This is a genomic window from Shimia gijangensis (assembly GCF_900142085.1).
Classification (GTDB): Bacteria; Pseudomonadota; Alphaproteobacteria; order Rhodobacterales; family Rhodobacteraceae; genus Shimia; species Shimia gijangensis.
The window spans coordinates 56,848-106,876 of sequence record NZ_FQZQ01000016.1 but is presented as its reverse complement, the minus strand read 5'-3'; the positions used below and the strand labels follow the sequence as shown (position 1 = coordinate 106,876).

Genomic DNA, 50,029 nt, shown 5'->3' with positions numbered 1-50,029 from the left:
GATCTCGAGAAAACCAAAGAAATTCTTGAAACGGCAGCGGCTGATGAGGGCAGTTTGGTACAACATCCCGCGCCCAGTGTCCTGTTTCGCGGGTTAGGGGACAGCTCTCTGGATTTCGAGCTGCGGTGTTACCTGCGCGATGTCGACACCATGCTGTCGACGCAATCCGACCTTTTGTTTCGAATCTATGTAGACCTGTCAAAAGCGGGTATCGAGATTCCCTTTCCTCAACGGGATGTTAATTTGCGCGATCTTACAGTCAAACACGACAAACCGGGTCAAGAACGGTCAGGTACAGAATAAGAGTGGGCCTCGTAGCCCCTATACCATAGCATACTGTTTAAATGTAACATTTTTAGTGCATGTTTGAGCGCGCATGCAAAATACTTGCTTTTCCGCGACAAACGCTAAATTATTGGGAGTCATTTTTTCCGAGGAGCCCAGAATGAAACGTCGAATCAAAGCAGCCTTACTGTGTTCTTCGGCAGTTACAGGTCTGTTCCTCGCAAGTACCGTGCCCGCCACAGCACAAAGCTACTGCTCTGTCGCGTCCGAGCCGGGCTTGAGTTTGGGATGCGCCCGAACACTTGTTGATGCGAGTCTTTTATTGGGGCTAAACCCCGCGAACCGCTTGATCAATCCAATAATTGGGTCGCATGATGGGCTGGTTTTTGATTCCGACTGGATTGCAAATTCTGCGCGTGGGGGGCATCTGAGGTTTGGCGGCAACGTAAGTTTTACAAGGGGGCTTAATAGCAGTTGGGCGAATACCTATTTCGGCTCTGCGCGAACTGACGGCGGGAGAACAGCCTTAGAAATCACCGCGTATGATATACCAACAGAAAATACCGTCCCAAGCAATACAGTCGTTGAGTTGCAGTTTGACCGGCTTACCCTTGAAAATACTGCTGTAACGCTGAGAGATGGCGCAAGCGATGATGGAGCACACACGGGTCAAATTAGTTACCTGCTGATAGGGGATGGAGCCGTTGGGCGCGGCGGCGTTTTGGCGCTGCGCAATGCCTCACTGACGTTTGAGGACAGCACAGACTTGTTCATGGCAGCACCGGATGGCGGCACGCCTGTGATTCGCGCCGAAACTGGCGACAACCTCCTCCAACTTGGCAATCAGTCAACGAACTTGAACCGTTTGTCAGTGGTGGTCGACGATGGCGCCAATCTAACATTCGATGGAACGGCAATCACGCCGCGCACCGAAGGAAATCTGACTGTTGGCTCAGGGGCAAACCTGGTAATCGAAAACAATTCCGTCTTGGGGCTGCTCAGTAACGTTGGCTCCAGCTTGCCACAATCCACGGTGAATGGCGGCACTGTTACGGTGGATGGCTTATCTTCCGAACTTCGCCTAACGGCACCCGTTTTCAACAACAGTACGGTTTCACTTGAAGATGGCGGTAAACTGCGCATCGAGCAACGCAATGGCGTACGCAGCACCCTATCGTTTAGCGGCGACAATACTTTGAACTTTGGAAGCCCCGAAGCGGCCGTATTGGGTGCCGATGCCAACCCGCAAGCCTTAATATTGGAAGTTGGCGCGGGCACGACGACAATAACTAATACCGGTGGGGTGAACAACTTGGGGCGCGGCCTGCAAGTTGACCAGGTAAGAATTGACGGCGGCACTTTGGACACAACCGGCTATTCGGTAAGAGACGATGTAACGGATGCATGGCAGTACCTCAGCGTTGAGAACGGTGGTACGTTTTACGACCGAGCTGCCTTTTACCGCAACATCGACAGACTGATCGTCGATGGCGGCACGCTGCTAACGAATTCCAGTTTCGGAGACTTTTTGGGAGCCGCCGATGGCATTGAAACTGCACGGTTTACGAACAGCACAATCGATCTGGTCTCGTCATCTTCGGCGGGCTCAGCCAGTGGCAACGTGTCTGTTGGATTGCGATCGGTGGTGCTGAATGCAGAGAACCTCGCGTTTGCAGGAACCAACCAAGTTAGGGTTGGCATCAGCCCCGCCGGAGAATGCGTTGCCGGCATTTGCACCCCGGGTACAACCATTTACGCAGGGGAGCTTGTTGCCAATGTCGGTGGCTCGTCGACCTCAACGCTGACTGGATTCGATACGGTCCTGTTCGTACCTTTCGCCATTGATGCGAATGCGGTTGCGGCGGATTACATAGCTGGGGGGAACAATGGTATCTACACTGTTGCGAGGGCGGACTATAATCCGGATCTGACGGTCAATGTACAAGGCTTTGATGCAGGACCACAGGCGCCAACGGTTGCATCCTTGGCCGCTGCAGGATCCGACATACCTGCCAATCTAATTTATGCCATCGTTAATAATCCCGTGACCGATGACCAAGTCGATATCGCCTTCATAGATGTGGGCCTCATAAACAACCCCTTGATTACAACGGGCTACACTCATTCGACGACCACAACTATCGTCACTGAGCCAACGACAGGAAATATCTCGACAATCACAGTGACCGTTGTTCCAGACCCCACAACAACGGGTGCCGTACAGACGACAACTGTTGTCGTCACCGAACCCGGCGGAGCGGTAATATCCACTGAGACGGTCAACGTCCCACTGGACCCTGCAACTGGCACGACAAATACGACAAACGTAGCAGGCCTCATAACAGGCTCGGGCGGAACGATTACGCACGGTGGTGCGACGGGAATTGGCACACTTCACCCGGAAATCTATGCCTCTTATATGACTGTCGCTTTAGAGCACAGTGATCAGCGCCGAAACATGGTCTTGTTGAATGCTCGTGGAATGGGTGTCGCCGATGGCAAAGCTGAAGGCTTCACGGATGACGGACGGCGCTTTTGGATCGATACTGCAATTTCCGCGGGTAATGTAGATTCAGACGGTAATCTTGCTGGTTTCGACTACAATCTGGGAGAGCTTATTTTGGGCGCTGACCTGTGGAGTTCGCCGGAAGGGCGGATCGGCGCATATGTTGGCTATGGTACATATTCTATGGACGAACATACATCTGCAATTGCGTCGGATCTTTCATCCACCGCATTTCACCTCGGTGCATACGGTGCCTACGATGTTGACGACTGGTCGCTAACAGGGATGGCCGGTATGTCTTGGGCACAGACGGATGGCACACGCACAGCCATCACTGGGAGCGGTGCAAATACGCACAATGCAAATTATAGCAGCCGCACAATCGAAGCTGCCGTTCGTGCCGAATACAATGGTTGGCAACCATTAGGTGCATTTAGTTTCGCACCTGAATTTGGATTGGGCTACGCCCATTATAGTCAGGATGGTTTCACTGAAACTGGTGCTTCATCTTCAGCTCTAAATATTTACGATACTTCAGCAGAAAGCCTCGTCGCAAGTATCGGGTTGAATTTTTCCGGGCCGGAGTTTGGCGGCGGGCTTATCCCAATCGGATTTGCGCGCTATGAGCACGATTTCCTCGCTTCCTCACAAAGAACGCATAGTATCGACGCCTCCTTTGCCTCCACACCCGGAGTTTCCCAATCGTTCGTTGGTACACATCGCGGGCCGGATTCACTGTCCGTTGGACTTGGTCTTCGGGCCGCACCCGGTAGTGCATGGGACGTATCCGCCGGCCTTGTATACACGGTGAACACTTATGGCGAAGAGTTCGGTGGAGGAATTAGAGTTAGCTGGAATTTTTAGGCAATATGGGCGGCACCTAAATGGCCAATTTTACACAGTCACTTGAGCGTTAGCTAACACGTTTCCCTAAGACCAAACACTCCAATACGGACCTTGGTGCGTTCTGCAGCGTAGGTCTCATTGCGCCCATTCCAACCAATGCCGCATCCGAAACCTGCGGCTGGTGTGCGCTCTTTTCGGCATTCCATCAAAGCCCGGTTTGGGCCGTCCCTGGTGAGCCCAATGAACCACTCGCTAGAGAGTGTCATCTTACGCTCGGGTTGATCTGGGCCGCGATTGATACGAAACAGAATGGGGCAGAAAAAATTCCACTAATTGACCTGGCACTGCAAACCGCCAACATCGTGATTGCCGAGCTAAAAAGGAGGTAACTTTAGTTTCTAAAGCTGCCATTAATGTGGCTGCATCGAGCGGCAGGCTTGTCCCGCATCTCGATTGTTAAATCCGCCCGCAGCGAAAGGGCGGTTTGAAATTCGGCTGGATCGATACGGATGAACGGCTGGTTTGGTGAAATCCGCTGCATCGCCGAAAACTCACCGCTGCGAGTGCGAACATTTTCTGCGCAAGCGAAAGCCGCATCATCAAAAGGCGGCTGTGTCCCGCAACTCGGTCATCTATCCCGGGCGCGCGGATGACTGGTTTCTCCGCATGCGCACCCATCAAGGAAATCGCAAACATGTGGCTAATTGCTGCAGAACGAATTTGGGACTCCCGCCATAGACCTTCTAACCACACCAACATTTGCAGTTAGATCAAAGTGAGTGCTCGGCGCTGCGGTGACTATCTCTCGCGTCTAGCTCTCGTTCAGCCGCTTCTCGGCGTCTTTCGCTAGTTTCCAGCTGGTTTCTAATCCCGCCTGAAGCGTCTCGTAGGTCCGCTCCTCGCGCAGCAAGTCGGCCAATGTGGTGACGGACGTGAGATGTGATTTCATCAATAGCGCCACGCAATGCGCCAAGCCATTCACCTTGCTTTCGATCCTGCTGGTCGAGCGTTTCTCCAAGGCGTGCAATTCCTTGGCTGAGCTCTCGCACGCCGTCACCAACCGCTCGACGGATGCGAGCAATTCGCGTTCCAATGCTGTCAGGGTATGTGTCATCTAGGGCTCCTTGATCTCGATGCAGATGATCGGCCTCTGCGCCAATGTGCAGGTCTTCAATTCGGTCCGGTCGGGGTCCAGCGTCACCCATGTCTGCCCGGCCTGTTCGATCCGTGTCAGGCCAAGCCTCGTCATTTCCGAGCGCGTGATCAAACCCGTCCAGAACCAACTCGCGATCAGCACTGTCGCGATCCAGGCTGAGACCACCCCCACGATCACCCAAGGCGAGATCGTCAGCCAGCGCCGGATCGTCTCGCTCCGCCTCTCCAACTCGCTCTTGCTGTCGCTGAGAAAGAACCTGATATCGGTGTCGATTGTATGCAGCGCGCTGGTCGCAATGCTGCTGAAATCGCTCCTGAAGCTCTCCAGCTGAGATGCCATCAAGGCGGCGTGGTCGCTCCGGATCGTTTCCAGGTCCGCGTTCAATTTCTCGGCGAGGCGGTTCGGCTTGCCAGTCGTCATGGAAAATCTCTCCTTTCAAACGCCAGCGCTCGCCGGTGTCGGGGTCTTTGGCGGTGATGTAATTCTTGCTCGCACGGGGGATCTCGAAACCCGCCCCTGATAGCGCGTCGATCATGCTGGCGCGGCCGGTGATGCTGCCGACGCTGATCTGATCGAGGATCCATTCGTGCAGCGCCTCGCGCCCTTGCGCGCGTGTCGGCGCTTCAATCGTCGCCCTCACTTCGCGAGCGCGATCTGGCTCCAAAGGGTCTGCCCAACAGTGGGTCTTGTTCATCAGATCACGCAGGCTGGAAAAAGCGTTCTCATGTCCTGGCGGCGCGATGTTCAGCGCCTTGCCCGTGCTTAGCTCAAGGCGTGGCGCGCAGAAGTGCAGCTCGACATTGCCTTCATGCGAGTGGCGCACCCAGAGGCAATCGTATTGATCCCTGTCCAGCCCAGCAAAGGCCAGAGCCTCAAATAGCTCAATGGCCTCTTGCTGGGCGTCGGGACTGGGATCATCGTAATCGGCAAAGCTGATCACGCCTGCCGTGTAGCTCCACTTGTTGGGGCTCGCGTCGATCAGGTCACGGGTTTGGTCTGGATTGCCGTGCAGCACCTCTGGCAGCGGGTCTCGAATCTTTGTTTGCGGCTGACCGGTGTCGTCGCGGATCAGGTTGCGGTTCTCGTCATAGGCCAGAACTTCGCGTGCAGTCAGGTAATCCATGGGGGCCGCACCGCCACCAGTGCCGGTGGAGAAGAACGAGATGATCATTCGCCGCCGCCTGTGTGCGCCGCCACAATCTGCGCCATCTGCCGTTCGATGACCACCAGCCGAGCAGCGACCTTGAGCGCATCGATCTGGCTCGCGCGGCCGGACTTGACCGCGCCGTTGATCCAGCTGGAGAGCTGATTGAGGTTGCCGCCGACGCGGGCAATCGCAAAGGTCAGTTTCGGGTCAACTCGGGGGACGGGCTTGCGCCGACGTGCCTCGGTCAGCCCCAAGGCCTCGCGCATCAGCGTGGCATTGGGCAGGCCAGCGGCGCGCGCCTTGGCCACAAGTGCTGCCTTTTCCGACGGGGTGCATCGAAAGATCACGCTCTCGGAATGGCCCTCTTTGACGCCGCTTGCGCGCGTCTGGTTGGGGTTTGAAGGGGAGGCTTGCCGCCCCTCACAAGTCCCGCCGATGTAATCGGTGGGTACCCTTGCTCTCTGCTCTTTGTGGGGATCAGTTGCGTTCATGCTCGAAGCCCCGCCGCCTCGATTTCAGCAGGGCTGACCAGGTTTGCGGCCAGCAAAGCGGTTACTTGGCCGGGCGTGATATGGCGGCACAGCGGATGGCGGTCCGTGACCCAGTTGGCCAAACCTTTTAGCAATTCCACCTCTTTGGCCTTGCCAACTTCTCGAGCCTCCCCGACTTCGTGAAGATATTTCAACCAACGGCCAGACGTGAACCAATTGTCGGAGAAGCACACCTTCGAGCGGGTGAAACCTTCGCTGTCGGTCGCATAGGCCCGCACGGCGTCCTCGAGGTCTTTGGCATCCACTCCGTCGGCCAGCGCTTGGCGGATTTGCGAGAGACAAACCGCTTTCCCGCGAACGCGATCCTCGGGATAGGCGGACAAAATCTTTTCAGAAACTTCATCCTGCACCGCCGCCTTCGCGTGCGAAGGATTTGGTTTTTGATATGGTTTATATCTGTTCTTATAGGATTTGCCCTCTGGGGCAGATGGCTTGCCCTCAGGGGCAAATGCATCATTTTCCCTTTCGGTCGGATCGATTTGCCCATTTGGGCAAATGGAGTTGCCCAAGGCGTACCAGCAGGTCCGATCATAACGATCGTCGCTGAAATTGCCCTTGATGATCAGCTCCGCGCTGACCAGCTTTTCGAGCGCCGTTCGGATCTGCTTTTCGCTCAGATAGGGGAACAACTCACCAAAGGCCGAGATCGAATTGTAGGTCCAATACCGCCCGTCTCTAAGGTTACGGCGATTGGCTTGGTTCTTCTCGATCCAGAAGGCGATGTTCTGGAAAATCACCGCTGCATTGAGGCCGACACGTCCGGCGATTTCGGGATCAAAGCTATGGCGGCTCATGATTGACCCCCGAAAAACGCACAAACGTGCGAATTTTGTACAGGTTTTGTACGAAAAATCGGCCATTTCAGCAGATTTCGGCCTGAAAGCTGGCGGGACTTTTTGCACGCTTCTGCACAAAGGCATGTAAATAAGCCATATTTTTCAGGTTTTTTTGGCGACCCCGGCAGGATTCGAACCTGCAACCTGCCCCTTAGGAGGGGGCTGCTCTATCCAGTTGAGCCACGGGGCCGTTGCGCCGTTCTATCGCGTCAAAATGAAGTTGTCATTGGCGGATTGTAAAATTCATAAAGCACAGCAATTGCCTGCAAACGCTTGAACCCACTGCCATGTTCGCGGTAACATTTTTGCGAACCATACAGGAAGTCTCCCGTGGCAAATGATGAAAAGCGGTCTTTAACTCTGCGCGATGTCTCCGATGCGTCAGGGGTTTCTGAAATGACGGTCAGCCGCGTGCTGCGCAACCGTGGCGATGTCTCTAATGCGACCCGCGAACGGGTGCAGAAGGCGGCCAAAGAGCTGGGCTATGTACCCAACAAAATTGCCGGGGCTCTGGCCAGTCAAAGGGTGAACCTTGTGGCGGTGATTATACCGTCACTGTCCAACATGGTATTCCCCGAAGTTCTGGGCGGTATTAGTCAGGTGCTTGAGGATACAGAGCTGCAGCCAGTGGTCGGCGTGACCGACTATCTTCCTGAAAAAGAAGAAAAAGTTCTTTATGAAATGCTGTCGTGGCGCCCTTCTGGTGTCATCATCGCGGGGCTTGAACACACAGAGGCCGCCCGCGCAATGCTAAATGCCAGCGGCATTCCTGTGGTTGAAATCATGGATGTGGATGGCAAACCGGTAGACGCAATGGTTGGCATTTCACATCGGCGCGCAGGCCGTGAAATGGCCAAAGCAATCCTCAAGGCCGGGTATCGCCAAATCGGATTTATGGGCACCAAGATGCCTCTGGATCACCGGGCCCGCAAACGGTTCGAAGGCTTTACCGAAGCTCTTGCCAAGGACGGAGTGGAGATCGCGGAGAAAGAGTTTTATTCGGGCGGCTCAGCTTTGGCCAAGGGCCGTGAGATGACGGCCGCCATGCTGGAGCGCAATCCGGAACTCGATTTCTTGTACTACTCCAATGATATGATTGGGGCCGGAGGGCTTTTGTACCTGCTGGAGCAAGGGATAGATGTCCCGGGGCAGATCGGGCTTGCGGGGTTCAACGGCGTTGAGCTGCTTCAGGGATTGCCGCGCCAATTGGCCACCATGGATGCGTGTCGGCGTGAGATAGGCGCCAAGGCGGCGGGCATCATTGCCGCGCGGGCCAATGATGAGGACACGCCCATGATCACCGAGTTGACGCCGACAATCTCATTCGGGGATACGCTTAAGCGACGCTGATTGCTCAAGGTCGCTCGTCTGGAGTGAACCAAAGGCCAAGCGGAATCACCTGATCGAGCGTAACGCCTGATTGCCGCGGCGAGTTACTGTATTGAGACCGAAAGTGTCGATTTATCTTCTTGACTGGTCGCAACCGGAACAGAGCGATAGGCTGGAACTCAACGTAAACTCACCAATGCTTTGGCAGTTCGACGAAACTTATTTGCCGCAAACGGCCCCACGCGCAAACTTCGTTTTTTATCGGGGTTCTGTGTGGACACGCTCTATACAATCACAAAAAAAAGAGTCGATATGTGTTGCATCCCCTACCCTAGCTGTGGATGGATGTAACAGGTTGGAAAGCGTGGAGCATTTCGAAATGCCGGGTGCCGCATGGGCCCGCGCCGCGTTTCGAAGAAGGGAGAGCCACCAAAACTTCTAAATCGTTAGGCCAAAGTGCTTGGCGAAATAATGCAGATCAGCTGCACAAATTTGGGAAAACCAAAAAATAATGATCAACAGAGAGGAATACTATGACATTTTATAAACGCAATGGTCAGCCTATGCCCCAAACGATCGTCGATCAGGCGTCCAAGGTTGGGACTGATGAAGTGAGCCGCCGCGAATTTATCGCGCTGGCCAGCGCATTTGGCGCGACTGCCGCAACAGCCTATTCGATGATTGGCATGGCGGCACCTGCACATGCTGAAGGTACCCCCAAGATGGGTGGCACCGTGCGTATTGAGCAAGAAGTACGCGCGCTGAAGGATCCGCGCACCTATGACTGGTCGCAAATCGCAAACTTCTCACGTGGTTGGCTTGAGTATCTGGTGAGCTATGAAAACGACGGCTCCTTCCAACCTTACTTGCTTGAGAGTTGGGATATTTCAGAAGATGCTAAGACCTACACTTTGCATGTTCGCAAAGGCGTCAAGTGGAACAACGGTGATGATTTCACCGCCGAAGACGTTGCACGTAACATCATTGGGTGGTGCGACAAGAAAGTCGAAGGCAATTCGATGGCTGGTCGCTTTGCATCCTTGGTCGATCCGGCAACCGAGAAAGCCGTCGAAGGCTCTGTTGAGGTGGTCGACAGCCATACAGTGCGTCTGAACCTGCCAAAGGCCGATATTTCCCTGATCCCTGGCATGGCTGATTATCCGGCTGCAATCGTTCACAGCTCGTTTAATGCAGAAGAAATGCTGAACAATCCAATTGGGACTGGTCCGTATTTGCCTGAATCGCTGGAAGTGGGTGTTAAGTCCGTTCTGGTTCGCAACGAAGATCATACATGGTGGAACGCGGGCAACGGTGCGTGGATGGATCGAATCGAGACGCTGGACTATGGCTCTGACCCCGCTTCGTGGGTTGCCGGTGCAGAATCCGACGAATTTGATATGACATGGTCAGTTGACGGCGAATACATCGATCTGATCGGCTCGCTTGACGGCTGGAACCAGAACGATGTTGTCACGATGTCGTCGATTGTCATTCGTCCAAATCAGTTGGCCGAGGTTGATGGCGTTAAGCCTTATGCCGACAAACGTGTTCGCAAAGCCATTCAGCTGGCAGTCGACAACGCAGTTTGTCTGGAACTTGGTTTTGACGGACGCGGTGTTGTCGCGCAGAACCACCACGTTGGCCCGGCTCACCCGGACTATGCTGACATTGGCGGAACAGAGTATAACCCTGCGGCCGCGACGGCGCTTCTTAACGAAACCGGCATGCAAGATTTCGAGATGGAAATTCACTCGATTGACGATGGCTACCGTAAGAACACCACGGATGCTGTTGCTGCTCAGCTGCGCGACGCTGGTTTCAAAGTTAAGCGGACGATCCTGCCTGGTTCGACGTTCTGGAACAACTGGACCAAATATGCGTTCTCGTCGACCAACTGGAACCACCGCCCACTTGGCGTACAGATTTGGGCTCTGGCCTATCGCTCAGGCGAAGCATGGAACGAGTTTGGTTATGCGAGTGCTGAATTTGATGCGATCCTGGATCAAGCCTTGGCAACCGCTGACATTGATGAACGTAAGGCGCTGATGGCCAAAGGCGAGAAAATCCTTCAGGATGATGCTGTCACCATCCAGCCCTACTGGCGGTCGGTTTCGAACCACACCCGCGAGGGTCTTGTTGGTGGCGGTCACCACATCTCATTTGAGATTCGCCCGGCGCGTCTCGGCTGGACCTGATTCAAATAGACAAAATGGAACGGGCCGCTTTCGAGCGGCCCGTTTTTTTGTGCGGAAAACTGTACCAAGAGCTTTTGTCTTAGTGGTTCCTCAGACAGCTTGATATGGCCATTGCCAGATTGCGGATCAAGGTGGGGTACAAATCCGGACCCGACGTGATCTCTACGCCCATCGGATCCAATTCTGCGGTGTTGGCCATGCCAGCCACCGCTTGCACCATACGAGGGTCGAACTGGGGTTCACTAAAAACACACGTAACACCCTGATGCATGATTTCATCACGCACTTCGTTCAGCCGCGCCGCGCTTGGTGCGCGTCCATCGGAAAGCACAATTGCGCCCGTTGCCTCAAGGTGAAACCGGTTCTCAAAATATTGATAAGCATCGTGAAAAACGACAAATTGCTCGGCCTTGAGCGGGGATAACAACGCGTCAATTTCCAGTGAAAGCTCTGAATACTCAGATTTTGCCACCGCCGCATTGGCCGCATAGATGTCTGCATTTTTCGGATCGGCCTTTTGCAAAGTGTCTGCAATTTCTGTCAGCCAGATTGCGGCATTGTCCGGGTCTAGCCACATATGCGGATCGACGCCTTCATGCGCATGGTCGTCGTGATGATCGTCATGTGCGTCTTCGTGTTCATCATCATGATGGTCTTCCCCAAACACGGCCTCTTGCCGAAATTCCAAAACCGTTGTGCCGGGCACTTCTGACAACTCGACGGACTGGGCATGAGTGGCAACAGTCGCCAAAGTGTCTTCCAAAGAAGGGGTCAACATGTGGCCCAACCAGAATACGACATCAACGTCCTGCAACGACTGCGCAGCGCTGGGTCGCAATGCAAAATCATGTGGCGAATCCCCGGCGCGGATCAACAACGTTGGCTCAGCCACATTTTGCATGACGCGTGCCACCATCGAATGGATCGGGGCAACATCCACAACGACGCGCACGCCTTCCGCCAGTGCGCCACCGCTCAACAACAAAGCCGCCGTTACCCCACTCAGCAATCGATTCAAAACCACTCTCCACACTCTGATCGTCAATAAGATGCTGGCCTTATACGATATGTTATACTATATCAACCTTCACCAAATCATGGGGTGATTAAAAGTGCACGACATTGGTTTTGAAAAACACGACCACACGACTTGCGTCGCATCAGGCTTGCAAGCGGCGGAAGCCTTTTGTGCGGCTCATAAGGTGCAGCTTACCCAAGTCCGTCGGCGCGTTTTGGAAATCCTGTTGCGCGAACATCGCGCTATGGGTGCCTATGACATTCTCGCAATCCTGTCTCAGGAAGGGCTTGGGTCTCAGCCGCCCGTGGCCTACCGCGCGTTGGATTTTCTCGAAACCCATGGCTTTGCCCACAAAATTGAGCGTTTGAATGCATGGCTGGCGTGTACACACCCCGGCAATAGCCACTCGCCTGTATTTCTGATCTGTCGGGATTGCGGTGCTGTGGCCGAGGCCGCGATGCCGGTGCGGGACCTGCAAAACGCGGCGCGTGACGCCGGATTTCAGGTTGAGAACACCGTGATCGAGGCTGAAGGTCTTTGTCCCACCTGTCAGAAGGCAAATAATTCATGAGCCTTGTAACTCTCATGGGCCTTGGCGTACGCCTTGGCCGACATCAGGCACTAAGTCACGTGGATTTCAGCATCGATAAGGGTGAAATCGTCACGGTAGTGGGCCCAAACGGCTCGGGTAAAACCACCTTGCTGAGGTCTATCATCGGGGCGCAGAAACCGACATCCGGCAAGATCGTCCGTGCGAAGGGATTGCGCATTGGCTACGTACCTCAAAGCCTTTCGATTGATGCCACTCTTCCGCTGACTGTGAACCGGTTCCTGAATTTGCCTTTACGACATGACCGCGAGGTTACGGAACAAGCGCTTTCCGTGGCCGGAGCGCAGGGGCTACAAGAACGCCAAATGTCGGCATTGTCCGGCGGCCAGTTTCAGCGTATCTTGCTGGCCCGCGCCTTGTTGAAAAACCCGGACCTTTTGATCCTTGATGAGCCCACAACCGGATTGGATCAGCCCGGATCGGCGGCATTGTATCGTCAGATCGAACAGGTTCGTTCCGACCTTGGTACGGCAATTTTGATGGTCAGCCACGAACTGCACGTTGTGATGAGCGCTTCGGACAGAGTGGTTTGCCTGAATGGCCATGTATGCTGCCATGGCACGCCCGAGATCGTGGCCTCGGCACCGGAATACCGCGCCCTGTTTGGGTCTGGCACCCAAGGGGCGCTCGCATTGTACCGCCACGACCATGACCACCATCACCACAGTCATGATTCCCACAGCCATGAACACGGAACCTGCGATCATGCTTGATGACTTTCTGGTGCGCGCCACGCTGGCCGGTGTTGGCGTTGCCATTGCGGCCGCGCCGTTGGGTTGCTTTGTGGTCTGGCGGCGCATGGCCTATTTTGGCGATGCCACTGCCCATGCGGCAATCCTTGGGGTCGCCCTGTCGCTGGCCCTGTCCACATCCGTCTTTACCGGTGCGCTGGCTGTTGCTCTTATTATGGCACTGACCGTTTCGATGCTCACGGGGCGCGGCTATGCCATGGATACACTCCTTGGGGTTTTGGCCCACTCGGCGCTGGCTTTTGGTTTGGTGGCCGTGTCCTTTCTAAAGGGCGTGCGGGTGGATCTGGATGCCTATCTGTTTGGCGACATCCTCGCCGTCAGCAAATCCGATCTTGCCGTGATTTGGAGTGGGGCCGTTCTGGTTCTGGTTTTGACAATCTGGCGCTGGTCTGCCCTTTTGACATCGACCCTCAACCCGGATCTGGCCTACGCCAGCGGCATTGACCCGAAACGCGAACAACTTGTGCTGACCCTTGGGCTCGCCATGGTTGTGGCTGTTGCCATCAAGGTGATTGGCGCCTTGTTGATTGTGGCTCTGCTGATTATTCCCGCCGCCAGCGCGCGCCCTGTCACACGAACGCCCGAAGCTATGGCGCTTTGTGCCGCCGTGATCGGGGTTGTTTCGGCCTTGTTGGGTTTGCGTGCATCCTTTTTGTGGGACACGCCCTCTGGGCCGACCATTGTTTGCGTCGCAGCCGTCATTTTTCTCGGAACAAACCTCAGCGCGCGTTTGGGTTTGGGCAAGCTGTGAAGGGTCTGCAGCCTCGCGCCAAACAAGGGTCGCGGGCCGAATTGGCACAAGAATTCGACGTCATTCGCATTGAGGACGATATCACCGTGGATATCGCCAAATCAATTGCCAGATTTGCTCGTCAGAATATGCAATCTCATTGCGGCCGAAGCCCATTCCGAGTCGCCAGCCTTCAGAGCATCCAAAATGTCGAGATAAATAACCATACTGCGGTTAAGGCGCTCGGCACTGAATGAGGTAAACCGCCGTTGGATCAACAGTGGGTGAGCAAAATTTCCAATGGCTTCGGCAAGCCGGTTGTTGCCGGACGCCTTAATAATGTTCATGTGAAACTGGCTGTTCAGGCCGGTGATCGCTTCAAGGTCTGAAGCCTTGCCATCTGCCGCGGGCTGTTACATCTGCGTGGCGAGATCATTCAGATGTGCCAGCTGATCCTTGCTGATTTTACACGCGGCGATACCTGCGCCAAACCCCTCTAACAGGGCGCGCCTCTCGGTCGTCCCCTTGTTCATCCTGAAGGGCGCCATCGCCTTTCGCACCGGGCTCTCGCGCGAGCTGTATGACGGGGCGCATGCCATGGTCGGCCACTTTCGCGGTGGGCTGGTGATGTCGACGGTTGTCGCCTGCGCAGGCTTCGGCGCCATCAGCGGATCGAGCCTTGCCACAGCGGCGACAATGGGCAAGGTCGCGTTGCCGGAAATGCGTGATCGCGGCTATTCCAACGAACTGGCGGGTGCATCTGTGGCAGCGTGCGGCACATTGGGTGTGTTGATCCCGCCCAGCGTGATCTTTGTGATCTATGGCATCCTGACAGAAACCTCGATTGGCACATTGTTCATTGCCGCGATCATTCCGGGCCTTTTGGCCGCGTTCATGTATGTCATCGCAATCTCAGTCTACACCCGCATCAAACCCGACGCGGGCCCTGCAGATGCGCGTATGCTTCGGGCGCAGCGCTGGCGCGCTATTTTGGGCATCTGGCCGGTTGTCATCCTGTTCGGTTTTGTTTTGGGCGGGCTTTTTGCCGGTTGGTTTTCGCCCACCGAGGCAGCCTCGGTTGTTGTCTCTGCGGTTGAGATCGGCCTGATAGCGCCCCCGGTTGGCATGAACCTGTTCGTGATCAAGGGCACGGCGCCATGGATGTCACTTAGCAACCTGTTCCGGGGCATCGTGCCCTTCCTTGTGGCGGATCTCGAACGGGTTGGGCTGCTGATTGCTTTTCCAGCCCTGGCGCTTTGGTTGGTGTAACTCCGGCCGTTCGTCCTTGATCGGCCTTAACTAACTCTCCTGGTCCATCAATGCGTTTACGATACGCTCGGGCGTCAATGGCAATTCGAAAATGCGAACACCAATGGCGTCTGTGATTGCATTTGCAATGGCTGGGGCGACCGCAGAGATGGCAGGTTCGCCAATACCTTTGGCACCAAAAGGACCAACGCCGCTTCGGGATTCAAGGATGATGCTCTCAACCTCGGTCATATCCATAGAGGTCGGCATCAAATACTCGCTAAGGGATGGCGTCATAAGCTTGCCTTCGTTGTAGAGCATCTCTTCGCTTAATGCGTAGCCCTGACCATTTTGGGCACCGCCCTCAATCTGATCTTCGACAGCGGCCCGGTTGATACACTGGCCAACATCGTGGGCGCCGATGCTTTTCAAGATCCGGACTTCTCCGGTTTCCGTGTCGACCGACACCTCAATTGCATGGGCACCATAGGTATAGTCCGGATGTGCCTGCCCCTGACCTGTCTCACTATCCAGAAGGTCGGCATGCGTTGCGCAGTGCATTGCAAGTTCCGAAGCCTGAATGCCGTCGATGTGGCACAACCTGGCCAGATCACCGAGGCGCATCGATTTTTCCGGAGCATTTCCAACCAAGACCCGCCCTTTGGACAGCAAAACCTCCGATGGTTTCACGCCAAACTCTATCGCCGCGCGACCAAGCAACCGGCTGCGAATAGCCTCGGATGCCTTTTTTGTGGCGTTTCCGGTCATGCTGAGCGTGCGGGTTGCAGCCGTTCTGCCAGCAAGCGGGGTCAGGGCGCTGTCGGTTTTGTAAATGGTGACATCATCAAGGCCGACACCCAGAACTTCAGCCGCGATCTGGGCCAGAGACGACACCTGACCGCCGCCGATATCGGCCACGCCGGATCTGACAACCACCGATCCGTCGAACTCTACACCCACCCAGGCCTCAGAGGTGTCCCCCAGAAAACTCACCTTGCCATAGCTCTGCTGGTAGGCCGCAACGCCACGCCCAGTTTTGATATGCGGCTCAACTGGTTCGACCCGAGGACCAAGTGCGGCCCAAGCGCGATCAACGCATTGGTCAGTCCAGATAGCGCCCGGAGGGACGAAACCCGTTGCAATCGGATCACCGGTTTTCAGGTAATTCTGCTGACGGAACGCGATCGGGTCCTTGCCAACCGCCTTTGCAACCTCGTCCATTTGCTGTTCGTAGGCCGCGCAGGCCTGCATCGCGCCATAGCCGCGAAAGGCGCTGGTATACATGTTGTTCGTCGCCACAGCGCGGGCGCAAACCTTTAGATTGTCGACCTTGTAGGGGCCGGGTGCAGCAACAGCCGCATAAAGCAGAACATTGGCGCTGAGATACAGATAGGCGCCAGAGTCAGCCAGAATATCCACATCCAGCGCACTGATTTTCCCGTCTTTGGTAACGCCGGTTTTATAGCGCAGGATCATAGGATGACGTTTGCCGTGCCCAACAAAGGAATCCTCACGAGAATACTCCAGCCGCACCGGGCGGCCTGTTTTCAGCGCCATCAGCGCCATATAGATCTCGCGCGCGCATTCTTCCTTGCCGCCAAAGCCTCCCCCGACAAAAGCACCTCGAATGCGAACCCTGTTATGAGGCAGGTCAAGAACGTCGGCGATCATCCTGAAATGCTCAATGTCCTGAGCACATGTCCGGATATTGATCACTCCGGTTTCATCAACCCACGCAAGACCAACTTCGGGTTCCAGAAAGGCATGTTCCTGAAACGGCGTGCGATAGGTGTTTTCAACGATCAGATCGGCATCTTCAAAGCCCGCAGCAACATCACCCTTTCGGATCTTGCGCTCTACCATGATGTTATCTTCGCCATGCACAATCGGCGCGCCCGGTTGCAGGGCTTCCTGTGGGTCATATACGCCCTGAACAGGCTCGTATTCGGCCTCCACAAGCGCACAGGCTTGTGCGGCAATTTCACTGGTTTCTGCTGCAATGACCGCCAGCGGTTCACCAAAAAACCTGATCCGGTCGCTAACCAAAAGCGGTGGATCCGTCATTGGTCGCTTTTCACCGTATGCTTCGTGAAAGTGAGGCGTCGCTGACGGGTTTGGCAGGTCATCAGCGGTCAGGATTTCGACCACCCCATCAAGTGCACGTGCTTTTTCCGTGTTCAATTTCAAAAGCTTTGCACTGGCAACCGTCGACCGCACCACTTGCAAATGCAGCATTTGCGGCATGGCATAGTCGCCTGCAAATGGCGTTGTGCCAAAAACTTTACCGGCGGCATCGGTGCGCGTTAGGGGCTTACCAAGCTGGTTGAATTCCACATTTGCGGTTGCCGTATCCTGAGGGGTCGATGCGCTCATGACAGGTCCGCCTCTTCTCTCAGAACGCGGGCCGCGACCTGCACTGCCTCGACGATCTTCACATAACCTGTGCAGCGACAAAGATTACCGCTCAGCGCCAGCCTGATTTCGTTGTCGTCCGGGTTCGGATTATCATCCAGAAGCCCCTTGGCCGCGACGATCATTCCCGGCGTGCAAAACCCGCATTGCGCCGCCCCTAGATCTCGGAAAGCGACATGCAAGGGATGAGGCGTTCCATTGCCAATACCGGCAACGGTCGTGACCTCTTTATCCTCGCACAGCCACGCGAGCGTGAGACAGCTGTCAACAGCCAACCCATCGACCAAAACAGCACAAGCCCCGCAGTCGCCTTTGCCACAACCGTGTTTTACGTCGACATGACCGTTATCTCGTAGTGCCTGAAGCAGGGTCTGTTGAGGTGACAGGAACAGGTTTTCCTTGCGACCGTTGATCGTCAGCCTGATCGTTTTACTGTTACACATCGGCTTCCACCTTCGCTTCAAGATCATTCCAGGCCTCCGCCACCAGACGGCGCGTTAGTTTACGTACACAGTGGCGGCGGTATTGCGCGCTGGCACGAACATCATCAATCGGCGCGCATTCCGCTGCGGCCTGCGCTGCGGCGGTTTCAATCATCGCCGCATCAAACACATTGCCCTCCAGCAGGGCTTCGGCGTTGCGGGCGCGGATGACACATGGTGCGACGGCCCCCATCGCGATACGGGCCTTGCGGCAAACGCCATCTGAAACGGTCAGGGTCACGGCCAGGCCAACCACGGTGATTGCATCGCCTCTGCGGCGTGCCAGCTTGTAAAACCTGTTGTGGGTCTGATCTGGCAAACGCGGCATGGAAATCTGCGTGACCAGTTCGTCGGGCCTGCGAACATCCTGCTTATAGCCTTGGTAGTATTCATCCAGTGCTACCACACGCGATCCGGAGGAACTTTGAAGGGTGACCTGTGCGTCCAGTGACATGAGCGGGGGCACCAGATCAGCCGCTGGCGACGCGCAGGCGATGTTGCCACCAATTGTGCCTGCATTGCGCACCATCTGACCCGCAAAAACCCCCGCTGCTTTGACCAGCGAAGGTGCGGCTTTGGCCAGTTCAGTTGACCTCAGCAAGTCTCCGACAGTTGCGCGAGCGCCAATTGTGATAGTCTCACTGTTGATGTCGATGCCTGCCAGGCCCTCAATGCGATCAAGTGCGACAAGCCTTTGCGGGCGTTCTTTGCCGGAACGAATTTCAACCAATAGGTTGGTTCCACCAGCGAGCGGCATGCTTTGCGCATCAGACAATAAGTCCAAAGCGTTCTGCAGGCTTATTGGAACCTTCAGATCATAGGCACAAGACATAGGCTGCACTCCGACTTTTAGGTCGTTCTAAATTTTTCAGCAATTGGGGCATTGACCGGCACTGCCTGGTTTGCAGTGCGCTCTTTCCCCAATAACACATGGAGTTGTCCGCAGTTCAGAAGCGTAGTATGCTACGTAAAATTGTCAAGCTAGATTCTAATCTTGCAACAAATGCGTCATTGTTAAGATCAAAAGCTTTATCGATCAGAGGCTTAGCCTTTGGCAGCTAAACATTGGCTGATCTGACTTTGGTTGTTTTCAACGGAATCGCCTAAAGCCTGCCGCCTCGCTAGGATAGAAACCCGAGAACGCTGCGCCAATCGTACTGCTGGCTGAGTCTCAATCTACACACTTCGCAAAACTCATCACGGTTGCTGATCGATCCGCAATTTTTCGCGGCCACCAGACGGACTAATTTCGGCGGAGCAACGCCCCTTACCCCACCATTGCTCCATGCACCAAAGCTTTCATCTCGGCACGCAATGGGTAGGAACTGGATGGCGAAAGCTGGGTAAAGAACACGACACTCAGATCTTTTTCACGGTCTACCCAGAAAAAGGTCGAGGCCATTCCACCCCAGCTAAAATCTCCAACTGACCCCGGTGTCCCCACACGGGCCGGATCAAGCACGATGGCACCGCCCAGACCAAACCCCATGCCCTCCATAGGTTGCTCTGCAAAGCTTTGGGGTCCCATTGATGCAATGTCTCCGGGCAGGTGGTTCTGCATCATGAAATCCACGATCCGGGTCGACAAAAGCCGTTGGGCGTTAAAAGTCCCGCCTTGTCGCAGCATCTCGGTAAAGTTCATGTAGTCGTCGATCGTGCTGATCAGACCGCCACCACCCGAATGCATTTCGGTCTTAAGAAAAGGCGACGTTTCGGCTTCATCCACGAGCCGCAGGCTTTCCCCGCCCGTTTTGGCTTCGTTCAGCGCCATCGCGTCGCCAGCCAATGGCGTATAGAGCGAAGCAAACCGATCACGCGCCTGCATCGGGACGGAAAACGACGTTTCGGTCATACCAAGCGGTTCAAATATCGCGTCTGAGAAAAACACGTCCAGCGGTTTTCCCGATATGATTTCGACCACACGCCCAAGAACATCCGTAGCCACAGAATACTCCCACCGACTTCCGGGCTGAAAGGCCAGCGGCAACTTTGCAACCTGATCGACCATGTCGGCCAATCTCCCCTGACGGGGGCCAAAAATCAGATCCTGAGCATCCATTGCCCGCGCCAAAATTCCGGGATTAAATGGATAGCTTAGCCCACTGGTGTGGGTCATCAGCTGGTGCAGCGTGGGTGACGGTGCCGGTTCTGTTTGGTCGATATGCTCAGCACCGGGAATGAGCGCCTGCATGGTTTCAAATGCTGGAATGAAACGGCTAACGGGTGCCTCGAGATGAACCAATCCGCGTTCGACCAGCATCATCAGTGCGGCGCTGGTTATGGGTTTGGTCATGGAGTAAATGCGTGTGGCGGTATCGCGGGTATAGGGCAGGGCCTTTTCCCGGCTTCGTTGGCCGGCGGCGTGAAAGAAGACCTCATCCGATTTGTGGGCCATAAGCATGCTGCATCCAGCCAGCTTGCGATCATCAACGTTACGTTGCATCCAGCTTCGAATGTTGCCAAGGCCGCCATTGTCGAAACTGCGATCCTGTGTTGATACAGAGTTCATCATGTCCAGACCCAATTTCCTTTGGCACATGTTTCCATCTACTTTGCCCCCGCTCAATCTTCGGGTCTAGCGTTCTAAGGCCGCCAGCTCTACGGCAAAATGGTCAATCAGCCTGGCCTTCAGGATTTTCCCGGTTGGGGCGGCAGGCAACTCTTTGGCTACGATAATATGCGATGGACGTTTGTAGGGGGCCAGATGCTCTTTGAGATACGTTCTCAGCATTTCCGCAGTCAGGCCACAGTTCGGGGCGGCCTTAACAAAAGCCAGAACCTCTTCGTTGCCCTCAACGGAACGGCCCACCACCGCCGCCACTGTAACATCCGGGTGCTCGGTTAGTGCCGCTTCGACCTCGACAGGATAGACATTAAAGCCTGAGCGGATAATCAGCTCTTTGGTGCGCCCGACGATATGTAAACGCCCTGCACCATCGAACCGGCCCAGATCGCCCGTGCGAAACACACCGTCTTCTGACAGGACCGGCTTTGTCTGTTCGAGATCACGGAAATAGCCCTTCATAACCTGTGGGCCACTGACCAGAATCTCGCCAATGCCTTCTTCCGGTTTCGCCCCCGGTGCCTTCAGATCCAACGTCAATGTGCTGCCCAGCATGGGCCCGCCCACGCTGATATCCGGATCGCCAAAGTCATTACGTGTGGCGTAAACTCCGGCTCCGCATTCGGTCAGCCCGTATCCGTTTTGCAAAGCCACGCCATAGAATGCCTCTGCCTCGCGTTTCCACGCAGGGTCCAATGGCGCTCCGCCGGACGAGACATAGCGCAACAGGCCCTTGTCGTATTTTGGCATGCCATGGGTCTGGGCATACTCAAACAAATGCGCGTGCATTTGGGGAACAGCCGGTAAAAGAGTCACATCCTTTTGGATCGCGGCGTAAAGCCGCTCCACGGAAAACCGGGCTTCCAGCCGTACGGAGCCTTGGGCAAAACAAATCGCCAGCATCGTGACAATGCCAAAAATGTGGGACAAGGGCAGAGCGAGATAGGTCATGTCCCCATCGCGCATCCCGCGTACATCCGCCGAGGCCCGCGCCGCGGCCATCAGGTTGGTATGGGTCAACATGGCGGCCTTGGGTGCGCCTGTGGTGCCCGACGTGTACAGCAACAAGGCAACCTGTTTTGCCGGATCTGGTGAAGTGGGCTCGGGCGTGCTGCCGGATCGCGCGGCGATCGCGACCTCTCCGAAAATGCCGATCTCGGCCGTTGCGGACCATTGTTTGGCATGGTTGCGGGCGTCCTGGGACGATGACGTTGTGAACACCAATGCGGAAGGGTCAGAGTGTTCAACAATCCGATGTAGCTCGTCCTGTGTCATACGCGCATTCACTGCGACCGCAGAGGCTTGCAGCATTGTGGTTGCGAAAAAAAACGCAACAACTTCGGCACAGTTTTCCAGCACAAGAACAACGCGGTTGCCGGGACCCACGCCAGCAGCTTGCAATCTGTCGCGGGCACATTGTGTGGCCTGCCATAGTTCAGACCAGTTCAAGCGTTGGTCGTCATGGTCGATGATTGCCAGTCCATCCGCTTTCTGAGCGGCGGCGTTGCGCAAGAATGTGTCAAGCTGATCGTGCACGAAGGTCTCTCCTGGCTTACAGGATCACTATGACAAGCACTTAACGGGTCAAGCAAACGAAACCTGAGTGCGGTAACGTAGCGTTTCGACGGGGCGCCGCCGGGCTTCGCGTGAGGTCAAAGAAAAACCCCACGCCAAAAGCGCAGGGTTTGACGGGTTCGCAATTTGCCGAAACTTAGCTGGCAGAGATGCGGTTGATGTCGGTGTGTTGGAAGAATTCGACCCAAACATGCCAGAAAAGACCCGGGCGCATGGATTCAATCCGTTCCAATTTGCCCTGATCGCTCTCGCCCCAAAAATCGCAGCGTGTCACGGGCTTGCCGCTGTCATTATACCAGATACCAAGGCTTTCGAACTTCGGATCATAAGCCACCACCACATCGCGGCCACCAAGGTTGGCATTCACCACGTTGTCGTTCTCGATGACAAAGTCGTCTGTCCAGCACACCGCATCATTGCCCACGGTTGCGCCCCAGACATAGGTCTTGTTGGGCAGGCGGTCGTCATAGTGAGTCATGTTGTCCATGACGGGCGCGGCTTCTTGGTGCTGACGCTCAATACCAACGCCAAAAGCTATGCCCACAACCATATCGAACAAGCGAACGATTGGGTTCTTAGACGGCATGTTGATGAACACTTCACCCTCTGGGTAGGCTTTCTGGAAGGCGCGAAAGCTCATCCGGAACGTTGGCCAAGGCTTCATCGCCAGCGAGGGGCGCAACGCGCACACAGGACCATCTGCATTCGGATCAGTATCTGCTTCACGGAAGCCATAGATGTGTTGGATCGGCTCGCCCGTGTTGTTGTCCCGCAGGATCAGATTGTTGCCGTGCTGTGCCAACACTTCGAGGTTCAGCTTTTGACCTTCGATGGACGGGCTGTATCCGACGCCCAGATTGGCCATGGCGCAATATGTCATGATCACGTCTTCACCGTCCAGGCCTGCATCGTCACCGGCCAGATGTGGGCGCAGCATTTGCGCATCCGAATGGGCCCGTGCGTGGCCGTTGTTTTCGATCACGATGACGCTCGCTGAGGGGTTGATATAGTCCCGGGCCACGTCAATTGGGTAATACTGAGCCTTGTCCTTTTGGTTACGCAAACCCGCGTGAACCCAGATGTAGGTGAACAAGAAAAAGAACGCGACCAAGACCAGCGCAATTACGAACACCCAAGTGTTACCGCCACCCATCGCAAACCCGACAATCATCGCAATGGCCGCCAGAATGCCAACACCAATCAGCTTGTTTTCATGACGCATGAAACGCACCATATTCTCGCGTTTCACCTTTAATAGCATCTGAGACACATCGCCCAGATCGCGGAAATAAATGAAACCGATCACAAGGGAAACGACCAGTCCGAGATAAAAAAGTATGTCAGCCATTTTGAGACTCTTTGATTTAAGTTGTAGTGGGGTCTATGAAGGGTCAGGCAATAGCGGGAAGTGCGCCGTACGCTTCATGAAACATCGTGCGTTTCATATAGGGTTTCCCCTACATTTTTTACATGATCAGAGGCAAAGTGCCGCTGCGTCAGAAAAAGAATTTCACGCCGACGTAGGGGCCATGTTGCTGCATGTCATATGCAAAGGTTCCGCCCGTAAGCGTCGTGCTGTAATCCACGCTAAAGTATCGATACCCAAAAGTTATGGCCGTATTGTCCCACGGTTGATAGTCAAAGCCTACACTGACACTCGTCTGAAGATCGTTGCCTCCTGCACCAAACCCGCCTAAGTCGGCCGATGCCACAGTTGTCCATTTGTCATTCAAACGCCACATGCCACGCAGGCCGATCACTGGCTCGATCCAATCTTCATTCCCACCCACGGTCGGCAGGGGACCGATTTGCACGGTCTGCTTGATCGAATTCCAGCGTGCGCCACCCTGTACGTCAACCGTAAAGGGCAGGCCGTTGCCGCCCGTACCTTGGGCAACGCGGTAAGCTCCGAGAATGGCCGCCCATTTCTGGCGTATCTGAATATCGTACGGCAGGCCACCGGGCCCGGGCAGGTTACTTTGTTTCTGCAGCGCCGCATAGTTGACGTCCGCAATAATGCCGAAATCACCGTTCCAGGTTTCCATGCGACCTGCGCCCACAAAATCAAGGTTTTCTATTAAATCGTCAAATCTGAGGTCAACTGAAACAGTGTTGCCGCCAATGGTCGAGTCGCCCCAGTTTCGCACCGGCGAAAACAGATAGAGTGACAACGCTGTACGCCACCCTGAATCGTCCTGACCAGGTGCAGGTAACGATTGGGCATGCACACCAGAAGCCGTCGCCAGAAAACCGGATGTTGACACTAGAAGAGCATTTAGAGATATCTTTTTCACGGCTCACTCACCTTCTGGGGTAGTCCCCCGAAAAACGCCCTGAGGCTGTCCAAAACGATCACTGACAATATGACCTGAGGTAATATGTGTGGGCGGCAAACGGATACCGCCCACAATGCGTTTGTTATTGCTGCACCGAAGCACGTTTTAGCATGAACGCTTCAACGGCCGCTTGCGTTTCAGGGCGAAGGTTTTCGATCCCCTCATAAGGCTTGCCAAAGGCTGGCGGTGTATCCGGGTACATTTGTTTTCGGCCCATGTGGCGTTCCAGAATGCGAACAAACTCTTTGCCACCCCAGGCACCCACTTCGGTCGAAACGGGGTACTTCTCGTGCGTATCGCGATATACGTCAAAAAAGTCCGCAAGGATCGGGCTTTGGCCTGGTCCTGGAAGGTTCAGCTTGAGGTGATCCTTGATAATCGCCTTGGGTGAGTCGATTGAGTAGACGATCACGTGATCGCGGCGTCCCTTGGTTTCATCAATCAACAATGCTGCCGTCTGATCCACACCATCGACCAGGCGGTCGCGCGGGATGTGGCCATCTGCACCGGCCATTCTTGCCAATGTCGTATAAAGATCCGAGACGTGGATGATGTTGTTTGCAATAGTGTCAGCACCAATCATTCCCGGCCATCGTATAAACGCATCAACGCGGATACCGCCTTCTGTGGTTGCGCCTTTTCCACCGCGGAATACCATCGACGTAAACCCGGACTGTGGCGAATACTTGGTGAAGTGGCCATTGTCACCCATCAGAACAACAATTGTGTTGTCCGCGATCCCTAGAGTCTCCATTTCGGCCAAGATGTCGCCAACCCATTTGTCCAGCAACTGCAACTTGTCGGCATACAAACCGCCATTTGGGGATTCAGGGCCATTTCGGCCTTCACGGGTGTTATCCAATGGAATTAGGGGCCAATACTGAAGGAAAAACGGTTCATCCTTGCCAGCGAGGTCACGCATGTGCTCTAGGGTTTGATCCTGATACCGCTGGTTCATCTCGTCGTACTTTTGCGCATTCCAACGCTCACCCGGCTCCATGTGTACTTCCCGGATTGGGCCACCTGCTGTGCCCTCGATCCCCAGTACCATTGCCGAGGGGTTGGGCCGGAAAAACTCGTCAAGAACAAAACGGTCGTCAAAATCCTTAATGCCTACGGAGACTTGCTCTTTGACAGCGGAGTCAGAATAGATCGTTAGCTGACCTTGTTGGTGGATAGGATGACCGGCCCAATCAAAGCCCTGATTCATGGCCCAACTCTCGGCAATATCACCCATGTGCCATTTGCCAACGTGTACTGTATTGTAACCTTCTTCCTTCAGAAGTTCGGCTAAGGTAACCTCTTCGGCAGGAAGACCAAAGCCAGCGATGTCCACGGTCGTATCACCCATACCCATACGAACAGGCAAACGTCCGGTGCTGAATGCGACTCGAGTTGGTGTGCAAGAAGGTTCAGTGTACATGCGAGACATCCGCAAGCCTTCGTCAGAAAGCTTGTTGATGTTTGGCGTCGATATCCCGCGGACCGCATTCAGTTCGGGAATACCCATGTCTCCGAAGCCAATATCATCAACCAGAATGTAAAGAATGTTCGGTGGCTTTCCGCCGTTTGCTTCCTTAAAGCTGGCAATTTTTGCGTCGACCTCGGCGTTGTCTTTTTGCCATTGCTCAGCATGCTGCGACTTCAGAATGTAATATTCAGAGTCGTGGACAATCGGAGCATCTTCGGCGGTGGCGGTCATCCCCACCATTGCCAGCGTCGCTCCGGTCAATAATAGACGTCTCATGTAGTCCCCTTTGGTCAGAGATAGTCTTAATTGATCCCGATCTGGATCCGATCCAAATCCAAGATCAAACCAGTGTTTAAAACCTTTGCGTCCAGATGCCGGCGGCATTCGCGTCTACCGTGTACTTATATGGCATAGGTGACGTGTGTGCTGACCAGAAAGAAAAGGACACGGGCGAAACCCTAGCATCAAACAGCGTTGCTTGCATAGGATTGAGATCAACTTTCCCTATCGTCAATTGACCATATTCCCGACAGAAAACACAAGCTTACACGCCAAGCACCGATTGGCGTCAGGGTTTCGCCAAGAAAAGTACTCTGATTGGGGCTAATTGGGGTGTTTGCTTTCGGACACACCGACACAATCAACCGGAAGCCGTACGTTGTGCAGGGGCACTTCACCCAGTGGCTCACAGGTGCATTCGCCGCTGTCGAAATCGCTGGTGGCGACAATCCGGAACCCGGCCTTTTTGCCGTGATCGCCCAGTCGTGCGGCCACGTTGGCGGCGTGTCCAATCACCGTAAAATCCAGCCGCTCGCGCGAGCCGATATTGCCGTAAGTCACACGGCCAAATGAAATGCCAATCGAACAATCGCTCTGGCGTCCTTCTTTGCGCAACTCAGTCAACCGATCCGTTATGTCTCGCGCAGCAGTCAGGGCCTCGCGGCGGGCTTTGTCGGCATCACCATCGTCTGGAAAAACCGCCAGCACAGCGTCCCCAATGAACTTCAGCACCTCACCGCCATGTTCATGCACGCAGTCTGTGACTGTATCGAAAAACTCATTCAGGGTTTCGATATAGTCTGCCTGCCCCAACTCCTGAACCAACCGGCTCGACGCGCGCAAGTCACAGAACATGATGGCGGCGTCAATCTCGTCGCCGTCTCCGCGACGAATATCTCCACCCAGAACGCGCGCGCCTGTGCGTTTGCCGACATAGGTTTCCAGAACGCCCTGAGCCGTATCCTGCAAGGCAAAGACCTCAAATATGCGGCCAATCATAAAGCTGCACTCAAACACCAGCCCCAGATTGCCTGTGGTAAACCCGTCCGGGTGATCGCAGGTGATGGTCAGGACATTGGCCTTGCCGTTGGAAAACATCAGCGGCATGGCGACATAGTCACTGGCCCCTTCGGCGCGCAGGTCTTCGATGATCGGAAAGCTGTTGTCCTTGTAATCCACACCAATTTTCTGACGCACCCCGCCCCGGCCTTTCGAGACGTGGTAAAGCGGGCTTTCGACAAATGCGGGATGGTCGAAGATTTCATAAGACGGTGCCATCGTGGTCAGCTCGTCCTCACCCTTGCGCCAGATATAGTGGCGGCCGGCGATCGACGGATGCAAAGACCAGATCATCACCGACATCCGCGACACCGCTACGCCATTGGCCAGCAGTTGTTCGGCCAGCGCGGTGGTGAACTCTTCGGGTGTTTTGTAAAACGGGGCCGTGCGCAGCAGCCAATCTACCAGCGGCGCACTGATGTGCCCCTCGGTTGGCTTGGCCAGTTCGTTGTCACCAAAATCAATCCGCGTCGTTGCCCCCGGCATAAACCCGATATGACCATCAATGTTTCGGCTTTCGGGCAATGGATTGTCATAACCCCAAACCGCGTTGGTCACGGTCTCGCCGTTCACCAACATGTTGCGATACCGCGCCGTGCCTTTGAAAGGGCAAAAAGTCTTGAGGTCCGTTGGATCGGACAGATCGGCCAGCACATCTTCGCGCGGAAAATAAATTGCCGGGGGCAGGCGGGTTTCATACATCACCTGTGCGCGTGTGGATTCAGCAATCAACGTGTCGCCATTCCAAGCACGTACAATCCCCTCAAGCGGCTCCACCCGGATGGCATAGTCCTGCGATAGATCACGATGATGAAGGCTCACGGCGTTTTTCCTGTCGGCTTAATCAGACGACAAAGATGTGGGCTCAAACGCCAGATGCCAAGAGGCGAAGGGTCAACTTTATGTGCCTGACCACCAATCAGTCGGTTTCAAGCGGGCATCTTGCGGGCGCTTCTGATCCCACCAGAGGGCCCATTTGCGAAACCGCGACAAAGCCAGACGCAGCCACATCCGGTTCTCTGGCTTTGAAAAGTCCCGGTTAAATGGGCAAACCCGCATACAGATCGCACAGTCCGACCGAAGTTTCGCCCAATAGCCAAAACAAGCCTTGGCATCCGACGTCCATTTCTTCACGCCGCTGATAGAAGATTGATCCTCGTTCGAGGTTTCCGGTGGGCCATAGGGCAAGGCCTTGGCCGGACAGGCATCGGCGCATTTGGTGCAGATATCGCAAAACGCCGCCACTCCCAGCTTTTCGGCAATGTCATGCGTCAGCGGCAGAGACGTGAAGATTTTGGAAAACCGCAAACGCGGCCCGAACTCGGGCGTGATTACCATCTGGTTGCGGGCATATTCACCAAGCCCCGCCTTAACCGCATAGGGAATGACCAAACCAGTGTCGTTCATCGACGCCACTGCCTCATAGCCCAGATTGCGGATGTAGGCGGCCAATTGCATGACAATCGCCGCTTCGTGCGAATACTCGCGTCCCGTCGCGGCTCCGGCCAGGGCGCTGGGATAGGTGGCGACCAATTCGCGCTCCATCTGGTGGCCCAGAACGATGACCGATGTCATGCCTTCGGGCAGCTCATTTGGCGCTTCGGAAAAGTCCCGCGTATCTACCCGCGATGCATAGAGCCAGCGTTCGTCCATTTCGGTGATGCCCACCAGATCTGCGCCAAAGAACTGGGCTATGCGTTTGACCTCGGCGGCCATCTTGTCCGGGTCATCAATCTCGGCGCGGGTTTCGGCGACGGGCGTATCGGCCGCAATTGGCGCCTGAAATCCTTCGCGACGGCCCTCGGCAGCGCCACGATCCGAAATCACGTCCGAGATCAGCCAGCTGGCGTTGCGCAGGGCAAAATCCTTTTGCCGAAAACCATCGCCTTTGCGATAGGTCGCCTGCATCCGATAGCTTTCAAAAAACGCATCCGTGTGCTTGCTGCGCACAGAGTCATCCCAGAAGGCACGCGTAAACATGTCGTTGATTTGGTTGAACGGCTGGAAATCCTCGGTGGTTTCGATCCCGGCCGCGGCATCACTTTCTGCAAACTTGTCGCGCAACGCATCAAGCTTGTCCTGATTGTCGTCGCGATTAGAAGGCCATGCCATATTGTGTCGTTCCCCTGCTGCGTGCCGGGGCATCACAACACGCGAATAACATCCTTGTCGATAGCCAACATATAACCCTTGCGCGCGATGTTTTTAACCAACAACTCGCTGACCAGCTGATTGCCCAGACTGTCGCGCAATCTTTTGATCCGCGTTGCTCCGGCGGCTTCTTCGCAATCCGCCTCAGAGCGGCCTGAAATCACCGCTTCGATCTGCACACCACTCATCATGTCATCATCCATGCGCGCCTCGGCCAGCACCGACAGAGTCTCCATTGCCGCATCGGTCAGTTTAAAGTCCATGTTGTTCAGATAAACGGTCTTTTCTTCGCGGCTGATCAGCAGGGAGTTGACCTGAATGCCCGATCGTTCAATCGCCGCCATGCGCCGGTTCATCACCACCAGCATCACAAGAAACACCAAAGCGGCAATCAACATGGCCGTGGCAAATACCAGCAATACAAAGATCACCATCCGATAACTGGCCAGTGTGTCGGAAAACGCTGTGCCCGATTGTGCGAGAATTTCCAGCAGTTTGATTTCGGCCTGCCCGGTCAGATTGTCATTCTCAAGAAACAACTGTTCGACGCGCGCGTTAAAAGCATTGGCATCCGGCAATGCCAGAAACAAAAGCACGGCAGCCGCCAGCAACAAGGCGACGATTCCCGCGATTCCAAAGGTGACAACACGCCCCCCGTGGCGACGCGCCTCAATAGCGGAGATAGAATTGTCCGGCACTGGAGTCCTTTCCGGCAAGCCCTGAGGCATCAAAGATGGACAGCACATTCAGCAGTTTCCATCCGTCCTGTGAAATGCGGCCCGAAATTTCGGTCTTTGCCGAATTCTTCGAGCAACCCTGATAAAGTTCCACCACACCATAGTGCAGGCGTAGAGGACTGTCCTTCTTGGCCTTGTAGTCGGCATAACACTGCTCGGCGGATACCGGAGCAGCGAGCACAGACATGCAGGCAAAAAAGGTTATGGCGACAAGATGTTTCATGGCTCCATGATTGCTCTGAATGCGGGCGATATTCAATAACAACAACCACTTTGTGCCCCTGATATTCGATAACAAGGGGGCGTTATTGCCTGTCTTTTGGGATCAGGGCGAGGGTTGGGTCATCCACTCCGGTGTTCGTGCCGGTCCAAGACTTCCGTCACCCTCGTTCGAAAGGAAACCCCATGTCCCGCAAGTTTATCGCCACCATCGTTGCCGCCGCCATCACAGTGACCGGTATTTCCGCAGTTCCGGCACGCGCCGACGAAGATGTTATCAAATTCATCTTAGGTGCCGCCGCCATCTATGCGCTAACTCAGGCAATCGAGGACCGCAACGAACCACGCGTCAGCACAACCTCGCCCTATCGCCCTCGCACAGTTGAACCGCGACCGCTGCCGCGACGCGCGCGTCGTCTTGCACCGATCCCGGCCCGTTGCCTTAAACATCATGAAACACAGAATGGTATGGTGCGGATGATTGGGAAACGCTGTGTTAACCGTCACTACCACCAAGCCCACCGTCTGCCCGAAACCTGTCGCGTAAGCCGCCACACGTACAACGGAGTGCGCCACGGTTACAAACCGCGATGCCTGCGTCGCAATGGTTTTGAAGTCGCACGCCACTAATCCAGTCGAGCAGCAGGGGGCGTCCGGCATCGCCCTCTGACCGGCCCCGGACAGTTGGTTCTGTCCGGGGCTTTTTACTTGCGCGGCTCCTTGCGATCCTGTTGAACCCCAACATGACTGGACCAGATTTTTCATATGAAATCCTTGCACGGCAAAATGGCGCGATGCGCATTGCCGGGGTGGACGAAGTGGGGCGTGGCCCAATTGCCGGGCCGGTGACAGCCGCGGCTGTGGTTTTGGACCCATCGAATATTCCCGACGGGCTGAACGACTCCAAAGCGCTCAGCGCAAAAAAGCGCGAGGTACTGTACGATCTGATCATGGCGTCTTCGGATGTGTGCATCGCGCATGCCAGTGTCGAAGAGATCGACGAGATCAACATCCTGCGTGCCAGCCATCTGGCAATGGAGCGTGCGGTCGCGGGTTTGTCCCAAACGCCGGATCATTTGCTGATCGATGGCAATATGATCCCCCGCGGTCTGACCGGTTCCACCGAAGCCATCATCAAAGGAGATGCCAAATCACTGTCGATTTCGGCGGCTTCAATTGTGGCGAAAATATGTCGGGATCGGATCATGTGGGATTTGGCGCAACAGTTCCCCGGTTATGGATGGGAAACCAACGCCGGATATCCGTCAAAAAGCCACAAAGAAGCGCTGCAAAATCTTGGGGTGACCCCACACCATAGACGTTCGTTCAAACCCGTCCACAATATGTTGTATCAAGCATAAAAACTAACCTATTGATTCAAAAAAGAAATTGACGGCGAATCAGGTTTGAATCATCTTTGTCTCAACCAACGAGCACAAAAAACAGTGCCGGGTAACGAGGCAGAACATGACGACGAAGACAAAAGCAAAGGGCGCAAAAGCGCTCCCACTGAACACGATTCTGGATGGCGATTGCATCGAAATGATGAACAGTCTGCCCGAGAATTCGATCGACCTGATCTTTGCGGATCCCCCCTATAACCTGCAGCTGCGCGGCGACCTGCATCGTCCCGACAATTCCAAGGTGGATGCGGTCGATGACGAATGGGATCAATTCGCCAGCTTCAAAGCTTATGACAAGTTTACTCGCGAATGGCTGAAAGCCGCCCGTCGCCTGCTCAAGCCAAACGGCGCGATCTGGGTGATTGGATCGTACCACAATATTTTCCGTCTCGGCGCCGAATTGCAGAACCAGGGCTTCTGGATCTTGAATGACGTCGTCTGGCGCAAATCCAACCCGATGCCGAACTTTCGTGGCAAACGTTTCACCAACGCCCACGAGACAATGATCTGGGCCAGCAAGGAAGAGGGTGGCAAATACACCTTCAACTACGAAGCTCTGAAGGCTCTGAACGAAGGTATTCAGATGCGGTCTGACTGGGTTCTGCCGATCTGCACAGGTCACGAACGCCTGAAAGACGACAACGGCGACAAGGCACACCCAACCCAAAAACCAGAAAGCCTGCTGCACCGTGTGCTGGTTGGGTCGACCAATCCCGGCGATGTGGTGCTTGACCCGTTCTTTGGCACCGGCACAACCGGCGCTGTCGCCAAAATGCTGGGCCGTGAGTTCATCGGTATTGAACGTGAAGAAGCCTACCGCAAGGTTGCCGAAAAGCGCATCAAGAACACCCGCAAATTTGACCGCGAAGCGCTTCAGGTTTCGGTTAGCAAACGCGCCGAACCCCGTGTGCCTTTTGGTCAACTGGTTGAACGCGGCATGCTGCGCCCCGGCGAGAATCTCTATTCTCTGAATGGCCGTCACAAGGTCAAAGTGCGCGCTGATGGCACGCTGATTGGCGATGACATCAAAGGCTCGATCCATCAGGTTGGCGCTCACCTCGAAGGTGCGCCCAGCTGTAATGGCTGGACGTACTGGAGCTTCAAACAGGACGGCAAGAAAGTCCCGATTGATATCCTGCGCCAGCAGATCCGCGCCGAAATGGCGGATCGTCCAAACTAAGAATTACCTCCAAGACTACCCAAGAATACCGCCGGTGCCTGTGGCCTGACTTACACAAGGCACTTTGACTTACCCCGCCGCATGTCGGCGGGGTTTTTTTGGGCTTTAAGTCTCGGTTTGTGCCACTATCTAGGGCGAACCGTTTGCTCAAAGGCCTCACCCCATGAACAACACCCCCATTCTGTCATTGTTTGCCCGTCGTCGCGACGACGAGTTTCCGGACAAAGACAGCCCTGAGTATCAATATACCGAGGCCGTTTTGTTAAAACACAAACAGGAAGGTCTGGCGCTGGCCGTTCGGGTTCGCTGGTTCGCGATGATCGTGGTCGGGATCCTTTTGCTGTTTGTGGTGCCCAAGCCGGACGTTTGGTACTATGAAGGCATCCTGACATTGTTGGCTTTAAACGGCTGGCTCATGCAGCGTGTTGGCAAAGTCGGGCTATCGCGGGTGGAACTGGGGCTTATCCTGTTTGATCTTGTATTGATGACGGCTGGCATGGTCGGGCCAAACCCCCTGAGTGAATTCACCTGGCCGCATGCGATGCAGTACCGGTTTGATAACTTCAAATACTTCTTCATCATTCTGGCGGGTGGTACGCTGGCCTACTCATGGCGGACCGTCATTGCCATCGGAACCTGGACGACGGGTCTTTGGCTCGGGGCGCTGGGCTTGTCTCTCTGGTTCGTCGATCCGTTGCCCGGACTTTCCGAAGCCATGGTTGCGGCCTTCCCTGATCAGCCTGAAATGGCCCATATGCTGGACCCAAACAGCTATCAGATTACGCGCCGCATTCAGGAAATTGCAGTGTTCGTGATTGTTGCCCTGACCATGGCGGTGTCTGTCCGGCGCTTTAACGGATTGCTGCGGTCAAACGCGGCGCTGGAACGTGAGCGTACCAACCTGTCGCGTTACTTTTCGCCCAACGTTGTCGAAGCTCTTTCCACCAATGACGAGCCGCTCAAAAAGACACGCAACCATGATATTGCTGTTCTGTTTGTGGACATCGTAGGCTTTACCGAATTCGCGTCCAGCCGCAAACCCACCGAGGTGATCGAAACCCTGCGCGAATTTCACGGTCTGATGGAAACAGCGGTGTTTGGCCATGGCGGGACGCTCGACAAATACCTGGGCGACGGTCTTATGGTGACCTTTGGCACGCCTGAACCCACTGACCGCGACGCCGTGAATGCGCTTGAGTGCATCCACGCGATGATGGATGCGCTGGATGAATGGAACGAAGACCGGATCGCCCGTGGCCAGCCACCCCTGCGGGTGGGGTTTGGAGCCCATTTTGGACCTGCTGTCTTGGCAGATATTGGCGCTCACCGGCTTGAGTTTGCAGTGGTTGGCAACACCGTCAACATTGCCTCCCGACTCGAGGCGCTGACACGTGGTCTCAATGCTCGGTTGGTGATCAGCGATACAATGCGTGACAAGATTCTCGAGCAGGGTGGCCACGACGACCTGCAGGCGCTACGCCAGTTCCCGGATCAAGCGATCCGAGGCGTCGAAGACAAGCTGACGGTCTGGGCATTTGAGCGACCTGAGGGGCAATTGACGGCATAACGAACCCGGGGCGCTTCCTCACGATTCTATCAAGGCAGGTTCGCAACAATCTCGTTTGCAATCCGAAGGGCCAGATCCTCTGGCGCAGTCAGCGTGAACATCACATGACCTGATTGATCCCAAACAGTCAGTTGCTTGATCTCGGCGATCCATAAGGCTGCCTCGCCAACATTTGGAAAGCTCGCAGTCGGGTCCTGACCAAAAGTTTCAGCCAGGCTTTTGATCATGGCCTCACGCTGTGCGTCGACAGGTTGCGGTTCGGCGTCAGAGCCATCATGGCGCAGCAACATGGTCACAACCGGCAAATCATCTGCCCCCAATGCGCTGCACATGCTCATCTGGATGCCGTTGGTTTCGTGGTCCTGTACTGTTTGATACGTCAGATCCTGAGCGACCAGTTTATCAGCCGGTAAGGAAGTCAGAACATCACAGGCCAAAGGCATCGGTTCCGGCGCAGGGGTTGAGCCCATGCCGGCCACCAGAAATGCGCCAAGAGTTAGAGCAGAAAAGTGAAATAACTGTCTCATCGTTGCACCAATTCGACACGTCGGTTTTGCGTGCGCCCTTCATCCGTTGTGTTGTCTGCAACTGGAGACAATGGGCCAACGCCTGCGGGCTGCAAACGATCCGGCGCGACTCCGTATCGGCTGGTCAGTGCGGCGACCACTGCGGTTGCCCGGCGCTGGGACAGGCCGATGTTATAGTCAAACCCGCCGGTCATGTCAGTGTGACCAACCACAAACAGCGTCAAAGCCGGATTGCCCTGTGTTAGAGCCGCAATTTCGGCCAATGTCGGGTCCGAGGCAGGGGTCAGCTGATCGCTGTCATGCTCAAACAGAATGCCATAAAGCGAAATACGCCCGTCGGTGCCCAGCGCGCTGGCCATCTGATCGGCCGTCACCGTTTCCATGCGCCGCTGCAGCGGTGCGGCTTCAATCACATCAACAAGAACCAGCACTTTGCCCTCGGTTTCCGTGTGCAGATCAAAGGTTTCAAACGCGGCGAATATCGACACGACGCGACCCGTGTCTGGGTCGGTGGCGAAATGATACTGCTGATCCTCGCGGGGTGACGAAAACGCATTTCGCGTGATCCGACCCATGTTTTCAAGGCGTCCGTCCAGCGGATAGAAATGGCGCACCATCGCGGACACAGGCCCGCAGTCCTGTTTTGCACAAGTGTAGTCTTTTTCGAAACCCTGCTCGTCCAGCTCGGCCTGATAATTGCGGATCACCTCAAGCGGTGATCGGTCGCCCGGAACGGCATAGATTATCCGGGTCCGCGGGCCTTCGATACTGCGCTTGGCCTCGGGCCCATCAAAGGTCACCGGGCCCATCGGCAAATCAACCGCGTCAAAGCCCGAGTGATCAAACCCGATGATCGCGGCCCCTTCAATCCGGGGCAATCCTTCGGGGTCAGCTGCTCCTGCAACATCCGTTATCTGTTGGCTGGCCAACGGTTGTGCAAGCAGGAAAACGGTAAAAAACGCACTGATAAAACGACTCATAACTCTCACTCCTCCGCGCCAATTATAGCTGCAGAGTGGGATGTCACCCATGATCAGGATCAGGTCTGAAAGTGGGGTCGTTTAGATGGTGTCTGGCTGTTGTCCTACTTCGGCGCGGGGTTCAGCGCCTTGTTATAGGGATGCCACTCGGTGATTTCGGGGTAGTACATTCCCCGCCATTTGCGCACACGCGGGTTCATCACACGTTTCCACACCGAAGGCACCATCGCGGCCATGGTCATCACCGGATAGCCATAGGGCAATTGCGGTGCTTCGGAATCGGCATAGTTCTGCAATAGCGGAAAGCGGCGGTTGGGTTTGTAATGATGATCAGAATGGCGCTGCAAGTTGATGAGCAGCCAGTTTGACGCCTTGTGGGCAGCATTCCACGAATGATGCGGCATGACGTGTTCGTATTTCCCGTCGCCCAGATGTTTGCGGGTCAGCCCATAGTGCTCGACGTAGTTGACCAACTCCAGCTGCCAGACCGCGATATAGGCCTGCCACAGGAACAAAAAGAACCCGGACCAGCCGCCGATCAGCAGTGCCAAGATCAACATCGCACCCTGCAGCGCCCAATAGCGGAAAAACGGATTGGACAGGTCTGTCCACGGCAGGCCCTTGCGCGCCAGCATTTCTTTTTCTGCGCGGAACGACGATCGCCATACACCCACCAGAACGCGCGGGAAAAACCGGTAGAAACCTTCGTTGTAGCGGGCGGTCACAGGATCGCGCGGCGTGCCAACATGGCGGTGATGCACCAACAGATGTTCGCTGCGGAAATGACCGTACAGCACCATGGCCAGCAGGATATCCCCCAGCCACCGCTCGCGGCGGTCCTTTTGGTGCATCAGCTCGTGGGAATAGTTAATGCCCACTGTGCCGGTAACAACGCCAACACCAAAGAACAGGCCAATCTTGGCGCCCACAGACAGGTGATCCGCGCTGGTCGCATACCAGATCAACCCGAACAGAGTGAAAAACTGCACCACGGGCCAGATCAGCGTGACAAGACGATACCAATACAACTCGTCATCGGTTGTTTCCAGATCAGCGTTCTCAAGGTTGAGACCAAAAACCCCATCCAAAGCCGAGAACAAATACCAGGTGGCCACAGGCACCAACAAAACCCACCACGACCCTGCGCAGGCAACGGCCCACAACAGCGGGATCAGGCCAAGAGACATCCAGAACGGCAACGCATTCTGAATTTTGGCAACTTGTGAGGACGGGATCATCAAAGCCTCCTGAAAACAACGTACCATCCCAATATGATTTGCAGGACGTTGGCGCGCAATGCGGTTTATGCGCCGGTATATAGATCAAAGGCCTTGCGCATCACGGTCGGCAAATCCCCGCTTGAAAATGCGTTGGCCTCGATAAATTCGCCCTGATCGGGGGTCCTGTCCATGGGCACCAGCGCGGTTTGAACCGCGAGCCTCAGATGAAAATGTGTGAACGTGTGGCGGGCTTCAGCAGGCAGGACCTTCCATTCGGCACGGATCGGGGTCGCGTGATCCGGCGTTTCACCTTCAACCCACTCAGATCCCGGCCATCCCAGCATACCGCCCAACAGACCCTTGTCTGGTCGCCGTTCGAGCAATAATGCCCCATCAACCCGACGCGCGATATAGACGGTGCCAAAGCGCACGGGCTTGGGTTTCTTAGGCGTTTTCTTGGGCAACTCGGCGGCGGTTCCGGCTTGGCGTGCAAGGCAGGGTTTCCGCCACGGGCAAATCCCACAAGCCGGATTGCGCGGCGTGCAGATCGTTGCTCCAAGATCCATCACAGCCTGCGCATAATCGCCGGGGCGCGAGTGTGGCGTCAATCCGGCGGCATAGTCTGTCAGCTCAGGCTTGGCAGCGGGCAGGGGTGTGTGAATGTCAAACATGCGCGCCATCACCCGTTCGACATTGCCGTCCACCACCACAGCAGGCTGGTTGAAAGCAATCGCCGCGATGGCGCCCGCAGTATAGGGTCCAATGCCGGGAAGCTTTTGCAACGCCTCGACCGTATCGGGAAAAACACCACCCAGCTCCCCGGATACAACCCGGGCACATTTCAACAGATTTCGCGCGCGCGCATAATACCCAAGGCCCGCCCATTCCCCCATGACACGCCCATCCTCGGCCTGTGCCAGATCATGAATGGTCGGCCACAGATGAGTGAAACGCTCAAAATAAGTTTTCACGGCGGCGACAGTGGTTTGCTGCAACATGATCTCTGACAGCCAGATCCGGTAGGGATCCGGGACCGTGCCAGCGCGTTGATCCTGCGGTGAAATGCGCCACGGCAGCTTGCGTGCATGTTGATCATACCAATCCAACAAGACATCGGGCTCTGGAGTATCACGCAAGTTTTATTCTCCGCATTGTCTGGTTTCGCTGGCGTCGCGCCATTGGGACACTAAAATAGCGCGCGACAGAAGGATGCAAGACACCACATGCGCCGATCGACCACCAAAGGCTTTGCCCGAACCTCGAGCCTCTTGCGGGAAAACATCCGCAAGACCGGTGAGAGCCGTGGTTTTGCGGTGGGTCGAGTGCTGACCCATTGGTCTGAGATTGTCGGCGAAGATATTGCTGCGATTTGCCAGCCTGTGGATGTGAAATATGGCCGCCAGGGTTTGGGTGCGACGCTGACGGTGCTGACCACCGGTGCGCAGGCTCCGATGCTGGAAATGCAAAAAGACACCCTGCGCGCGCGGGTCAACGCGGTTTACGGCTATAACGCCATCGCCCGTCTGCGCATCACGCAAACTGCGGCCACCGGATTTGCCGAAGGTCAGGCGGTGTTTGGTCACAAACCAAAAGACACTGATCCTGAGCCCACACCAGAAATCAAACGCGAAGCTGCCCGTGTGGCGCAGTCCGCGCATGACCCCGACTTGCGGCAGGCGATTGAACGTCTGGCCGGAAATGTATTGAAAAAGACGACACCCTGAGAAAGGTTTCAGAATGAACCGTATCGTTCCCGTAATTGTAGTTGTACTGGCCATTGTCGCTGGTGGCGCCTGGTGGTTCACCCAAGGCGACGAAGCGCCTGCCCCCGGTCAGACACAAACCGAGCAAACTGCTGATGACGGCGCTGGTGCTGCCGAATCTGGTGTGACCGAAATGGTGATGGGTTCGCCCGATGCACCGATCACGCTGATTGAATATGCATCCTTCACCTGTCCGCATTGTGCCAACTTTCACGAAGCCGTGCTGAAGCCTCTTAAGGCCGACTATGTCGACACTGGCAAAGTCAAAGTGATCTTCCGCGATGTCTATTTTGACAAGATCGGCTTGTGGGCCTCAATGGTCGCGCGTTGTGGCGGCGAAGAGCGTTTCTGGGGCATGACCGACCTGTTGATGAAAGGTCAGCGCAGCTGGACTCAGTCCGGTGATCCCGTGACCATTGCGGGTGAGTTGAACAAAGTGGGCCGTCTCGCGGGTCTTGGCGACGATCAACTCAAAGCCTGTATGAAGGACGAAGACAAAGCCAAATCGTTGGTGGCTTGGTCAGAGGCCAATATGACCAAGCACGAAATCACCGGCACGCCGTCGCTGATCATCAACGGTGAGAAATACTCGAACCAAAGCTACGCAGACCTGAAAAAGGTTCTCGACGCAAAACTGGGCGGCTGATCCAACCAGACTGGCCCGGGCAGTTCATCCTGTCCGGGCGCAGATTTCCCAGATGTCCCGCCATTTCCCAAGGTTTTATCGAACGTAAGACGCGCCATTGATGTCCAGCGTTTGTCCGGAGGCGTGGGTCGCCATGCCTGCTGCGAAAAAGCAGATCGCGTTGGCGATTTCCGAGGCTGGTGCAATATCTCCGCAAGGAACCTCTTTCAGTAGCTGCGCGCGCAGTGCCGGGTCCTTGTCAAATTCGGCCTGCGCCATTTCGGTGGACACGAATCCGGGCGCAACGCAGTACGTGTAAATTCCATTGCCGCTATAGGCCCGCGCCAGTGTCTTGGTCAGCGACACCATCGCCCCTTTGGAGGCTGCATAAGACCAGTGATTGGGTGAATCTCCGCGAAATGCGGCGCGGCTGGCGACATTGACAATTGCTCCACCATGCGCCCCATCCATCCAATGGTTTATCGCTTCGCGGCACAGGTCAGCAGTTGAGATCAGATTGATCTGCAGCGTGCGCGCCCAGGTGTCCCTCCAAACGTCATCTGTGCCTTTGCGATCTTCTTCCAGAAAGACACCGGCATTGTTGACCAAAGCGTCAATCCTGCCCTTCCAATCCAGCGCCTCGCGCCAGATCCCTGTCGCTGCCCCCGTTTGAGAAAGCTCACCTTTGACAAGGTGGCAATTGTCGCGACCAACCTCGTCCGCCAGACCTTGGGCGGCGGCCTGATTTGACCCATAGTGGATGACGGCAGAGCCTCCGAGTGAGACAATTTTGCGGACAGTTTCGGCCCCAATGCCTCGCGACCCACCTGTGACCAATACGACTTTTCCAGAGAAATCCATCACGCCTCGCCATTCATCTGTGTTGTTGGTGAAACTCTAGCACAGGATCGTGGGATGTCACCGCGCGGTTGCCTAGAGGACTGGTTGCAAAACCTGATCCACCACCGACCAGTCGTCCAGCTCTAACCGCACCGGCAAGGTGAGCACTTTGGAACGGAAATCAGCCGGCAATCGCACAGCGTCTTTTTCCGTGGTGACAAGCTGTGCACCAAGCCGCTTGGCATCTGCTTCCAACCGGCCCAACAGGGCCGTGGTGAAAGGTTGATGATCGCTCAGGGCTTCTGCGTGCAGGACCTTGCCGCCAAGCCCGCGTAACGTGGCAAAGAACTTTTCCGGATGCCCGATCCCGGCAAAGGCCAGATAGGGTGTCTCGGACCAATCCATGCCCATTAGTAACGGTTGCAAGGCACCTTTGGCATGCGGGAGGCTGACAGAGCCCCCCCAGATATCACCAAAACGGCTTTGGGCTGGGGCATCGCCAATCGACAACAGCAAATCTGCTCGCGCGAGTCCGATATCAACCGGTTCGCGCAAGGGCCCTGCAGGAATGCACCGCCCGTTGCCAAAACCTTTGTGTGCATCCACCACGATGATCGAGATATCTTTGTGCAGTGCCGGGTTTTGAAACCCATCATCCATCAGAATCACATCCGCCCCTGCGGCCTCGGCGGCTTTGGCGCCTTCGGCTCGGTCTTTGGCCACCCATGTGGGTGTGAATGCCGCCAGCAAAAGAGGTTCATCTCCGGTCTCTTCTGCGCGATGCGCGCGTTCATCGACCCGGATCGGCCCCTCGAGCGTCCCACCATATCCCCGCGACACAACATGCGGAGTCAGGCCGCGCGCCTGAAGACGCTGGACCAAAGCGATTGTGGTTGGGGTTTTGCCAGTACCACCTGCATTGAGATTGCCAACGCAGATCACCGGAACACCGGCTTTATGGCTGGGCGCCCGCGCCACCCGTTTTGCAGTCGTTCGGGCATAGATCGCGCCCAGCGGCGCCAACAGATTGGCCCGCAATCCAAAGCGGCCCGGTGGGGTATCCCAAAATCCCGGCGCGCGCATTACGACACCTCCCGTTGGTCTAAAGCATCCTGAACAACCGCGATTATCTGGTCTGACACTTCGGCGCCTTCTGAAACCACTTCCCAGCCCGCATGGGCCATGGTTGCAGCCTGATCCGGAGCCGTCACGAGGCTGAGCGCGGATATCAGGCTGGAGGCATCTTTGACAATACGCGCCGCACCCGCCTGCGCCAACCGCGAATAGCTGTCGAGGTAATCCCGCACGCCCGGCCCATAAAGGATCGCCGAGCCCAGCGCAGCTGGTTCAAGCGGATTGCGCCCGCCATGGCCGGAAATCAGGGAACTGCCCATCAATGTCACCGGGGCCACACGATACCAAAGTCCCAAGGCCTGCTTATCGTCGCTGATCAGGATCTGAGTGTTGCTCTGCGGAATGTCGCCGTCTTCCCAATGCCCAACCCGCCAGCCCTCGTCCCGGCACAAAGCCGTCATTGCTGCAGCATCCGAGGCCTGATCCGGAACCAGAACAAGCAAAGTGCGGTGGGACAAGCGCGATATTGATCGATGGGCATCAAGAATAGTGCCCAACTCCTGAATCTGAACCTGTGACGCGAGCCAGACCGGACGCCCTCCAATCGCCGAGGCCAATTCTTCCAGATCGGTTTCATTGCAGGGCAACGCCGGGCTGTCTTCTAATAGGGGCCCACTTGCCAGAACCCTGCGAGGTTCCTGAGTAAGACGGCGCATCCGATATTCGGCCTCTTTGGAATGTGCAAAGATCCGTTCAAATTGATTTAGGGTCGCCCTGACAGGTTCAGGCATCAAGCGCCAGCGACGATTTTCAAGTCCAGGCTCATCAGCGTCCAGCAAAAACAGTGGAATGCTTTGACGGTATGCAGCGCTGATCAAACCAGGGCGCAACCATGGGCCCAGCCACATGCAGGCGTCCGGTTTCCAATGATCCAGAAAGGTTTTGACGTCCTGCGGATTTTCCGAAGCACAGATCTGAACGCTCACACCTTTGGGAGCATTGCGCGGCAGTGGCTGTCCCGGAGAGGTGGTCACCATCAGGTTCAGATTGCCCCGTTGTGCCTTAAGGCGCAGGGCCAGTCGCGCCAGACAGTCGACACGCACAGGATCAGAGCTGTGCAACCACAAAAGTTGCCCATCGGGGCGTTGATCTGTGATGCGATCAAGACTCGGCGCTTCGCGGCGGGCAAAGGCCAGGTAGGCCGATAATCCAAGCGAACGCGCCATGGGCCGGATTTAACCCAGTTCCTCGGTCGAAGAGGCCGCGGCTTCTTCGTCGCGAAGGCGGTGCAGATGCGCGATGTAATAGCGCATATGGGCGTTGTCGACGGTGCGCTGGGCCTCGGATTTCCACGCGTCATAGGCGCTTTGGTAGTCGGGGAATATGCCAACGATATGCAGATCGTCGACGTCTTTGAAAACGTTGTTGCTCGGATCGACAAGTTCGCCGCCAAAGACAAGGTGAAGGCGCTGGGTCATAAGGGTCCTCCTGACAAGTTGTGGGCAACCTAGGGCTTTGCCGACCTCGCCACAAGGGCGCGACCTGCGGCACATTCTGACAGATGCCGCAGGATGCCACGGTTGACCTGAGGCAATGATTACGGCAGGTCCTTTTCACCTTTGACGACGATGGATTCTTTGATGAAACCCTTTTTGATCTTGCAACTGCGTCCTGAAACCGAAGCCTCGGATGACGAATTTCAAGCCATTTTGCGCAAAAGTGGGTTGAGCGTTGGTGAAGTAGAGCGGATTCGGCTGGATCAACAGGAACTGCCCGCTGATTTATCGCTTGGGGATTACTCGGGTGTGATTGTTGGCGGTGGCCCCGGTTGTGTCAGCGATCCTGCCGACAAAAAGACCGATATTGAGGCCCGCATCGAAGAGGCAGTCATGGGGCTCATGCCCGAAGTGACCAAACAGGATTTTCCCTTTCTGGGGTGCTGTTATGGCATTGGTATTCTGGGTCATCATCTGGGCCGGGTGGTGTCGAAAGAAAACTACTCAGAAGACGTCGGCACCGCAGACTGTCACCTGACCGAAGCAGGTCGCAGCGATCCATTGCTGGCCGACGTGCCAGAAAGCTTTCACGCTTTTGTCGGGCATAAAGAGGCGGTGCAACGTCTGCCCGAAGGCTGTACGCACCTTGTGTCTTCCCCGACCTGCCCATTTCAGATGATCCGTTTTGGTGAAAACGTCTATGCCACCCAATTTCACCCCGAAGCGGATAGTGACGGGTTCGAAGTGCGCATCGGCATTTACAAACACCGCGGATATTTCCCGCCTGAAGACGCCGAAAAACTGGTTGAAATGTGCCGCGCAGCAGATGTGCATGCGCCCGAAATCGTACTGCGTAATTTTGTGCGCCGGTATCGCACAACGGCCTAACGGCTATAATCGTGGCGCATCACCTTTGTTGGCCAGCGCTTGAGTCAATTCCCGGTGAACACGGCTTCCGCCGGCCACGATCCCCGGAACGCGTGGATCCGGGTTGTTGAACCGCAAGGGATCGCCGTAGCGATCAGACGTCGCTGCACCCGCCTCGCGCAGGATCAGATCCCCCGCCGCGATGTCCCATTCCCAGGTCGGGCGCAATGTCAGCATGGCATCATACCGCCCTTCCGCCACCAGGGCGGTGCGATACGCCAATGAGGGCCGGTGGCTGCGTTTCATATCTGGCACGTCACTCTGCCAGTGGTGTGATTCCAAAATCGGACGGGCGGCCAGAACATGGGCACCGATTAGGTCCCCGCGCTCGGAGGGAGATATCTCATTCCCGTTCAAAAAGGCGCCCATGCCTTCAGCTGAATGATACAGCTTGTCACGCATCGGCAGAAAAACCACTGCGGCGGTGATCCTGCCCTGTTCAGCAATCGCCAGCGAATGTGCCCAGGTGTTCGATCCTTCGATAAAGCTTCGGGTGCCATCAATCGGATCAATGATGAAAACCCGGTCGGTGGATTGGCGATCCGCGTTGTCGGCGGATTCTTCGCTGAGCCAGCCATAGTCGGGCCGGGCGTCGCGCAATTCGCGTTCGAGCATATCGTTCACCGCCAGATCAGCTTCGGTCACAGGGCCTGCACCGTCTGGCTTGTCCCAAACCTGCGCCGTGCCCGCAAAGCGGCTGGCAATGCGGCCTGCTTCCCTTGCGGCCTCAATCAGCAGGTCCAGATCAGTTCCCGGCAAGGGTAAGACCTTCGATCAGGATCGATGGGATCACGCGCGACAGGTGATCGCGCGCGTCATTTGCCGGGGTCATGCCCAACAGCATTTCGCGCAGGTTGCCCGCAATCGTGCATTCGTTGACCGCATGCGTGATCTCGCCATTTTCCACCCAGAACCCGGCGGCACCACGCGAGTAGTCACCGGTGGTTGGGTTGATGGTTGAGCCAATCAATGAGGTCACCAAAAGGCCAGTTCCCATATCCAGGATCAGGTCTTCGCGGCTTTGATCGCTTTGTGTGATCAAGATATTCCATGTCGCTGGCGAGGGCGGCGAGGACACGCCGCGCGCAGCATTACCGGTGGATGGCATGTTCAACTTGCGACCATTCACAAGATCCAGCGTCCAGCCTGTCAGCACACCGTTTTCGACAATGGCACGACGACTGGTGGGCAGGCCTTCGGCATCAAAGGGACGTGATCCACTGACACGAGGGCGGTGTGGGTCCTCGATAATATTCAAATGTGTGGGCAAAACCTGTTCGCCCAAGGCACCGCGCAGCCACGATGATCCGCGTGCAATGCTGGCGCCATTGGCGGCGGCCAGCAGGTGGCCCACCAATGAGGACGAAATGCGTTCGTCAAACAGAACCGGATAGGTGCCTGTCGGGGGTTGTTTCGCATTCAGCCGCTCTACCGCGCGTTCACCGGCCGTGACACCCACATCCTGTGCGCTGCGCATGTCGGATTGAAACGTGCGTCCGTCACCATCAAAGTCCCGCTCCATGCCGTCGCCTTCGCCAGCGATGGCCACACAGGACACCGCACGGCTGGTTCGGGCATAACCGCCTGAAAATCCGTTGCTGGCTGCCAGGTGCACCTGAGAATTGCTGTAGCCCGCTGTGGCGGACTGGACTTGGGACACACCGGCAACATTGCTGGCGGCCACTTCTGCTTCGCAGGCGTCACGTTGCAACTCGGCTGGCGCAGGTTCATCCGCCGGGTCCGACATCTCAAGCGCGTCAACATCCCAGTCTGTGCTGAGTTGTTCCGCGTCGGCCAACCCAATGTAAGGGTCCTCTGGCGCTTCGCGGGCCATCGCAACCGCACGCTCAGCCATGGTGGCAAGCGTTTCCGGGCTGGCATCCGAGACCGAGACATTGGCTTGCCTTTGGCCCACAAACACCCGCAAGCCAAGATCGATGCCCTCAGAGCGCTCTGCCTGCTCCAGCAGCCCGCCCCGCACATCAATCGACACGGATGTGCCCTGAACGGCCATGGCGTCGGCGGCATCTGCCCCGGCGACACGTGCCGCTGTCAGCATTGCCTCTGTCAGCTTTTCGAGATTTCCGCTCATTTGCCCCTCGTTCAACTACCCTCTGAGGTAGACCGTGGCACCGCATCACGCAAGAGCGCGATGAAACAAGAACCGCGCCAAGGCTGGCACGGTTCCTTTCTCATTTGGTTTTGACCTACTGAATACGCTGTCCGTTGGCCAAAACATGCCCTTCAGCGTTGATTTCAATCACTGAATTCACTTCGTCTTCGCTGTCGCCCGGCACGCTGAACATGGCCATCATCATACGGGCACCCATGACCTGCTCTTCGGGCAAAAGACCCATTGCAACCAGCGTATCCATCAAAGCATTGGCGCCTTTCACGTTCAGGGCGACGCTGCCTTCGGGGCGCGGTATGCCGTCAAATGTTTGCAAGTCGGTGTTGTCAAAGACAAAGCCGCCATCGCCGCTGATGCGTGCGCCAACGGCTTCCACGAGAACCTCAGTCAACGTCAAAGAATTGACCTCACCCGGAAATTCGTCGGCGTCTTCCATTTCCTCAGATACAAGGTCTTCGAACAATGTGGTGGTGCCGTTCAAAGCAACCGAGATGGTCGCCGGATCACGAGGCAACATGCCACCCGGATCGAAAATACCCCAAAGCATGTCCGAAATCGTCAGTCCCGCCAATTTGAAGCTAAAGTCAAAGTCCTGTGGAGAGGTGCCTTTCAAAAGCGGCATCAGCAGCCCGTAGGAAAGCTCGTCCATATTCACGACAATCGGCAGTGGTGAGCCCCCCCCCACCATCGAAAAAGCTACGTCCACGACACTGCCGTCATAGTCGAACAGGCCATCGCCCATTGTGACCGCCAGCTTGCTTGTAGCCGTAGACATGTTGATCTTGGTGGGCGCCTGATCTTCCTCAGCATCGACAACCAAGGTCGACCCTTCCGCAGAAAATGATCCCTGCATGTTGAATCCGCTGCGGAAAATTTCTGCTGGATTCTCGTGGTCAACGCCCATTGGAACCACGCCTTCACTTTCAAAAGCAAGACCCTGAATATCCATGTTCATATCGACTTTGCCGTCGTCCGGGTCGTCGCCCTTAACCTTCATCGTCAGGCTGTTGGCTGTCATGGTCTGCGCAAAACGCGCCATGTCACCACCGCCTATAGAAGACACGCCAGACATCGCTGACATCATCATATCAAAGGTGAAATCGTCCATCGGTTGCCCGTTCACCAACAACTCGGTCAAAGCCATCGCCATGCTGTTGGCGCTGTAGGTATAGGTAATGTCGTCAGGATCACCCGAAGCGACCATATCCAGCCCGTCCATTGTGGCCGTCAGAGTCACATCGGTCTGCTCACCTTCAACGTCCGAGACGATCTTGACCGGGAGTGTTGCAGGCAGCCCTATCCGCACGGTGCCGTCACCTTGTTCTTCGAAAGTCATTTCCCCGAAGTTCATGCTGACCGAGCCCTCTTCGGGCGCTAAATCAATGCTCAGAACCAGATCGCTGACCGTCAAAGAATTACCAGACTGGCTTTCCTGTCCGGCAACGTCGTATCCTACGCCAGTCAGAACGCCTTTCCAGGTGGACCAGACGTCTTGGTTGCTGACATCTGCGAATGCAGAAGTTGTGCTCAGCAATGTTGCCATCGCGCCAGCTGTGGTAAAAGCGGACCATCTATTCATTGGAATATCTCCTTCAAATTTGCCTATAGCTTCGGACTCCTGACCGGAAGGGTCAAGAGCCAAACTCTGGACCTTGGGTCACGGTCAGTTTACGTCTGTGAAAATGCGTTGACGCGAGGAGCAGAATTTTGGCGAATTTGAACGGAAAAACGGTCCTGATCACCGGAGCAAGCCGGGGCATTGGCGAAAGCGCTGCACGCCTCTTTGCCGAGGCCGGAGCCAATGTGGTCCTTGTTGCGCGCAGCCGGGGCGATATTGAACGCATCGCCGGTGAAATTGGCGATCAGGCGATCGCTGTGACATGCGATGTTTCTGACTACGATTCCGTTCAGGCTGCTGTGGATACCGCTGTAGCAAAATTCGGGAGCTTGGATGTATTGATCAACAACGCAGGCTTGGTCGAACCAATCTCACATCTGGCCACATCGGATCCCGCAGGTTGGGACAAGGTCATCGATGTAAACCTCAAGGGGGTTTACTATGGCATGCGGGCTGCAATGCCGATCATGCAAAAGGCTGGCGGCGGATCGATCCTGACAATCTCGTCCGGTGCCGCGCATGGTCCGGTTGAGGCCTGGAGCCATTACTGTGCCTCTAAGGCCGGAGTGAATATGCTGACTCGCTGTGTCGACACCGAGGCGCGTCATCAGGGCATTCGCGCCATTGGCCTGTCGCCGGGCACCGTGGCCACCGAAATGCAGCGCGAGATCAAAGCATCAGGCATCAATCCGGTGTCGCAGATGGACTGGTCAGATCATATTCCTCCGGAATGGGTGGCGCGGTGTTTGCTGTGGATGTGTGGCCCCGAAGCCGACGATTGGGTTGGTAATGAGATTTCCCTGCGTGACGAAGACATCCGCCGCAAAGTGGGCCTGATCTGATGATTGACCTTCAGAAAGAGGAGAGCGGCCTTTGGGTCGTGACCATCAACCGTCCGGACAAAGCCAATTCTCTAACTCACGCGATGCTGTCCGAGCTGGCTGATATCGCCGAAGCTGCACAAGACGCCCGTGGGCTGGTCCTGACCGGGGCAGGCAAAGTGTTTTCCGCCGGCGCCGATCTGGACGAGGCCCGCGCGGGTCTTGCGACCTCGGATGTCTGGGAACGCCTGTCGGGCAACATTGCCGCTTTGCCGGGCCTGACCATTGCCGCGCTGAATGGCACACTTGCAGGTGGGGCTATGGGCATGGCGCTGGCCTGTGACCTGCGCCTGTCGGTGCCCTCAGCAAAGTTCTTCTATCCGGTGATGAAACTTGGCTTTCTGCCTCAGCCCTCTGACCCCAAACGAATGGCCGCGCTGATCGGGCCCAGCCGCGCCAAGCTGATCCTGATGGGCGGGCAAAAGGTGCTGGCCGATGAGGCGCTGCAATTCGGTCTGGTGGATCGTCTCGTTGATCCTGAGGTTCTCCTCGGCACGGCCCGCGAGATCGCGGCCGACACGCTTTCTGCGAAGCCCGAGATCGCTCAGGGGATTAAGGAATTGTGTACATAGACTTTTGTACAAAACGGGTATTCGGCCAAAAAGCTTTGTACAAAACGGTCAGTTCACAGATTTTCCGCATTATCGCTTTCTGCGTGGCCCCGGGGTCTTTGAATGGAACTCGGGCGGGCGTTTTGCGATCCAGCGAATGAACTTTTCCAACCTTGGGTGCAGTCGTAAGGCAGCGATCGTGTGATAGCTTCGCGCCAGCTCTGCTTCGCTCAGGGACGCGTGAATTTCGGAGTGGCAAATCTGGTGTAACAGCACCGTCGGGCCGTTCTTACCCCCTTTCAACTTGGGTATCAGGTGATGCAGGCTTTGCCTTGCATCAGCGGGAATGGGGCGTTCACACAAGGGGCAAATCGGGTCTGACACAGGGTTTCTCTTGAGTCCTTCACGACGGTCGGGCATGAGAATGGCGTAAAGTTTTGGGTTCTCAAGGGGTGTTATGGTGGATCGCACAGAATTGTTGGACAAAGCGCAGGGCTATGCGCTGCAAGCTTGGGACATCGCCGCAGAGTGGCTGCTCAGCCCAGCTGCCTGGACCCAATTTGCCCTGTTGCTCGCCGCATACTTTGCGGCTGTCTATGCCTCGCGCAGGCTTAAGCCCTTAATTGACAAGTACCTGACGCCTCCGGCCGAACAGGACAACAGCATCGCCAAGGCGCGCCGCTTTGTGTTGATGTTTGTGCCGCTTTTATTGCCTCTTCTGGCTTATGGTTTCACCGGCATCGGCGAAAGCGT

At 55.8% G+C, this 50,029-nt stretch carries 45 protein-coding genes, 1 tRNA gene and 2 pseudogenes (1 of these 48 cut by a window edge); 18 read left to right on the top strand and 30 right to left on the bottom strand.

Annotated features, from left to right (window positions below; translation table 11 throughout):
* Together BUC32_RS14295 and BUC32_RS14290 are read left to right on the top strand one after the other, a co-directional pair.
* Positions 1-303: pseudogene (locus BUC32_RS14295) on the top strand (mechanosensitive ion channel domain-containing protein); the annotation flags it as partial.
* Positions 304-445: 142 nt separating this feature from the next.
* Entirely contained in the window at positions 446-3,655 is a 3,210-nt protein-coding gene (locus BUC32_RS14290) for an autotransporter family protein (protein WP_175556943.1), read from the top strand.
* 752 nt (positions 3,656-4,407) lie between these two features.
* On the opposite strand, the gene BUC32_RS14280 is transcribed toward BUC32_RS14290, so the two are convergent.
* The 4 genes from BUC32_RS14280 to BUC32_RS14265 all read right to left on the bottom strand — a co-directional run bounded on the left by BUC32_RS14280 (position 4,408) and on the right by BUC32_RS14265 (position 7,517).
* A complete protein-coding gene (locus BUC32_RS14280) occupies positions 4,408-5,964 on the bottom strand; it encodes a relaxase family protein (RefSeq protein WP_073254155.1) in 1,557 nt (518 codons plus the stop codon).
* Positions 5,961-6,431 carry a plasmid mobilization protein gene (locus tag BUC32_RS20980; protein WP_245815190.1) on the bottom strand — a complete coding sequence of 157 codons (471 nt, stop codon included), beginning with the start codon at positions 6,429-6,431 and terminating at the stop codon, positions 5,961-5,963. The genes BUC32_RS14280 and BUC32_RS20980 overlap by 4 nt, the downstream gene beginning before the upstream one ends.
* A complete protein-coding gene (locus BUC32_RS14270; protein ID WP_073254151.1) occupies positions 6,428-7,285 on the bottom strand; it encodes a hypothetical protein in 858 nt (285 codons plus the stop codon). Before BUC32_RS14270 ends, BUC32_RS20980 begins: the two co-directional genes overlap by 4 nt.
* A gap of 155 nt (positions 7,286-7,440) precedes the next feature.
* A tRNA-Arg gene (locus BUC32_RS14265) sits at positions 7,441-7,517 on the bottom strand.
* Positions 7,518-7,657: 140 nt separating this feature from the next.
* Here BUC32_RS14265 and BUC32_RS14260 point away from each other — a divergent pair.
* Both BUC32_RS14260 and BUC32_RS14255 read left to right on the top strand, forming a co-directional pair.
* The gene (locus BUC32_RS14260; RefSeq protein WP_073254148.1) at positions 7,658-8,677 is read left to right on the top strand and encodes a LacI family DNA-binding transcriptional regulator; all 1,020 of its coding nucleotides are present in this window, start codon (positions 7,658-7,660) and stop codon (positions 8,675-8,677) included.
* Positions 8,678-9,189: 512 nt separating this feature from the next.
* Positions 9,190-10,851: an ABC transporter substrate-binding protein gene (locus BUC32_RS14255; RefSeq protein ID WP_073254145.1), complete on the top strand. Its 1,662-nt coding sequence runs from the start codon at positions 9,190-9,192 to the stop codon at positions 10,849-10,851.
* Positions 10,852-10,930: 79 nt separating this feature from the next.
* Here the strand turns inward: BUC32_RS14255 and BUC32_RS14250 are convergent, their stop codons facing one another.
* A complete protein-coding gene (locus BUC32_RS14250) occupies positions 10,931-11,869 on the bottom strand; it encodes a zinc ABC transporter substrate-binding protein (RefSeq protein ID WP_073254205.1) in 939 nt (312 codons plus the stop codon).
* A 94-nt stretch (positions 11,870-11,963) separates the two neighbouring features.
* Here BUC32_RS14250 and BUC32_RS14245 point away from each other — a divergent pair, with 94 nt between their 5' ends.
* The 3 genes from BUC32_RS14245 to BUC32_RS14235 are packed head-to-tail and all read left to right on the top strand — an operon-like array spanning position 11,964 to position 13,982.
* The gene (locus BUC32_RS14245) at positions 11,964-12,440 is read left to right on the top strand and encodes a Fur family transcriptional regulator (protein ID WP_073254142.1); all 477 of its coding nucleotides are present in this window, start codon (positions 11,964-11,966) and stop codon (positions 12,438-12,440) included.
* The gene (locus BUC32_RS14240; RefSeq protein WP_073254139.1) at positions 12,437-13,192 is read left to right on the top strand and encodes a metal ABC transporter ATP-binding protein; all 756 of its coding nucleotides are present in this window, start codon (positions 12,437-12,439) and stop codon (positions 13,190-13,192) included. The genes BUC32_RS14245 and BUC32_RS14240 overlap by 4 nt, the downstream gene beginning before the upstream one ends.
* Positions 13,185-13,982: an iron chelate uptake ABC transporter family permease subunit gene (locus BUC32_RS14235; RefSeq protein WP_073254202.1), complete on the top strand. Its 798-nt coding sequence runs from the start codon at positions 13,185-13,187 to the stop codon at positions 13,980-13,982. Before BUC32_RS14240 ends, BUC32_RS14235 begins: the two co-directional genes overlap by 8 nt.
* A gap of 101 nt (positions 13,983-14,083) precedes the next feature.
* Here the strand turns inward: BUC32_RS14235 and BUC32_RS14230 are convergent.
* Positions 14,084-14,344, bottom strand: a pseudogene (locus tag BUC32_RS14230) (FCD domain-containing protein); the annotation flags it as partial.
* Between the two features lie 73 nt (positions 14,345-14,417).
* Between BUC32_RS14230 and BUC32_RS14225 the strand changes: the two are divergent.
* The gene (locus BUC32_RS14225) at positions 14,418-15,230 is read left to right on the top strand and encodes a TRAP transporter large permease (protein ID WP_073254134.1); all 813 of its coding nucleotides are present in this window, start codon (positions 14,418-14,420) and stop codon (positions 15,228-15,230) included.
* 30 nt (positions 15,231-15,260) lie between these two features.
* On the opposite strand, the gene BUC32_RS14220 is transcribed toward BUC32_RS14225, so the two are convergent.
* From BUC32_RS14220 to BUC32_RS14165, 12 genes are all read right to left on the bottom strand, one after another.
* Positions 15,261-17,582, bottom strand: a complete 2,322-nt coding sequence (locus BUC32_RS14220) for a xanthine dehydrogenase family protein molybdopterin-binding subunit (RefSeq protein ID WP_073254131.1) — start codon at positions 17,580-17,582, stop codon at positions 15,261-15,263.
* Positions 17,579-18,064, bottom strand: coding sequence for a (2Fe-2S)-binding protein (locus tag BUC32_RS14215; RefSeq protein WP_073254129.1), 486 nt, complete (start codon positions 18,062-18,064; stop codon positions 17,579-17,581). The genes BUC32_RS14220 and BUC32_RS14215 overlap by 4 nt, the downstream gene beginning before the upstream one ends.
* Positions 18,057-18,935: an FAD binding domain-containing protein gene (locus tag BUC32_RS14210; protein WP_073254126.1), complete on the bottom strand. Its 879-nt coding sequence runs from the start codon at positions 18,933-18,935 to the stop codon at positions 18,057-18,059. The genes BUC32_RS14215 and BUC32_RS14210 overlap by 8 nt, the downstream gene beginning before the upstream one ends.
* Positions 18,936-19,370: 435 nt before the next feature.
* On the bottom strand, positions 19,371-20,615 hold the full coding sequence (locus BUC32_RS14205; protein ID WP_245815189.1) for a serine hydrolase domain-containing protein: 1,245 nt from the start codon (positions 20,613-20,615) through the stop codon (positions 19,371-19,373).
* Positions 20,616-20,678: 63 nt separating this feature from the next.
* Positions 20,679-22,202, bottom strand: coding sequence for a class I adenylate-forming enzyme family protein (locus BUC32_RS14200; protein WP_073254123.1), 1,524 nt, complete (start codon positions 22,200-22,202; stop codon positions 20,679-20,681).
* A gap of 175 nt (positions 22,203-22,377) precedes the next feature.
* A complete protein-coding gene (locus BUC32_RS14195; protein WP_073254120.1) occupies positions 22,378-23,589 on the bottom strand; it encodes a DUF3179 domain-containing (seleno)protein in 1,212 nt (403 codons plus the stop codon).
* Between the two features lie 148 nt (positions 23,590-23,737).
* The gene (locus tag BUC32_RS14190) at positions 23,738-24,535 is read right to left on the bottom strand and encodes an outer membrane protein (RefSeq protein ID WP_073254117.1); all 798 of its coding nucleotides are present in this window, start codon (positions 24,533-24,535) and stop codon (positions 23,738-23,740) included.
* A gap of 124 nt (positions 24,536-24,659) precedes the next feature.
* Positions 24,660-26,324, bottom strand: a complete 1,665-nt coding sequence (locus BUC32_RS14185) for a sulfatase-like hydrolase/transferase (RefSeq protein ID WP_073254196.1) — start codon at positions 26,322-26,324, stop codon at positions 24,660-24,662.
* Between the two features lie 327 nt (positions 26,325-26,651).
* Complete coding sequence (locus BUC32_RS14180; RefSeq protein ID WP_073254115.1) at positions 26,652-28,208, bottom strand: DUF427 domain-containing protein; 1,557 nt, start codon at positions 28,206-28,208, stop codon at positions 26,652-26,654.
* Between the two features lie 78 nt (positions 28,209-28,286).
* Positions 28,287-29,498 (bottom strand): 4Fe-4S double cluster binding domain-containing protein, encoded by a 1,212-nt coding sequence (locus BUC32_RS14175; protein ID WP_083599339.1) that lies wholly within the window; start codon positions 29,496-29,498, stop codon positions 28,287-28,289.
* A 32-nt stretch (positions 29,499-29,530) separates the two neighbouring features.
* Positions 29,531-30,235 (bottom strand): winged helix-turn-helix domain-containing protein, encoded by a 705-nt coding sequence (locus tag BUC32_RS14170; protein ID WP_073254112.1) that lies wholly within the window; start codon positions 30,233-30,235, stop codon positions 29,531-29,533.
* A complete protein-coding gene (locus BUC32_RS14165; protein ID WP_073254109.1) occupies positions 30,207-30,497 on the bottom strand; it encodes a hypothetical protein in 291 nt (96 codons plus the stop codon). The genes BUC32_RS14170 and BUC32_RS14165 overlap by 29 nt, the downstream gene beginning before the upstream one ends.
* A 182-nt stretch (positions 30,498-30,679) precedes the next feature.
* Here BUC32_RS14165 and BUC32_RS14160 point away from each other — a divergent pair, with 182 nt between their 5' ends.
* The 4 genes from BUC32_RS14160 (at position 30,680) to BUC32_RS14145 (ending at position 34,643) form a co-directional block, all read left to right on the top strand.
* The gene (locus BUC32_RS14160) at positions 30,680-31,123 is read left to right on the top strand and encodes a hypothetical protein (RefSeq protein ID WP_073254106.1); all 444 of its coding nucleotides are present in this window, start codon (positions 30,680-30,682) and stop codon (positions 31,121-31,123) included.
* Positions 31,124-31,236: 113 nt separating this feature from the next.
* The gene (locus BUC32_RS14155; protein ID WP_073254104.1) at positions 31,237-31,854 is read left to right on the top strand and encodes a ribonuclease HII; all 618 of its coding nucleotides are present in this window, start codon (positions 31,237-31,239) and stop codon (positions 31,852-31,854) included.
* Positions 31,855-31,960: 106 nt separating this feature from the next.
* A complete protein-coding gene (locus BUC32_RS14150; RefSeq protein WP_073254101.1) occupies positions 31,961-33,076 on the top strand; it encodes a site-specific DNA-methyltransferase in 1,116 nt (371 codons plus the stop codon).
* Positions 33,077-33,239: 163 nt separating this feature from the next.
* Positions 33,240-34,643 carry an adenylate/guanylate cyclase domain-containing protein gene (locus BUC32_RS14145; protein WP_073254098.1) on the top strand — a complete coding sequence of 468 codons (1,404 nt, stop codon included), beginning with the start codon at positions 33,240-33,242 and terminating at the stop codon, positions 34,641-34,643.
* A 29-nt stretch (positions 34,644-34,672) separates the two neighbouring features.
* Here BUC32_RS14145 and BUC32_RS14140 read toward each other — a convergent pair whose 3' ends face one another.
* The 4 genes from BUC32_RS14140 to mutY form a co-directional block, all read right to left on the bottom strand.
* The gene (locus BUC32_RS14140; RefSeq protein ID WP_073254095.1) at positions 34,673-35,170 is read right to left on the bottom strand and encodes a hypothetical protein; all 498 of its coding nucleotides are present in this window, start codon (positions 35,168-35,170) and stop codon (positions 34,673-34,675) included.
* Positions 35,167-36,150, bottom strand: coding sequence for an OmpA family protein (locus BUC32_RS14135; protein ID WP_073254093.1), 984 nt, complete (start codon positions 36,148-36,150; stop codon positions 35,167-35,169). The genes BUC32_RS14140 and BUC32_RS14135 overlap by 4 nt, the downstream gene beginning before the upstream one ends.
* Positions 36,151-36,254: 104 nt before the next feature.
* Entirely contained in the window at positions 36,255-37,388 is a 1,134-nt protein-coding gene (locus BUC32_RS14130) for an alkane 1-monooxygenase (RefSeq protein WP_073254190.1), read from the bottom strand.
* 65 nt (positions 37,389-37,453) lie between these two features.
* On the bottom strand, positions 37,454-38,506 hold the full coding sequence (mutY, locus tag BUC32_RS14125; protein ID WP_073254090.1) for an A/G-specific adenine glycosylase: 1,053 nt from the start codon (positions 38,504-38,506) through the stop codon (positions 37,454-37,456).
* A gap of 87 nt (positions 38,507-38,593) precedes the next feature.
* On the opposite strand from mutY, the gene BUC32_RS14120 reads away from it, so the two are divergent.
* Entirely contained in the window at positions 38,594-39,094 is a 501-nt protein-coding gene (locus BUC32_RS14120; protein WP_073254087.1) for a DUF721 domain-containing protein, read from the top strand.
* A 13-nt stretch (positions 39,095-39,107) separates the two neighbouring features.
* Complete coding sequence (locus BUC32_RS14115) at positions 39,108-39,779, top strand: DsbA family protein (protein ID WP_073254084.1); 672 nt, start codon at positions 39,108-39,110, stop codon at positions 39,777-39,779.
* A 75-nt stretch (positions 39,780-39,854) separates the two neighbouring features.
* On the opposite strand, the gene BUC32_RS14110 is transcribed toward BUC32_RS14115, so the two are convergent.
* From BUC32_RS14110 to BUC32_RS14095, 4 genes are all read right to left on the bottom strand, one after another.
* Complete coding sequence (locus BUC32_RS14110) at positions 39,855-40,619, bottom strand: SDR family NAD(P)-dependent oxidoreductase (RefSeq protein WP_220387634.1); 765 nt, start codon at positions 40,617-40,619, stop codon at positions 39,855-39,857.
* A gap of 72 nt (positions 40,620-40,691) precedes the next feature.
* A complete protein-coding gene (lpxK, locus tag BUC32_RS14105; RefSeq protein ID WP_073254079.1) occupies positions 40,692-41,681 on the bottom strand; it encodes a tetraacyldisaccharide 4'-kinase in 990 nt (329 codons plus the stop codon).
* Positions 41,681-42,898 (bottom strand): 3-deoxy-D-manno-octulosonic acid transferase, encoded by a 1,218-nt coding sequence (locus BUC32_RS14100; protein WP_073254077.1) that lies wholly within the window; start codon positions 42,896-42,898, stop codon positions 41,681-41,683. Before BUC32_RS14100 ends, lpxK begins: the two co-directional genes overlap by 1 nt.
* 9 nt (positions 42,899-42,907) lie before the next feature.
* Positions 42,908-43,150 (bottom strand): DUF4170 domain-containing protein, encoded by a 243-nt coding sequence (locus BUC32_RS14095; protein ID WP_073254074.1) that lies wholly within the window; start codon positions 43,148-43,150, stop codon positions 42,908-42,910.
* A gap of 162 nt (positions 43,151-43,312) precedes the next feature.
* On the opposite strand from BUC32_RS14095, the gene BUC32_RS14090 reads away from it, so the two are divergent.
* Positions 43,313-44,056: a glutamine amidotransferase gene (locus BUC32_RS14090; protein ID WP_073254187.1), complete on the top strand. Its 744-nt coding sequence runs from the start codon at positions 43,313-43,315 to the stop codon at positions 44,054-44,056.
* Between the two features lie 3 nt (positions 44,057-44,059).
* On the opposite strand, the gene BUC32_RS14085 is transcribed toward BUC32_RS14090, so the two are convergent.
* From BUC32_RS14085 to BUC32_RS14075, 3 genes are all read right to left on the bottom strand, one after another.
* Positions 44,060-44,854, bottom strand: a complete 795-nt coding sequence (locus BUC32_RS14085; protein ID WP_073254072.1) for a 3'(2'),5'-bisphosphate nucleotidase CysQ — start codon at positions 44,852-44,854, stop codon at positions 44,060-44,062.
* On the bottom strand, positions 44,841-46,187 hold the full coding sequence (locus BUC32_RS14080) for a TldD/PmbA family protein (protein WP_073254070.1): 1,347 nt from the start codon (positions 46,185-46,187) through the stop codon (positions 44,841-44,843). The genes BUC32_RS14085 and BUC32_RS14080 overlap by 14 nt, the downstream gene beginning before the upstream one ends.
* Positions 46,188-46,302: 115 nt before the next feature.
* A complete protein-coding gene (locus BUC32_RS14075) occupies positions 46,303-47,805 on the bottom strand; it encodes a DUF2125 domain-containing protein (RefSeq protein WP_139280735.1) in 1,503 nt (500 codons plus the stop codon).
* A gap of 128 nt (positions 47,806-47,933) precedes the next feature.
* Here BUC32_RS14075 and BUC32_RS14070 point away from each other — a divergent pair, with 128 nt between their 5' ends.
* Together BUC32_RS14070 and BUC32_RS14065 are read left to right on the top strand one after the other, a co-directional pair.
* Entirely contained in the window at positions 47,934-48,686 is a 753-nt protein-coding gene (locus BUC32_RS14070) for an SDR family oxidoreductase (RefSeq protein WP_073254065.1), read from the top strand.
* Positions 48,686-49,297, top strand: a complete 612-nt coding sequence (locus BUC32_RS14065) for an enoyl-CoA hydratase/isomerase family protein (RefSeq protein ID WP_073254062.1) — start codon at positions 48,686-48,688, stop codon at positions 49,295-49,297. Before BUC32_RS14070 ends, BUC32_RS14065 begins: the two co-directional genes overlap by 1 nt.
* 69 nt (positions 49,298-49,366) lie before the next feature.
* Here BUC32_RS14065 and BUC32_RS20975 read toward each other — a convergent pair whose 3' ends face one another.
* Entirely contained in the window at positions 49,367-49,660 is a 294-nt protein-coding gene (locus BUC32_RS20975; RefSeq protein WP_073254184.1) for an HNH endonuclease, read from the bottom strand.
* Between the two features lie 73 nt (positions 49,661-49,733).
* Here BUC32_RS20975 and BUC32_RS14055 point away from each other — a divergent pair, with 73 nt between their 5' ends.
* Positions 49,734-50,029 carry the beginning of a mechanosensitive ion channel family protein gene (locus BUC32_RS14055; protein ID WP_073254059.1) on the top strand. The gene runs 1,027 nt beyond the window's last position, so the window shows 296 of its 1,323 coding nt (coding positions 1-296); its start codon is at positions 49,734-49,736; the stop codon falls past the right edge of the window.

Bases quoted from the DNA above. Each gene is read 5' to 3' on its own strand.
- BUC32_RS14290 (WP_175556943.1), top strand. From the start codon at position 446: ATGAAACGTCGAATCAAAGCAGCCTTACTGTGTTCTTCGGCAGTTACA.
- BUC32_RS14280 (WP_073254155.1), bottom strand. From the start codon at position 5,964: ATGATCATCTCGTTCTTCTCCACCGGCACTGGTGGCGGTGCGGCCCCC.
- BUC32_RS20980 (WP_245815190.1), bottom strand. From the start codon at position 6,431: ATGAACGCAACTGATCCCCACAAAGAGCAGAGAGCAAGGGTACCCACC.
- BUC32_RS14270 (WP_073254151.1), bottom strand. From the start codon at position 7,285: ATGAGCCGCCATAGCTTTGATCCCGAAATCGCCGGACGTGTCGGCCTC.
- BUC32_RS14255 (WP_073254145.1), top strand. From the start codon at position 9,190: ATGACATTTTATAAACGCAATGGTCAGCCTATGCCCCAAACGATCGTC.
- BUC32_RS14240 (WP_073254139.1), top strand. From the start codon at position 12,437: ATGAGCCTTGTAACTCTCATGGGCCTTGGCGTACGCCTTGGCCGACAT.
- BUC32_RS14235 (WP_073254202.1), top strand. From the start codon at position 13,185: ATGCTTGATGACTTTCTGGTGCGCGCCACGCTGGCCGGTGTTGGCGTT.
- BUC32_RS14220 (WP_073254131.1), bottom strand. From the start codon at position 17,582: ATGAGCGCATCGACCCCTCAGGATACGGCAACCGCAAATGTGGAATTC.
- BUC32_RS14215 (WP_073254129.1), bottom strand. From the start codon at position 18,064: ATGTGTAACAGTAAAACGATCAGGCTGACGATCAACGGTCGCAAGGAA.
- BUC32_RS14210 (WP_073254126.1), bottom strand. From the start codon at position 18,935: ATGTCTTGTGCCTATGATCTGAAGGTTCCAATAAGCCTGCAGAACGCT.
- BUC32_RS14205 (WP_245815189.1), bottom strand. From the start codon at position 20,615: ATGATGAACTCTGTATCAACACAGGATCGCAGTTTCGACAATGGCGGC.
- BUC32_RS14195 (WP_073254120.1), bottom strand. From the start codon at position 23,589: ATGGCTGACATACTTTTTTATCTCGGACTGGTCGTTTCCCTTGTGATC.
- BUC32_RS14185 (WP_073254196.1), bottom strand. From the start codon at position 26,324: ATGAGACGTCTATTATTGACCGGAGCGACGCTGGCAATGGTGGGGATG.
- BUC32_RS14175 (WP_083599339.1), bottom strand. From the start codon at position 29,498: ATGGCATGGCCTTCTAATCGCGACGACAATCAGGACAAGCTTGATGCG.
- BUC32_RS14165 (WP_073254109.1), bottom strand. From the start codon at position 30,497: ATGAAACATCTTGTCGCCATAACCTTTTTTGCCTGCATGTCTGTGCTC.
- BUC32_RS14160 (WP_073254106.1), top strand. From the start codon at position 30,680: ATGTCCCGCAAGTTTATCGCCACCATCGTTGCCGCCGCCATCACAGTG.
- BUC32_RS14155 (WP_073254104.1), top strand. From the start codon at position 31,237: ATGACTGGACCAGATTTTTCATATGAAATCCTTGCACGGCAAAATGGC.
- BUC32_RS14150 (WP_073254101.1), top strand. From the start codon at position 31,961: ATGACGACGAAGACAAAAGCAAAGGGCGCAAAAGCGCTCCCACTGAAC.
- BUC32_RS14145 (WP_073254098.1), top strand. From the start codon at position 33,240: ATGAACAACACCCCCATTCTGTCATTGTTTGCCCGTCGTCGCGACGAC.
- BUC32_RS14140 (WP_073254095.1), bottom strand. From the start codon at position 35,170: ATGAGACAGTTATTTCACTTTTCTGCTCTAACTCTTGGCGCATTTCTG.
- BUC32_RS14135 (WP_073254093.1), bottom strand. From the start codon at position 36,150: ATGAGTCGTTTTATCAGTGCGTTTTTTACCGTTTTCCTGCTTGCACAA.
- BUC32_RS14130 (WP_073254190.1), bottom strand. From the start codon at position 37,388: ATGATCCCGTCCTCACAAGTTGCCAAAATTCAGAATGCGTTGCCGTTC.
- BUC32_RS14120 (WP_073254087.1), top strand. From the start codon at position 38,594: ATGCGCCGATCGACCACCAAAGGCTTTGCCCGAACCTCGAGCCTCTTG.
- BUC32_RS14115 (WP_073254084.1), top strand. From the start codon at position 39,108: ATGAACCGTATCGTTCCCGTAATTGTAGTTGTACTGGCCATTGTCGCT.
- BUC32_RS14110 (WP_220387634.1), bottom strand. From the start codon at position 40,619: ATGGATTTCTCTGGAAAAGTCGTATTGGTCACAGGTGGGTCGCGAGGC.
- lpxK (WP_073254079.1), bottom strand. From the start codon at position 41,681: ATGCGCGCGCCGGGATTTTGGGATACCCCACCGGGCCGCTTTGGATTG.
- BUC32_RS14100 (WP_073254077.1), bottom strand. From the start codon at position 42,898: ATGGCGCGTTCGCTTGGATTATCGGCCTACCTGGCCTTTGCCCGCCGC.
- BUC32_RS14095 (WP_073254074.1), bottom strand. From the start codon at position 43,150: ATGACCCAGCGCCTTCACCTTGTCTTTGGCGGCGAACTTGTCGATCCG.
- BUC32_RS14090 (WP_073254187.1), top strand. From the start codon at position 43,313: ATGAAACCCTTTTTGATCTTGCAACTGCGTCCTGAAACCGAAGCCTCG.
- BUC32_RS14080 (WP_073254070.1), bottom strand. From the start codon at position 46,187: ATGAGCGGAAATCTCGAAAAGCTGACAGAGGCAATGCTGACAGCGGCA.
- BUC32_RS14075 (WP_139280735.1), bottom strand. From the start codon at position 47,805: ATGAATAGATGGTCCGCTTTTACCACAGCTGGCGCGATGGCAACATTG.
- BUC32_RS14065 (WP_073254062.1), top strand. From the start codon at position 48,686: ATGATTGACCTTCAGAAAGAGGAGAGCGGCCTTTGGGTCGTGACCATC.